At 72.0% G+C, this 56005-nt stretch carries 54 protein-coding genes (2 of these 54 cut by a window edge); 23 read left to right on the plus strand and 31 right to left on the minus strand.

The window, feature by feature from the left end; all coding sequences use genetic code 11:
• Together MTP10_RS24895 and MTP10_RS24900 are read right to left on the minus strand one after the other, a co-directional pair.
• Nucleotides 1-302, minus strand: the 5' portion of a protein-coding gene (locus MTP10_RS24895; RefSeq protein ID WP_310712050.1) for a YcnI family protein. The gene continues 448 nt to the left of window position 1, outside the view; the window shows 302 of its 750 coding nt (coding positions 1-302); the start codon lies at nt 300-302; the stop codon falls past the left edge of the window.
• Nucleotides 303-351: 49 nt separating this feature from the next.
• Nucleotides 352-975, minus strand: coding sequence for an MFS transporter (locus MTP10_RS24900; RefSeq protein ID WP_310712051.1), 624 nt, complete (start codon nt 973-975; stop codon nt 352-354).
• Nucleotides 976-1147: 172 nt separating this feature from the next.
• Here MTP10_RS24900 and MTP10_RS24905 point away from each other — a divergent pair, with 172 nt between their 5' ends.
• Nucleotides 1148-1624, plus strand: a complete 477-nt coding sequence (locus MTP10_RS24905; protein WP_310712052.1) for a hypothetical protein — start codon at nt 1148-1150, stop codon at nt 1622-1624.
• 19 nt (nt 1625-1643) lie between these two features.
• Here MTP10_RS24905 and MTP10_RS24910 read toward each other — a convergent pair whose 3' ends face one another.
• Genes MTP10_RS24910 through MTP10_RS24920 form a run of 3 tightly spaced genes read right to left on the minus strand, consistent with a single transcriptional unit; the run spans nt 1644 to nt 3935 of the window.
• Nucleotides 1644-2420: an ATP-binding cassette domain-containing protein gene (locus MTP10_RS24910; protein ID WP_310712053.1), complete on the minus strand. Its 777-nt coding sequence runs from the start codon at nt 2418-2420 to the stop codon at nt 1644-1646.
• 2 nt (nt 2421-2422) lie between these two features.
• On the minus strand, nt 2423-3211 hold the full coding sequence (locus tag MTP10_RS24915) for an ABC-2 family transporter protein (protein WP_310712054.1): 789 nt from the start codon (nt 3209-3211) through the stop codon (nt 2423-2425).
• Entirely contained in the window at nt 3204-3935 is a 732-nt protein-coding gene (locus tag MTP10_RS24920; protein WP_310712056.1) for an ABC-2 family transporter protein, read from the minus strand. Before MTP10_RS24920 ends, MTP10_RS24915 begins: the two co-directional genes overlap by 8 nt.
• Nucleotides 3936-4220: 285 nt before the next feature.
• Here MTP10_RS24920 and MTP10_RS24925 point away from each other — a divergent pair, with 285 nt between their 5' ends.
• Together MTP10_RS24925 and MTP10_RS24930 are read left to right on the plus strand one after the other, a co-directional pair.
• Nucleotides 4221-5195, plus strand: coding sequence for an alpha/beta hydrolase (locus tag MTP10_RS24925; RefSeq protein WP_310712057.1), 975 nt, complete (start codon nt 4221-4223; stop codon nt 5193-5195).
• Nucleotides 5196-5270: 75 nt separating this feature from the next.
• Complete coding sequence (locus MTP10_RS24930; protein ID WP_310712058.1) at nt 5271-6104, plus strand: siderophore-interacting protein; 834 nt, start codon at nt 5271-5273, stop codon at nt 6102-6104.
• Between the two features lie 18 nt (nt 6105-6122).
• Here MTP10_RS24930 and MTP10_RS24935 read toward each other — a convergent pair whose 3' ends face one another.
• The 3 genes from MTP10_RS24935 to aceA form a co-directional block, all read right to left on the minus strand.
• Nucleotides 6123-7298, minus strand: a complete 1176-nt coding sequence (locus MTP10_RS24935; protein WP_310712059.1) for a hypothetical protein — start codon at nt 7296-7298, stop codon at nt 6123-6125.
• The gene (locus tag MTP10_RS24940; protein ID WP_310712060.1) at nt 7295-7804 is read right to left on the minus strand and encodes a SigE family RNA polymerase sigma factor; all 510 of its coding nucleotides are present in this window, start codon (nt 7802-7804) and stop codon (nt 7295-7297) included. Before MTP10_RS24940 ends, MTP10_RS24935 begins: the two co-directional genes overlap by 4 nt.
• Nucleotides 7805-7975: 171 nt before the next feature.
• The gene (aceA, locus tag MTP10_RS24945) at nt 7976-9262 is read right to left on the minus strand and encodes an isocitrate lyase (protein WP_310712061.1); all 1287 of its coding nucleotides are present in this window, start codon (nt 9260-9262) and stop codon (nt 7976-7978) included.
• 259 nt (nt 9263-9521) lie between these two features.
• Between aceA and MTP10_RS24950 the strand changes: the two genes are divergently transcribed.
• From MTP10_RS24950 to MTP10_RS24960, 3 genes are all read left to right on the plus strand, one after another.
• Nucleotides 9522-10994: a helix-turn-helix domain-containing protein gene (locus tag MTP10_RS24950; RefSeq protein ID WP_397334503.1), complete on the plus strand. Its 1473-nt coding sequence runs from the start codon at nt 9522-9524 to the stop codon at nt 10992-10994.
• Nucleotides 10995-11064: 70 nt separating this feature from the next.
• Nucleotides 11065-12018: a glucosyl-3-phosphoglycerate synthase gene (locus MTP10_RS24955; RefSeq protein WP_310712062.1), complete on the plus strand. Its 954-nt coding sequence runs from the start codon at nt 11065-11067 to the stop codon at nt 12016-12018.
• Between the two features lie 97 nt (nt 12019-12115).
• Nucleotides 12116-13324, plus strand: coding sequence for an acyl-CoA dehydrogenase family protein (locus MTP10_RS24960; RefSeq protein ID WP_310712063.1), 1209 nt, complete (start codon nt 12116-12118; stop codon nt 13322-13324).
• A gap of 33 nt (nt 13325-13357) precedes the next feature.
• On the opposite strand, the gene MTP10_RS24965 is transcribed toward MTP10_RS24960, so the two are convergent.
• The 3 genes from MTP10_RS24965 to MTP10_RS24975 form a co-directional block, all read right to left on the minus strand.
• Nucleotides 13358-13591 (minus strand): hypothetical protein, encoded by a 234-nt coding sequence (locus MTP10_RS24965; RefSeq protein ID WP_310712064.1) that lies wholly within the window; start codon nt 13589-13591, stop codon nt 13358-13360.
• Nucleotides 13592-14222: 631 nt separating this feature from the next.
• On the minus strand, nt 14223-14801 hold the full coding sequence (locus tag MTP10_RS24970; RefSeq protein WP_310712065.1) for an NAD(P)H-dependent oxidoreductase: 579 nt from the start codon (nt 14799-14801) through the stop codon (nt 14223-14225).
• Nucleotides 14802-14825: 24 nt separating this feature from the next.
• Nucleotides 14826-16298: an MFS transporter gene (locus MTP10_RS24975; protein WP_397334504.1), complete on the minus strand. Its 1473-nt coding sequence runs from the start codon at nt 16296-16298 to the stop codon at nt 14826-14828.
• A gap of 169 nt (nt 16299-16467) precedes the next feature.
• Between MTP10_RS24975 and MTP10_RS24980 the strand changes: the two genes are divergently transcribed.
• Entirely contained in the window at nt 16468-17406 is a 939-nt protein-coding gene (locus MTP10_RS24980; protein ID WP_310712068.1) for an AraC family transcriptional regulator, read from the plus strand.
• A gap of 294 nt (nt 17407-17700) precedes the next feature.
• On the opposite strand, the gene MTP10_RS24985 is transcribed toward MTP10_RS24980, so the two are convergent.
• The 3 genes from MTP10_RS24985 to MTP10_RS24995 form a co-directional block, all read right to left on the minus strand.
• Complete coding sequence (locus tag MTP10_RS24985; protein ID WP_310712069.1) at nt 17701-19113, minus strand: WGR domain-containing protein; 1413 nt, start codon at nt 19111-19113, stop codon at nt 17701-17703.
• An 80-nt stretch (nt 19114-19193) separates the two neighbouring features.
• Entirely contained in the window at nt 19194-20054 is an 861-nt protein-coding gene (locus tag MTP10_RS24990) for an alpha/beta fold hydrolase (protein ID WP_310712070.1), read from the minus strand.
• A 76-nt stretch (nt 20055-20130) separates the two neighbouring features.
• Nucleotides 20131-21021, minus strand: coding sequence for a class I SAM-dependent methyltransferase (locus MTP10_RS24995; RefSeq protein ID WP_310712071.1), 891 nt, complete (start codon nt 21019-21021; stop codon nt 20131-20133).
• A gap of 48 nt (nt 21022-21069) precedes the next feature.
• Between MTP10_RS24995 and MTP10_RS25000 the strand changes: the two genes are divergently transcribed.
• Nucleotides 21070-21642, plus strand: a complete 573-nt coding sequence (locus tag MTP10_RS25000; protein ID WP_310712072.1) for a helix-turn-helix transcriptional regulator — start codon at nt 21070-21072, stop codon at nt 21640-21642.
• A gap of 35 nt (nt 21643-21677) precedes the next feature.
• On the opposite strand, the gene MTP10_RS25005 is transcribed toward MTP10_RS25000, so the two are convergent.
• Genes MTP10_RS25005 through MTP10_RS25020 form a run of 4 tightly spaced genes read right to left on the minus strand, consistent with a single transcriptional unit; the run spans nt 21678 to nt 26259 of the window.
• Nucleotides 21678-23189: a family 43 glycosylhydrolase gene (locus MTP10_RS25005; RefSeq protein WP_310712073.1), complete on the minus strand. Its 1512-nt coding sequence runs from the start codon at nt 23187-23189 to the stop codon at nt 21678-21680.
• Nucleotides 23186-24028, minus strand: coding sequence for a carbohydrate ABC transporter permease (locus MTP10_RS25010; protein ID WP_310712074.1), 843 nt, complete (start codon nt 24026-24028; stop codon nt 23186-23188). Before MTP10_RS25010 ends, MTP10_RS25005 begins: the two co-directional genes overlap by 4 nt.
• A 3-nt stretch (nt 24029-24031) precedes the next feature.
• Nucleotides 24032-24973 carry a sugar ABC transporter permease gene (locus MTP10_RS25015; protein ID WP_310712075.1) on the minus strand — a complete coding sequence of 314 codons (942 nt, stop codon included), beginning with the start codon at nt 24971-24973 and terminating at the stop codon, nt 24032-24034.
• 2 nt (nt 24974-24975) lie between these two features.
• Complete coding sequence (locus MTP10_RS25020) at nt 24976-26259, minus strand: sugar ABC transporter substrate-binding protein (protein ID WP_310712076.1); 1284 nt, start codon at nt 26257-26259, stop codon at nt 24976-24978.
• Nucleotides 26260-26540: 281 nt separating this feature from the next.
• Here MTP10_RS25020 and MTP10_RS25025 point away from each other — a divergent pair, with 281 nt between their 5' ends.
• On the plus strand, nt 26541-27605 hold the full coding sequence (locus tag MTP10_RS25025) for a LacI family DNA-binding transcriptional regulator (RefSeq protein WP_310712077.1): 1065 nt from the start codon (nt 26541-26543) through the stop codon (nt 27603-27605).
• A gap of 7 nt (nt 27606-27612) precedes the next feature.
• On the opposite strand, the gene MTP10_RS25030 is transcribed toward MTP10_RS25025, so the two are convergent.
• The 3 genes from MTP10_RS25030 to MTP10_RS25040 all read right to left on the minus strand — a co-directional run bounded on the left by MTP10_RS25030 (nt 27613) and on the right by MTP10_RS25040 (nt 30750).
• A complete protein-coding gene (locus tag MTP10_RS25030; RefSeq protein ID WP_310712079.1) occupies nt 27613-27831 on the minus strand; it encodes a cold shock domain-containing protein in 219 nt (72 codons plus the stop codon).
• A gap of 71 nt (nt 27832-27902) precedes the next feature.
• Nucleotides 27903-28859 carry a YafY family protein gene (locus tag MTP10_RS25035; RefSeq protein WP_310712080.1) on the minus strand — a complete coding sequence of 319 codons (957 nt, stop codon included), beginning with the start codon at nt 28857-28859 and terminating at the stop codon, nt 27903-27905.
• Nucleotides 28860-28908: 49 nt separating this feature from the next.
• A complete protein-coding gene (locus tag MTP10_RS25040) occupies nt 28909-30750 on the minus strand; it encodes a DUF2264 domain-containing protein (RefSeq protein ID WP_310712081.1) in 1842 nt (613 codons plus the stop codon).
• Nucleotides 30751-31066: 316 nt separating this feature from the next.
• On the opposite strand from MTP10_RS25040, the gene MTP10_RS25045 reads away from it, so the two are divergent.
• The 5 genes from MTP10_RS25045 to MTP10_RS25065 all read left to right on the plus strand — a co-directional run bounded on the left by MTP10_RS25045 (nt 31067) and on the right by MTP10_RS25065 (nt 37786).
• Complete coding sequence (locus MTP10_RS25045) at nt 31067-33427, plus strand: LuxR C-terminal-related transcriptional regulator (protein ID WP_310712082.1); 2361 nt, start codon at nt 31067-31069, stop codon at nt 33425-33427.
• A 200-nt stretch (nt 33428-33627) separates the two neighbouring features.
• Nucleotides 33628-34884, plus strand: coding sequence for an ABC transporter substrate-binding protein (locus MTP10_RS25050; protein ID WP_310712083.1), 1257 nt, complete (start codon nt 33628-33630; stop codon nt 34882-34884).
• Nucleotides 34881-35786, plus strand: a complete 906-nt coding sequence (locus MTP10_RS25055; RefSeq protein WP_310712085.1) for a sugar ABC transporter permease — start codon at nt 34881-34883, stop codon at nt 35784-35786. The genes MTP10_RS25050 and MTP10_RS25055 overlap by 4 nt, the downstream gene beginning before the upstream one ends.
• Nucleotides 35786-36616 carry a carbohydrate ABC transporter permease gene (locus MTP10_RS25060; RefSeq protein ID WP_310712086.1) on the plus strand — a complete coding sequence of 277 codons (831 nt, stop codon included), beginning with the start codon at nt 35786-35788 and terminating at the stop codon, nt 36614-36616. The genes MTP10_RS25055 and MTP10_RS25060 overlap by 1 nt, the downstream gene beginning before the upstream one ends.
• Nucleotides 36617-36625: 9 nt before the next feature.
• Nucleotides 36626-37786: a sn-glycerol-3-phosphate ABC transporter ATP-binding protein UgpC gene (locus MTP10_RS25065; RefSeq protein WP_310712087.1), complete on the plus strand. Its 1161-nt coding sequence runs from the start codon at nt 36626-36628 to the stop codon at nt 37784-37786.
• Between the two features lie 9 nt (nt 37787-37795).
• Here the strand turns inward: MTP10_RS25065 and MTP10_RS25070 are convergent, their stop codons facing one another.
• Nucleotides 37796-38440 carry a TMEM175 family protein gene (locus tag MTP10_RS25070; RefSeq protein ID WP_310712088.1) on the minus strand — a complete coding sequence of 215 codons (645 nt, stop codon included), beginning with the start codon at nt 38438-38440 and terminating at the stop codon, nt 37796-37798.
• Between the two features lie 216 nt (nt 38441-38656).
• Here MTP10_RS25070 and MTP10_RS25075 point away from each other — a divergent pair, with 216 nt between their 5' ends.
• Nucleotides 38657-39433 (plus strand): SDR family oxidoreductase, encoded by a 777-nt coding sequence (locus tag MTP10_RS25075; protein WP_310712133.1) that lies wholly within the window; start codon nt 38657-38659, stop codon nt 39431-39433.
• A 51-nt stretch (nt 39434-39484) separates the two neighbouring features.
• On the opposite strand, the gene MTP10_RS25080 is transcribed toward MTP10_RS25075, so the two are convergent.
• Genes MTP10_RS25080 through MTP10_RS25090 form a run of 3 tightly spaced genes read right to left on the minus strand, consistent with a single transcriptional unit; the run spans nt 39485 to nt 41607 of the window.
• Nucleotides 39485-40759, minus strand: coding sequence for a cytochrome P450 (locus MTP10_RS25080; RefSeq protein WP_310712090.1), 1275 nt, complete (start codon nt 40757-40759; stop codon nt 39485-39487).
• Nucleotide 40760: 1 nt separating this feature from the next.
• Nucleotides 40761-40961 (minus strand): ferredoxin, encoded by a 201-nt coding sequence (locus tag MTP10_RS25085; protein ID WP_310712092.1) that lies wholly within the window; start codon nt 40959-40961, stop codon nt 40761-40763.
• A gap of 22 nt (nt 40962-40983) precedes the next feature.
• The gene (locus MTP10_RS25090) at nt 40984-41607 is read right to left on the minus strand and encodes a TetR/AcrR family transcriptional regulator (RefSeq protein WP_310712093.1); all 624 of its coding nucleotides are present in this window, start codon (nt 41605-41607) and stop codon (nt 40984-40986) included.
• 199 nt (nt 41608-41806) lie between these two features.
• Between MTP10_RS25090 and MTP10_RS25095 the strand changes: the two genes are divergently transcribed.
• From MTP10_RS25095 to MTP10_RS25105, 3 genes are all read left to right on the plus strand, one after another.
• Nucleotides 41807-42022, plus strand: a complete 216-nt coding sequence (locus MTP10_RS25095) for a hypothetical protein (RefSeq protein ID WP_310712094.1) — start codon at nt 41807-41809, stop codon at nt 42020-42022.
• A gap of 126 nt (nt 42023-42148) precedes the next feature.
• Nucleotides 42149-42784, plus strand: a complete 636-nt coding sequence (locus MTP10_RS25100) for a hypothetical protein (RefSeq protein ID WP_310712095.1) — start codon at nt 42149-42151, stop codon at nt 42782-42784.
• On the plus strand, nt 42678-43463 hold the full coding sequence (locus tag MTP10_RS25105; RefSeq protein ID WP_310712096.1) for a DUF6461 domain-containing protein: 786 nt from the start codon (nt 42678-42680) through the stop codon (nt 43461-43463). The genes MTP10_RS25100 and MTP10_RS25105 overlap by 107 nt, the downstream gene beginning before the upstream one ends.
• Before the next feature lie 608 nt (nt 43464-44071).
• Here the strand turns inward: MTP10_RS25105 and MTP10_RS25110 are convergent.
• Complete coding sequence (locus MTP10_RS25110) at nt 44072-45061, minus strand: YafY family protein (RefSeq protein ID WP_310712097.1); 990 nt, start codon at nt 45059-45061, stop codon at nt 44072-44074.
• A gap of 94 nt (nt 45062-45155) precedes the next feature.
• Between MTP10_RS25110 and MTP10_RS25115 the strand changes: the two genes are divergently transcribed.
• Both MTP10_RS25115 and MTP10_RS25120 read left to right on the plus strand, forming a co-directional pair.
• Entirely contained in the window at nt 45156-45530 is a 375-nt protein-coding gene (locus MTP10_RS25115; RefSeq protein WP_310712098.1) for a VOC family protein, read from the plus strand.
• Between the two features lie 118 nt (nt 45531-45648).
• Nucleotides 45649-48528 (plus strand): AAA family ATPase, encoded by a 2880-nt coding sequence (locus MTP10_RS25120; protein WP_310712099.1) that lies wholly within the window; start codon nt 45649-45651, stop codon nt 48526-48528.
• A 63-nt stretch (nt 48529-48591) separates the two neighbouring features.
• Here the strand turns inward: MTP10_RS25120 and MTP10_RS25125 are convergent, their stop codons facing one another.
• The 5 genes from MTP10_RS25125 to MTP10_RS25145 all read right to left on the minus strand — a co-directional run bounded on the left by MTP10_RS25125 (nt 48592) and on the right by MTP10_RS25145 (nt 54605).
• Complete coding sequence (locus tag MTP10_RS25125; protein ID WP_310712100.1) at nt 48592-50400, minus strand: hypothetical protein; 1809 nt, start codon at nt 50398-50400, stop codon at nt 48592-48594.
• A 171-nt stretch (nt 50401-50571) separates the two neighbouring features.
• Nucleotides 50572-51261, minus strand: coding sequence for a FadR/GntR family transcriptional regulator (locus MTP10_RS25130; RefSeq protein ID WP_310712101.1), 690 nt, complete (start codon nt 51259-51261; stop codon nt 50572-50574).
• Nucleotides 51262-51265: 4 nt separating this feature from the next.
• A complete protein-coding gene (locus tag MTP10_RS25135; protein WP_310712102.1) occupies nt 51266-52399 on the minus strand; it encodes an L-talarate/galactarate dehydratase in 1134 nt (377 codons plus the stop codon).
• A 37-nt stretch (nt 52400-52436) separates the two neighbouring features.
• On the minus strand, nt 52437-53567 hold the full coding sequence (locus MTP10_RS25140) for a sialidase family protein (RefSeq protein WP_310712103.1): 1131 nt from the start codon (nt 53565-53567) through the stop codon (nt 52437-52439).
• Between the two features lie 138 nt (nt 53568-53705).
• Nucleotides 53706-54605 carry a LysR family transcriptional regulator gene (locus MTP10_RS25145; protein WP_310712104.1) on the minus strand — a complete coding sequence of 300 codons (900 nt, stop codon included), beginning with the start codon at nt 54603-54605 and terminating at the stop codon, nt 53706-53708.
• Nucleotides 54606-54704: 99 nt separating this feature from the next.
• Between MTP10_RS25145 and MTP10_RS25150 the strand changes: the two genes are divergently transcribed.
• The 3 genes from MTP10_RS25150 to MTP10_RS25160 form a co-directional block, all read left to right on the plus strand.
• Nucleotides 54705-55529 carry an oxidoreductase gene (locus MTP10_RS25150; RefSeq protein WP_310712105.1) on the plus strand — a complete coding sequence of 275 codons (825 nt, stop codon included), beginning with the start codon at nt 54705-54707 and terminating at the stop codon, nt 55527-55529.
• A gap of 43 nt (nt 55530-55572) precedes the next feature.
• Complete coding sequence (locus MTP10_RS25155) at nt 55573-55695, plus strand: hypothetical protein (RefSeq protein WP_310712106.1); 123 nt, start codon at nt 55573-55575, stop codon at nt 55693-55695.
• 108 nt (nt 55696-55803) lie between these two features.
• Nucleotides 55804-56005, plus strand: the 5' end (the start) of a protein-coding gene (locus MTP10_RS25160; protein WP_310712107.1) for a hypothetical protein. Its footprint extends 404 nt past the window's final position; the window shows 202 of its 606 coding nt (coding positions 1-202); its start codon is at nt 55804-55806; the stop codon falls past the right edge of the window.

A 56005-nucleotide genomic window follows, 5' to 3' on the forward strand; every position in this document is an offset into this window, starting at 1 on the left:
AGCTTGCTCTCGGTGACCTTGACCGTCCAGCCCGGCACGGGCTTGACCGACACGAACGCCAGCGGGTGGTCGGTGGGGAAGGTGACCTCGACGCGCTCGGTCGAGGCGTCGTCGCGCTCGTTCGGCACCCGGAACGCGACCTTGGTGAAGCCGCCCTGCTCGGCGGCGGCGGGGTTGATGGTGACGTGCGCCAGGGCGGGCAGCGCGGTGGCGGCGGTCACGGCGGTGACGGCGGCGAGCACGGTGACGGCGCGGCGCGCCAGCGAACGCCCGGACACGGCGAAGGACATGGTGAACGACATGCTGGATCTCCACGTGAGGATCGGGGGGAATGACAAGGGGTGTCAGAGGTCAGGCGGTACGTGGAGGACCGCGCCTGGCCAGGCTGTGACGGAGAGCGGGATCAGGGGGGACGGCGCGCACCCGCACCACGGGGGGCGCCTGCCGCGTGGACGGCAGCGCCGGGAACGGCCCGGCGAGCAGCGCGCGCCCGAGACGGCGTCCCAGGCCGTCGTGGAGGCGGCGCAGCAGTGACCAGAGCGCGGTCTCGCCGCGCGCCAGCCACCAGCCGGTGACGAGTGTGGCCGTCAGATGCGCGGTCAGCATGCCGGCGTCGACGGCCAGGCCGTGTCCGCTGCCGGGCATCCCGGCGTCGACGGCCAGGCCCGTCCCGCCGGCGGGGGAGCCGGGGAGGTGGACGGTCACGTAGCCGGTGTAGCCGTGGGTGGTGCCCCCGGCGAACAGCTCGTGCAGGCCCGCCTGCGCGGCGGCCAGCGCGAGGTTGACCGTCAGCGGGTGCCGCTCCCTGCCGCCCAGCGCGAGCGCCAGCACGGACACCGCCCCGAGGCCGAGCGCGGCCGTGCCCGGCGCGGGCACCGATCCGCCGCCCGCGGCGTGCGCCAGGGCCGCGAGGACGACGCAGACGGCGGAGAAGACGGCCGTCCGCGCGATCCTGAGGGGAAGGTGGGCGCGCATGAGCGGCCCCATCGTCTCACGGTCCCCCGGCCCTCGCGCAGCCAACACCCATATCGGTCAAGCCATGTCACCCGAGCCGGGTCCGTCCAGGCCCGTCCCGTCCAAGCCGTGCAATGCGCGTTCGATTTGCGGAGAATGTCGCTAGGGTCGTGCCGATCACGTTGACATAGAGGTGAGAACGTTGCGGCACTTTGCTGGATTACTCCTCGGGGTCGTGGTGACGGCGGCCCTGGTCGGAGGCGGGGGATGGGCGGTCCAGCAGGCGCTGAGCACCGCGCAGCCGCCGGCCGGCCAGAAGCTCTGGATCGCGCTCGGCGCGATGGCCGCACTGGGCCTGGTGATGGGGCTGGTGGTGGCGGGACGGGTCTCGCCGCTGGCGACCTTCCTGCCGTCGATGGCGCTGCTCGCCTGGACGGTCGTGTACGCGCTGGACATGAACCGCGCGCTCTCCTACATCCCGGCGGAGCCGTCGGTGAACCAGATCGTCCGCGAGGCCGGGCAGGGCGCCAGGACCCTGCTGACCACGGGGATGTTCGCGCTGCTGGGCGTGGCGCTGTTCATCCCGGTGCTGATGCCCTCGCGCTGGGCGCGCCGCTACGACGACGATGACGACGAGTACGAGGAGAGCCCGCAGGGCGGCTACTACTGACGGCCGCCCTGGCGCGCGCTCACACGGACTCGACCGGCGGCGGGACGGCCTCCCCGCGCGTGTAGAGGCGGGTGACGACCTCCTCGATCGTCGCCTGCCCCGGGGCGGTGGCCATGAGGTCGCCGACCGTGCCGTCGAAGGCCAGCCGCCCGTGGTCGATGAGCATGACCCGGCGGCAGAGCCGCTCGACGTCGCCGAGGTCGTGCGTGGTCAGCAGCACGGTGGTGCCCCGCTCGGCGTTGACCCGCAGCAGGAACGACCGGATGCCGGCCTTGCTGACCACGTCCAGCCCGATGGTGGGCTCGTCGAGCACCAGGACCTCGGGGCCGTGCAGCAGCGCGGCGGCCAGGTCGCCGCGCATCCGCTGGCCCAGGCTGAGCTGCCGCACGGGCGTTCCCATGAACCCGCCCAGGTCGAGGGTCTCGGTCAACTCGTCCAGCCGCGCGGCGAACAGCTTGCGATCTACTTTGTAAAGGAGCCGGATCAGCTCGAAACTGTCCCGCAGCGGCAGATCCCACCACAAGGTGGTCCGCTGCCCGAACACCACGCCGATCCGCCGCGCCAGCGCCGTCCGCCTGCGCGACGGGTCGAGCCCGGCGACGCGCACGCTGCCGGAGCTGGGGGTGAGGATGCCGCACAGCATCTTGATCGTGGTGGACTTGCCGGCGCCGTTCGGGCCGAGGCAGCCGACGAACTCGCCCGGCTCGATCCGGAACGACAGGTCGCTCACGGCGTGCACGACGGCGCGCCGCACCTTGAAGGTACGGCCGACGCGGTGCGCCTCGATGATGGGCATGGTCAACTCCCCGTGGATCGATAGTGCCTGAGGCCCTGCCGCCAGGCCAGCCACGCCGGCAGGGTGAGAACGGCGGCGGCGACCGGGCCGAGGAACCGGACGAAGCCGGGCGTGCCGAACGGGTCGTCCCGGTCCAGCACGTACAGGGCGGGCTGCCAGTTGACGAACGCCAGCGGCAGCACGTACGTCACCCCGCGTGCCAGGTCGCGGCCGTACACGCTGAGCGGGTACTGGGTGAGCTGGCCGCCGCCGTAGGTGAAGGCGTTGGTCACCTCGGGGGCGTCGGTGAGGAAGAACTGGGCCGCCCCGCCGAGCGTCCAGATCGCGGCGAAGATGACGACGCCGGTGACGACCATGACGGGGACCATCCACAGCCTCCGGACGTCCACGTCGAGGACGGACAGCGCGTAGCCGAGCACGACCGCCGCCTGGACGACCCGCCCGGCGCGGGTGGGGGCGAAGCGGTCGGTGGCGAGCTGGATCCACGCGCCCACCGGCCGCACCAGCATCGTGTCGAGCGTGCCCGCCCTGATGTGCTGGCTGACCCGGTCCACGTTGCTGACGAACATGTCGCACAGGGCGAACGACAGGCCGGCGCCGCCGTACAGGAAGAGGACCTCGTCGCGGGTGAAGCCGGCCAGCGCGGTGGTGTGGGAGAAGATGACGAGAATGACCGCCACGTCGGTGGCGGTGACGGCCACGCCGAGCACGACCATGAGGGCGAACGAGGCGCGGTAGGCCATGGCGGCGCGGGTCCACGTCCACGCCAGCAGCGCGTACGTCCTAACCACCCTGGATCACCACCCGGTGGCGTACGGCGCGGGTGGCCAGGGCGCCGAGCCCGAGGAGCGCGGCGGCCCACAGCGCCTGGAAGGCGAGGGTGGGCCCGGCCCGGGCCGTGCCGAGGTAGACGTCGGCGGGCGCCTGGGCCATGGCGGCCCACGGCAGGGCCCGCACCACCTCGCCGAGCGTGCCGGGGAACAGCGCGAGGGGCACCATCATGCCGCTGAGCAGCGTGGTCAGCAGCATCGAGCACACCATGACGCCCCGGTCGTCGGCCAGCCAGCAGACCGACAGGGCGACCAGGTAGCGCCAGGCGAAGCTGACGACCACCCCCGCCGTGAGGCAGGCGAGGAAGCCCGCCCACTGCGCGGGGCCCGCCGGAACGGTGATGCCGAACAGGACGGCGCCCGCGACCATCGGCGCGACGCCGCGCACGAGGAGCTGCTGCGCGGCCCGGCCGAGGTCCTCGGCCAGCGTCCAGAGCTGGAGCGGCGCCGGGCGGACGAGGTCGAGCGCGATGTCGCCGCTGCGGATGCGTTCGGGCAGCGTCAGGCCGCCGCCCAGGAGCTGCATCGGCCCGATGAACGCCTGGGTGATGAAGCAGAACGTGACGGCGGTGCTCACGTCGTAGCCGGCCAGGCCGGGCCGGGCCTGCCAGAGCGCGATGAGGATGTAGGCGCGCAGCACGCCGAACACGCTGTTGGTGAAGGCGCCGGCCAGGGCCGCCCCCACGTACGTGGCGTGCTTGCGGAATCCGTACCGGACGAGCCGGGCGTAGAGGGGGAAGGTGACGCACCTCCGGAGAGTGACGGCACGGTGACATGCCGTGCCCGGGCCCGCGCGCGGGCCGGCCAGTGGGAGCCCTGGATTATGGTCCGGGCGTCGCCGGCCTCGCAACGGATTTACCGCAGGCCCGGGGGAGTGATGCGGCCGCGACATGCGCGGGTGAGGGACGAGTTCCTTACTCGTTGGTAGATCGGTGTTCTGCGGGGAAAGGGACTCATCGGAGGACCGATCATGCACATCGACAGGGACGTCGCTCCGGACTATCCCCTCAGCTGGCAGGCGCGCGCGTTCATCGGCCTGATGCGCGGCACGCTCAAGCCGGCGTCCAGCCTGTTCATGCGGCACGCCCTGGCCCTGGACTGCGCCTCCCGCCTGGGCGGGCTGGTCGACCTGCTGCCGCTGCGCCTGCCCGGCCACGTCACGGTCACCCCGGCCGCGTTCTCGGCGTGCGGCGGCGAGTGGGTGCGCGCCGGCGAGGGGGTGGACGAGGCCAAGGTGGTGCTGTACTTCCACGGCGGCGGCTACTTCTCCGGCTCGCCGGCGACGCACCGGCCGATCACCTGGCGCCTGTCGCGCGTGGCCCGGCGTCCCGTGCTCGCCCTCGACTACCGTCAGGGCCCGGTGCACCGGCTGGCCGACTCCCTGTCGGACGCGCTCGACGCGTACCGTTGCCTGCTGGAGCAGGGGTACGCCCCGGAGGACGTCATCCTCGCGGGCGACTCCGCCGGCGGGCACCTCACGCTGGCCAGCCTCCTCGCGCTGCGCGACCGGGAGCTGCCCATGCCCGGGGCGGCCGTCTGCCTGTCGCCGTGGGCCGACCTGACGGACTTCCCGCGCCGGGTCAACGCCTGGCAGGACCCGATGCTGCCGGCCGGCCGGGTGCGCTGGCTCGCCCGCCGCTGGACCTCGGGCCTGGACCCGCGTGACCCGCTGGTGTCGCCGGTGCTGGGCGACTTCGCCGGGCTGCCCCCGTTGATGATCCTGACGGGCTCGACGGAGGTGCTGCGCGACGAGGCCCGCCGCGTCGCCGTCCGCGCGCGGCAGGCGGGGGTGCCGGTGCGCTACGAGGAGTGGCGGCGGATGCCGCACTGCTTCCCGCTGCTGGCGGACGTGGTGCCGGAGGCGCGGCTGGCGTTCCGCCACATGGGGGAGTTCCTGTCGGCCGTGGGCGCCTCCTCGGCTCGGGACGAGGGGGCCGCAGCCTGACCCTTGCGTAGGGCCGCGTCACTTGGGTAGTCGGTGTAAGTTAGGCTTCCCTAAGTAGAGCGGAAGGGTTGGTGTATGTCCGGCAAGCCCAGGGACCACCATCGCGGCGTCGTCCTGCGCACCGAGCGGCTCACCCCGCACATGATCCGCGTCGTGGTGGGCGGTGACGGCCTGAGCGACTTCGCCACGTCCGGGCTCACCGACCACTACGTCAAGCTGGTCTTCCCGCATGAGGGCGTCGACTATCCCGAGCCCTTCAGCGTCAAGAACGTCCGCGAGACCATGCCCCGCGAGCTGTGGCCCCGGCTGCGCAGCTACACCGTGCGCTCCTGGGACGCCGAGGCGCGCGAGCTGACGATCGACTTCGTCCACCACGGCGACAAGGGCCTGGCGGGCCCGTGGGCCGCCCGGGCCGTGCCCGGCGACGAGCTGCTCATGCTGGGTCCGGGCGGCGGCTACGTGCCCGACCCGGCGGCCGGCTGGCACTTGTTCGCCGGTGACGAGAGCGCGCTGCCCGCGATCGCCGCCTCGGTGGAGGCGCTGCCCGCGGGCGCTCTGGCGTACGTGCTGCTCGAGGTGGACGGCCCGGCCGAGGAGCAGAAGATCGAGACCGTGGCCGACGCCCACGTCACCTGGCTGTACCGCGACGGCAGGCCCGTCGGCGAGGCGCTGGTGCAGGCGTTGTGCGAGCTGGAGTTCCCGGAGGGCGACGTGCACGCGTTCGTCCACGGGGAGGCAGGCTTCGTCCGGCGGCTGCGCCACCACCTGCGCATCGAGCGACGAGTGCCGCTGGAGCGGCTGTCGATCTCCGGCTACTGGCGCTCCGGCGTGGACGACGAGGCGTGGCGGGCGGTCAAGAAGGAGTGGAACCGGCAGATCGAGGCCGAGGAGACGGCCGAGCTCGGCTGACCGCCTCCCCGGCGCCGGTCACGGGATCTTCGTGAGGTCCACGACGTACATCCGGTTCCCGACGGTGTAGGAGAGCAGCCGCTGATCGTCCCGCAGCACGGGAATGGTCACCGCCCCTTCCATGGTGCGCTGGGGCCCGAGGTCGGCGGTTCTTCCGTTCTTCCTGTCGTGCAGGACGACTCTGATCCGTTCCTTGTCCGCTCCCTGGACCGCCTCGGTGCAGAAGCGGCCGGGCGCCCCCGTCGGCATGGGCCGCGCGCACGGGTCCGGTCTCTCGCCGGAGCCGTCACGCAGTCTCACGAAGGCGGCGCCATGCGCGGGCCGGCCCGTGCACATCTCCCGCCCGCACTGGATCAGCTCCTCGCCCGGCCGGGTGAACGCGGTGCTCGTCCGGCCCGTCTCCACGTTGCGGATGGAGCCGAACATCGGCTCGCCGTCGAGGCTGGGCTGTCCCGGCGTGCCGATCCACGGCCACACCAGCAGGTGAGCGTCCTCCCCGCCCTTGACGGGCTCCACTGTTCCGCCCCCGAGGGGAACGGTGAACACCCCGCCCGACTCCACCGAGACCACGATCCGGTCGCCGACCACGGCCAGGCCGTCGAAGCCCCCGTCGTCCACGGGGAAAGTCGCCACCACCTCGGCCCGGCCGCCCGACAGGGGCGCCGACCACACCTGCCCCCGGCCGTTGTCCAGCGCCGCCCACCACACCACCCGGCCGCCGCCCGCCACGAAGCCGCCGGGGTAGTTCACGGTCCCCTTCGGCATCGGCACATCGGCGATCTTGCGCGCGTCATGGGTGTCCAGGCGGTAGGCGTAGACCGCGTCCGCCGCCGGAGTGTCCGGCGCCACCAGGAGCGTCCGCTCGTCGATGAACTGGTACGGGTGGAAGGCCCGGCCGTCCGGCAGGCCGGCCGGGATCTCGCGGACCGCCTGGGGCCACACCTTCTCGATCGGGGCCGGCAGGTCAGCGGTGGGCGGGGTGGCGGGCAGCGCCCGCGTGGTCCCGCCGTTCAGGGCGAACGTCGCCCCGCCCACCAGCGCCACGACCGCCGTCGCGGCCAGCCCCGCCCGGGTCCGGTTGCGGCGCCTGCGGAAGCGGGTCTCGACCGTGCCGGCCAGCGTGCCGGGTGCGTGCGGCGCCCGGTCGGCCGCCCCGGCGAGCGTCCTGCGCAGGGTCTCCTCCAGGTCGTTCATCGCGCCTCTCCTCGGTTGCTGCGGACGGGGATCTCCTGCGGCAGTGTGCTGCGGAGCTTGGCCAGGGCCCTGGCGGCCTGGCTGCGTACGGTGCCGCGCGAGACGCCCAGCACGCCGGCGATCTCCTCGTCGGTGAGCTGCTCGTAGTAGCGCAGCACGACCACGGCCCGCTGCCGGCGGGGCAGCCCGGCCAGCGCGTGCCACAGTCGCTGCTCGTCCCCGCTGGGCAGCGCGTCGTGGTGCGCACGTTCGGGCGGGTCCCAGGCGAGGTGCTCGCGCCGCCGTGACCGCCATGCGCGGATGTGCAGCCTGGCCATCGTGGTGCGCGCGTAACTCTCCGGGTTGTCCTTCAGCCGCACCCGCGCCCAGGAGCCGCGCAGCTTGACCAGCGCCTCCTGCACCAGATCGGCGGCGTCGTGCGGGTTCCCGGCGAGCACGTATCCGTAGCGCAGCAGCGCGTCGCCGCGTTCGGCGACGAACTCCGCGAAACGGGAGTCTTGGTCCACGTGCGTCAGCCCTTCGTCGTCTTGGTCACCTCCCAGAGGCGCCGGGCGCGGAAACTGTTGCACGCGAAAGGGCCGCGCCGATCCGGGGGGAGATCGGCGCGGCCCTCGGTGTCGCCGGGGGAACCCTTCCATGCCCTGAAGGTGGCCGGCGAGCCTTGGAGGCCGTGGAGGTCAGTGGGCCGGGACGAACTGCTCCTCTTCCGTCGAGCCCTTGAGCGCGGTCGTCGAGGAGTCGGGCGCGACCGCGGTGCTGACCAGGTCGAAGTAGCCGGTGCCGACCTCGCGCTGGTGCCGGGTGGCGGTGTAGCCGCGTGCCTCGGCGGCGAACTCCGCCTCCTGGAGGTCCACGTACGCCGTCATGCCGCCGGCGGCGTACCCCTGGGCCAGGTCGAACATCGAGTAGTTCAGCGAGTGGAAGCCCGCGAGCGTGATGAACTGGAACTTGTACCCCATGTGGCCCAGCTCCTTCTGGAACCTGGCGATCGTGGAGTCGTCGAGGTGCTTCTTCCAGTTGAACGACGGGGAGCAGTTGTAGGCGAGCATCTGGTCCGGGTACTCCGACTTGATCGCCTCGGCGAACTCGCGGGCGACGTCGAGGTCCGGTGTGCCGGTCTCCATCCACAGCAGGTCGGAGTGCGGCGCGTAGGCCAGGCCTCGGGCGATGCACGCCTGGACGCCGTTGCGCACCCGGTAGAAGCCCTCGGGGGTGCGCTCGCCGGTGGTGAAGCGCTGGTCGCGGGGGTCCACGTCGCTGGTCAGGAGCGTCGCGGCCTGGGCGTCGGTCCGCGCGATGATCAGGGACGGGACTCCGGCCACGTCGGCGGCGAGCCGGGCGGCGTTGAGCGTCTTGATGTGCTGTCCGGTCGGGATGAGCACCTTGCCGCCGAGGTGGCCGCACTTCTTCTCGGAGGCGAGCTGGTCCTCCCAGTGCACGCCTGCCGCGCCGGCGGCGATCATGCCCTTCATCAGCTCGAAGGCGTTCAGCACGCCGCCGAAGCCGGCCTCGGCGTCGGCCACGATGGGCGCCAGCCAGTCCCGCTGCTCGCCCTCGGACCAGCTGATCTGGTCGGCGCGCAGCAGGGCGTTGTTGATGCGCCGCACGACGGCCGGCACCGAGTTGGCCGGGTACAGGCTCTGGTCCGGGTACGTCTGGCCGCCCAGGTTGGCGTCGGCCGCGACCTGCCAGCCGGACAGGTAGATGGCCTGCAGTCCCGCCCGCACCTGCTGGACGGCCTGGTTGCCGGTCAGCGCGCCGAGCGCGTGCACGTAGTCCGTGGTGTGCAGCAGCCGCCACAGCCGCTCGGCGCCGAGCCGGGCCAGCGTGTGCTCCTCCTGGACGCTGCCGCGCAACCTGATCACGTCCTCGGCGCTGTAGGTGCGCTCGACGCCCTCCCACCGAGGGTCGTTCTCCCACTCTTCACGCAGCTGCTCCGCAGCTCCCTTGAGGCGATCGTTCATGTTTGCACTCCTTTGTCGTCCCCTGGGGCCTGTCACGAGTGTGTGCCCCGGAAACGCCCCATCGACAGGTCGAATCGCTCAGAAGAACGTCGAATCTTCCGCTTACGGTGAATACCGGCGGGTATTCAGTAGAGAAGAAATCGCGAGTTTTCCCGTTGGACTAGACCAATCGCGGGCGCCGGACCTGGTCGCGCCGGCGCTTCCGGCAAGATCGCGAAGGAGCTAGAAAATGGGCCGAAATTCTGTCTAAGATGCCGACATGGCCTCCTTGGTAGGGGAAGAACCGCTGCTTTTGACGCAGGAGCTGGATCTCATCGCCTTCGGCCAGCGCCTACGCCACCTGCGCAAACAGCGCGGGCTCACCCTGTCCGACCTCGGTGCGCGCGTCAGCCGGGCGCCGAGCCAGCTCTCCCTGCTGGAGAACGGCAAGCGGGAGCCCAAGCTGTCCCTGCTCAAGGCGCTCGCCGCCGCGCTCGGCGTACCCATCGAGGAGCTGCTGCGCCGCCAGCCGCCCAACCGGCGCGCCCAGCTGGAGATCGCCCTGGAGGAGGCCCAGCGCGACCCCATCTACGCGGCGCTCGGCCTGCCCCGGCTCAAGGTGTCCGCGCGCGTCCCCAACGACGTGCTGGAGCACATCCTCGGCCTGTACGGCGAGCTGCGCGCACGGCAGGCGCGCGGCACCGCCACGCCCGAGGAGGCCAGGGCCGCCAACGCCGAGCTGCGACGCCGCCAGCGCGAGCTGGGCAACTACTTCCCCGAGATCGAGAACGCCGCCGCCGAGGCCCTGGCCGCCGTCGGCTACCGTACGGGCGCCCTGTCCCAGAGCATGATCCAGAGCCTGGTCACGCACTTCGGCTACACCGTGCACACCGCGCAGGACCTGCCCCGGTCGGTGCGCTCCATCACCGACCTGCGCAACCGCCGCATCTACGTCAAGCACGAGCAGCTCGGCATGCACACCCCGCGCACGATCCTGCTGCAGACGCTCGGCCACCTCGCCCTCGGCCACGGCAAGCCCCGCGACTTCGCCGACTTCCTGCGCCAGCGCACCGAGGCCAACTACTTCGCCGCCGCCGTGCTCGTCCCCGAGAAGGCCGCCGCCGTCTACCTCCAGGAGGCCAAGGCCGACCGGGCGCTGTCGGTGGAGGACCTGCGCGACGTCTTCGCCGTGTCGTACGAGATGGCCGCCCACCGCTTCACCAACCTCGCCACCCACCACCTCGACCTGGTCTGCCACTTCGTCCGCAACGACGCCGGCGGCACCATCTACAAGGCGTACGAGAATGACGGCATCGTCTTCCCCGCCGACGAGCAGGGCGCGATCGAGGGCCAGCGGATGTGCCTGCAGTGGTCGGGACGCCAGGTGTTCACCTCGCCGGACCGCTTCTCCGTCTTCTACCAGTACTCCGACTCGCCGACCGGCACGTACTTCTGCGTCGCCCACGTCGACCCGTCGCGCGAGCGGGACTTCGCGATCACGCTGGGCGTGCCGTTCCGGGAGTCGCGGTGGTTCCGCGGCCGGGAGACCACCAACCGCACCCGCAGCCACTGCCCCACCGGCGACTGCTGCCGCCGCCCGCCCGCCGACCTGGCCGAGCGCTGGGAGGGGTACGCCTGGCCGTCGGCCCGCGCCAACTCCCACGTGCTGGCGGCGCTGCCGCCCGGCTCGTTCCCCGGCGTGGACGAGGCCGACGTCTACACCTTCCTCGAACGGCACGCGGCCACAACCTGACCGGGTGGTCACGGGGCGTGCGGGGGGACACCCTAAGCTTGGGGCCATGGGGTGGACGGGGGAGGAGTGTGTGCCGCCTGAAGTGCGCGCATGGTCGCGCCGTCGCACCTCACGGACGGCGGACTGGCCGGCGCGCATGCTGGCCGAGGCCAAGGGCGGCACCACGATCAGCGTGGTGCTCCCGGCGCGCGACGAGCGCGAGACCGTCGGCGACATCGTCCGGGTGATCCGCGGCGAGCTGGCCGGCCTGGTGGACGAGGTCGTGGTCATCGACTCGCGCTCCACCGACGACACGGCGGCCGTCGCCGCCCGCGCCGGAGCCCGCGTCCACGCGCAGGACGACATCCTGCCCCACCTCGAACCGCTCGGCGGCAAAGGCGAGGCGCTGTGGAAGTCGCTGGCGGTCACAGAGGGTGACATCCTCGCGTTCGTGGACGCCGACATCCGCAACTTCCGGCCGGAGCTGGTGACCGGCCTGCTCGGCCCGCTGCTGTCCGACCCCGGCGTCGTCTACGTCAAGGGCTGCTACGACCGGCCGCTCAGCGGGGCGCCGACGGGCGGCGGGCGCGTCACCGAGCTGGTCGCCCGCCCGCTCATCAACCTGCACTGGCCGGAGCTGGCCGGGTTCGTCCAGCCGCTGGCGGGCGAGTACGCGGGCCGGCGCTCCGTGCTGGAGCGGGTGCCGTTCATCACCGGCTACGGGGTGGAGCTCGGGCTGCTCGTGGACCTGGCGGAGCTGGCCGGGCTGGACGCGCTGGCCCAGGTCGATTTGGGCGTGCGGGAGCACTCGCACCAGTCCACCGAGGCGCTCGGGGCGATGGCCGCGCAGATCATGCTGGCCGCCTGGTCCCGGCTGGAGCGCCAGGGCAAGATCCAGGCGTTCCAGCGGCCCGGGGTGCGGCTGACGCAGTTCAGGCGGGGCGAGGCCGGCCATGAGGCGTTCGCCACCGACGTGTCCATCGCCGAGCGCCCGCCGATGAGCACCGTGCGCGCGGCCTGGCCCGGAAGGGCTACTGGCCGGTAAGGTATGGCCGCGGTAGACCCGGCGGGGAGTCCGGGGCGCCCCGGTGCGCGCCCGTTCCCCGGCCGGTGCGGCCTCGGGTCCTTCTCAGGGAGCGTGCATGGGCGGGTTCGATCTGGAGCTCGGCGACGACGTCATCGAGGTGCGCGACTGGGTGCACGCGTTCGCCCGCGACGTGATCCGCCCGGCGGGCGCCGAGTGGGACGAACGCGAGGAGACGCCCTGGCCGATCCTCCAGGAAGCCGCCAAGATCGGGCTGTACTCGCTCGACTTCTTCGCCACACAGTCGTTCGAGGAGAGCGGCCTGGCGCTGCCCGTGGCGTTCGAGGAGATCTTCTGGGGCGACGCCGGCATCGGCCTGTCCATCGTCGGCACCGGCCTGGCCGCCGCCGCGCTGTCCGCCAACGGCACGCCGGAGCAGATGGGCGAGTGGCTGCCGCAGATGTTCGGCACCGCGAACGACGTCAAGCTCGGCGCCTTCTGCGCCTCCGAGCCCGACGCCGGGTCCGACGTCGGCGCCATCCGCACCCGCGCCGTGTACGACAACGGCGACTGGGTGCTCGACGGCGTCAAGACGTGGGCCACCAACGGCGGCATCGCCGACGTCCACGTGGTCGTCGCCTCCGTGGACCCGGATCTCGGTACCCGCGGCCAGGCCAGCTTCGTCATCCCGCCGGGCACGCCGGGCCTGTCCATGGGGCAGAAGTTCAGGAAGCACGGCATCCGCGCCTCCCACACGGCCGAGGTGGTGCTGGACGGCGTCCGCGTGCCCGGCTCGTGCCTGCTCGGCGGCAAGGAGAAGCTCGACGCCCGGCTGGCCCGGGTCCGCGGCGGCGAACGCGCCGGGGAGCAGGCCGCGATGCGCACCTTTGAGACCACCCGCCCGTCGGTCGCCGCGATGGCGGTCGGCATCGCCCGCGCCGCCTTCGAGTACGCCCGCGACTACGCCCGCGAGCGGGAGCAGTTCGGCCGCAAGATCGGCGAGAACCAGGCCATCGCGTTCCTGCTGGCGGAGATGGCGACGCGGGTCGACGTGGCCCGCCTGCTCACCTGGCGCGCCGCCTGGATGGCCCGCACCGGCAAGCGCTTCGGCCAGGCGGAGGGCTCGATGTCGAAGCTCGTGGCGGGGGAGACGGCGGTCTGGGTGACGGAACAGGCCATCCAGATCCTGGGCGGGGCGGGGTACACGCGGGAGCACCCGGTGGAGCGCTTCCACCGTGACGCCAAGATCTACACCATCTTCGAGGGCACGAGCGAGATCCAGCGGCTGATCATCGGCCGCGCGATCACCGGCCTGCCTGTCCGGTGAGAACTTCGCAGGTCAGAGGGGCACCCTTCGCGCTCAGCAGGGCGTGAAGAAGACTTTCATCGTGCCTTCCAGCGTCCCCCATTCGCCCGGAGGCTGACTGCACCCGGACCAGCGCTGTCCGATGAGCTGTTCCCCGCTGTAGTAGCTGATGACGAGGAGGTTGTCGCCCCCTGGTGGGGGAGGAGGAATAGCGTGAGCCGGGGTCGAGCCGGCAGTGAGCGCGCCGGCGGCCAGCACCGCCGCTAAAACGCCTCGCCTGATGTGCATGAAGGTTCCTCCAGAGCGAACGCCGAGGCCTTGTGCGTGATCTGAGATCAAGGTAACCGCCTTTGACGCACGTTGCCAGCAGCAGCCGATCATTCATGTCCGGCGTGATGGCGCGAGTTCTGTCATGGTGACGTTCATGCAGTTCAGGGGGTACTTGCAGCCGGCTCGCCCGCCTTCGCGGCCACGGCGCCTGAAGGCGACTTCGTCGCCGCGGTCGCCGGCGCCCTGCTCGGAGCGCTGTACGGCGTCGACGTCCGGCCGGTCGAGCTGGTGTGGGTCATGGACACGCTCGCGCGCGATCTGGCCTCGCAGATCACCACGAGCCCCGCTGGCGACGGGTACGGACCGCCGAAAGACCCGTCCGGGTGGGACCGCTACCCGGGCTGGCCCGTACGGGGCTTCTGGATCCCTGGCTGCTCTTCGACCTGCCGGCGGCCTCAGGGGTCCTGGGGTTGCTCACCGTCGTCATGGCGGCGGCGCGAGGCTCCCCGCAGCCGTGCTGCTGGCTGTGGTCGCCGTGCTCAGCCTCGCCGCGCTCCAGGCGGGGGGCCCCGGCCTTGACCCTCTGGTACGGCGTGACCCACGCGCCTGCCGCGTTCCTCACCCGTCCACGCCGGGGCCGCTGATCACCTCATCCGGCAGTACCTGACGAGGAGCGGCGAAGGGGCCGCAACGCCTCGCCCCAAGCGACGACCTGGTCCAGCATGGCGGTGAGCGCGTCCTCCTGCTGGGCGGCCGGTTTGAGGACGCTGAAGTGCTCGAAGTCGGTGAACAGCGACAGCGCGACCTGGGCGCGCACGTCGGCGACCTGGAGCTCGCCCATCACCAGCCGCAGGTGCTCCACCGCGCGGGTGCCGCCGGCGCTGCCGTAGCCGACGAACCCGGCGGCTTTGTTGTTCCATTCGGCGTACAGGAAGTCGATGGCGTTCTTCAACGCGCCCGACGTCGAGTGGTTGTACTCCGGTGTCACGAACACGTAGGCGTCGAAGGACGCGATCGTCGCGGCCCACTCGCGGGTGTGCGGGAGGGCGTACTGGCCCATCGCCGCCGGCATCACCTCGTCCAGATGCGGCAGCTCGTAGTCCTTGATGTCCACCACTTCGTACTCGGCGTCGCCGCGCTTGACCGCCAGGTCGTGGACCCAGCGAGCCACGCTCTCCCCGTTACGTCCTGGGCGGGTGCTGCCGATGACGATCGCTACCTTGATCATGGTGGTTCTCTCCGTTCAGCTGATTCAGGAATGCATGCTGCTCGTGACCGGATGGTCACCGGCCGCGGGGGGCCGATGCGCCCCGACCGGGCCGGCGCGTAGCACGACGAAGCCGAGGAGGACGGCGGCGACGAGGAGGCCCGCGCCGACGCCGAACGCCAGGTGGTAGCCGGCGTTCAGTGCCGAGACGGTGCGGTTCCCGCCGGCGGCCAGCGCGTCGGTGTGCCCCGAGGCCAGCGCCGCCAGGGCCGCCAGGCCGAGCGCGCCACCGACCTGCGCCCCTGTTCCGGCCAGGCCGGAGGCGAGCCCGGTGTCGCCGGGATGGACGCCCGACATGGCGAGTGTCATGACCGCGGGCATCGCCAGGCCCGCGCCCGCCCCGAGCAGCACCATCGAGGGCAGGACGTCCAGCGCGTACCCGCCGCCCACCGGGCTGCGCGTGAACAGCGCCAGCGCCGCCGTGATGAGCGTCAGACCCGTGAGCAGGACGGCGCGCGGGCCGAGACGGGTGATCAGGCGCGGGGCCAGGCCGAGAGAGACAACCGCCAGCACCAGCGCAATGGGCAGCCCCGCCAGGCTGGTCGCGGCCGCGCCGTAGCCCAGGACCCGCTGCATGTACAGGACGGTGAGGAACTGGAATCCCGACATGCCCGCCACCATCAGGACCTGGACGAGGTTGGCGCCCGACAGGTTGCGCGAGCGGAAGACGCGCAGCGGCATCAGCGGGTTCCTGGCCCTGGCCTGGCGGGCGGCGAACCCCGCGAGCAAGGCGATGGACAGGGCGCCGAGGCCGAGCGTGTGAGCCGATCCCCAGCCGTGCTCCTCGACCTTCACGACGGTGTAGACGCCGGCCATCAGGCCCGCGGTGACCAGGAACGCGCCCGCGACGTCGGCTCCCGCGCCGAGGCCGAGCCCGCGGTCGGCGGCCAGCAGGCGTACGGCCAGCACGACGGCCACGACTCCGACCGGTGCGTTGACGAAGAAGATCCAGTGCCAGCCGGCCGCCTGCGCCAGGACGCCCCCGGCGGTGCCGCCGATCGCGCCGCCGGCCGCAGCGACGAAGCCGATCGCGCCGATCGCCCTGGCCATCTCGCGTGGCTCCTGGAAGAGGGTCACGATGATGCCCATGACCACGGCCGAGGCCATCGCCCCGCCCGCTCCTTGAACGAACCGGGCGGCGACCAGCATCTCCTGACTTACCGACAGCCCGCACAGCAGCGAGGCCGCGGTGAACACGACCAGGCCCGCGACGAATATGTGCTTGCGGCCGACCAGGTCGCCCAGCCGCCCGGACAGCAGCAACAGGCCACCGAAGGCGATCATGTAGGCGTTGACGACCCAGGCCAGACCGGCCGCGGAGAAGCCCAGATCGTTCTGGATGGGCGGCAGCGCCACGTACACGATGCTGGAGTCAATGATGATCATCAGTTGTACGGCGCTGAGCACGGCAAATGCGCGCCAGCGCGACGCGCGAGCCGGTGGGGCGTCGTGGGGCATATGCGGTTTCTCCCGTAGGGCAACAAGGGGGTGGCGCCTCGCCCGGGAAGGGGCGGTCACCTTTCGCACATCTGACCGTAGAGTGATCAGGGGAGATGATCCATGCTCATTGATCTCGCATTCATACGCCATCGTCTCTTGAAATAGACGATGGACCTAGGATTGCTTCATGGATGTGCTCAGTGACGTGATCGCGGCCATGCGCATCGGACGCCCCGCCTCCGCGCGCGTGCGACGACACGCCCCCTGGGGCCGGCGCTACCCCCCCGTGCCGGGAGCCGCCTTCCACGTGATCCTGCAGGGCACCTGCTGGCTGCTCCCACCGGACGGCGACCCCCTGGCGCTGGCCCCCGGCGACGTGGTGTTCCTTCCCGGGCCGGTCGACCACGGACTGGCCGACACCCCCTCAACCCCCTTGACCGAGCCCTTCTGCACCCCCGACGAGCAGGGCGTCCACTTCGGGCAACGCGACGAGTTCCCGCCGGACGCGGTGCGGGGCTCGGGCGCTCCGAGCGTGACCCTGTGCGGCGCCTACCAGTTCGACCTCTCCCGCGCGCATCCCCTGCTGAACGAGCTGCCGCGGATCGCCCACCTGCCGGCCCGGCGGGGCCGCCACCCCGAGCTGCGCGCCGCCGTCGACCTCCTCGGCGGCGAGTTGGAGGACTCCCGTCTCGGCTCCGACGCCGCCGTGCCCGCACTGCTCGACGTGCTCCTGCTGTTCATCCTGCGCGCCTGGTTCGCCGAGCAGCCCGAGCGCGGCGCCGCCACCGGCTGGGCCGCGGCGCTCGGCGACCCGGCGATCATCACGGCTCTGGGTTGCCTTCATCGCGACCCGGCCCGGCAGTGGACGGTGGAGGAGCTGGGATCGCGGGCCGGGCTGTCCCGGGCGGCCTTCGCCCGCCGCTTCACCGCGCTGGTCGGTCAGCCGCCGCTCACCTACCTGACCTGGTGGCGCATGACCACGGCGGCCCGGCTCCTGCGTGACTCCGACGCCCCGCTGAGCGTCGTGGCCCAGCAGATCGGCTACACCTCGGAGTTTGCCTTCGCCAACGCCTTCAAGCGGCAGTACGGCACCGCCCCTGGCAAGTACCGACGACAAGGAGCCTGACGCGGCTCGGCGGCGTGGGACGGTACGCGCCTGTCCCGGTCAGAGGGTGGGCGGCTCACGGGAGCGGGCCGGTCCGGTGGATGCTGCGGATCGGGCGGCGACGACCGCATGCGGGAGCGGATCGCCCAGCGCCGCGGCCATGGCGTTGAGTTCCCGCTTCACCCGCGAGGCGATGCCGCCCCCGAGCACGTACCTGGTCGGGGTGGCGGCCCGCCGGGCGCCCGCTGCGCTACGGGCTCCGCCTCGGCAACCTGCCGGAAGTCGATCAGTTTGCGCACCGGCTCGGCGGTGCCGTCACAGGAGGCGGCGGATGTCGCCGTAGGCGCGGTAGAAGCCGCCGCGGCCCGACGGGCGTACGCCGTCCACCAGGTAACGGGCGCCCTCCTCACGGATCTCCTTGGGGAACTGGACGTTCCACCGCTCGTAGCCGGGGCTGGCCACCCGCACCCGCAGCCGGTCGCCCTCGCGCGTGCACTCCACGACGACTCCCTCGCCGGCGTGCGTGGTGGTCTCCACCACGACCGACGGCTCGACCGGGGTGAGCGTGGCCGCGGCCTTGACGTCCACGGGCTGCGGGACCGTGCCCTCGCGGGCCGCGGCGATGGCCGCCTCGCTGGCGTCGATGCAGGCCAGCGTCCCGTCGGTGGTGACGATGTAGAGGCGGTCGTCGAGGAACTGCATGGACAGGGCCGAGCCGCAGCCGGTGGCGAGCTTCCACAGCCGCTTGCCGGAGGCGTCGAAGCAGTACACGGAGGAGTAGCTGTCGCCGGCGAAGACGTGCCGGCCGCCGGGCGAGGTGGCGCAGGAGTAGACGTAGCCGTCGCACTGGTAGACGGCCTCGGTGCGGCCGTCGTCCTTGGCCAGCCGGTGGACGGTGTGGCGGGCGGTGCCGGCGTAGACCGACCGCTGCTCCTGCCAGCCGAACAGCACGCCGCCGGCCGACGCGTTCTCCCACACGAGGGTGCCGTCGGAGGCGTCGTAGCGTGCGATGCCGTTCGAGTGGCCGTGGTAGACGGAGTCCTGGTCGCACCTGACCATCCAGGCGGAGTCGCCGCGGCCGGTGCGCGCCCACTGGAACTCGTCCTCGTAGTCGATCGTGGTGATGCGCCCGGCGCGGTCGGAGACGCCGAGGATGCCGTCGCGGATGTCGAGCCAGTAGATGTCCACGTCCGCGGCGATCTCGTAGGCGGCCCGCGGCACCTTGCCGCTGAGGTCGTACACGCGGCCGTCGTCGCAGCCGGCGTAGATCCAGAAGTCGTCGGCGACGATGCACTTGACGCCGTCGGGCAGGCGGTACTGGTTGGTGACGGTGCCGGAGTGGGTGACGGTGTAGGCGTCGCCGCGCTGGTTGCCGACCCAGCAGCGCTCGGCGTCCACGAAGATGCCGAACGCGGCGGCGCCGCTGGCGAAGCGCCACAGGACCGGGGCCTGCCGGGCGGTGGAGCGGCTGCTGGTGACCGCCCGGCGGGTGATCGCCCGGCGCTGGCGCACGCCGCGCACGGCCGGCGCGTACCCCTTGCGGATCTTGTCGCTGATCTTCTTGGCGGCCGCCGCCTGGGCCTTGGCCTCGGTGGGGAAGCCGGCGACCTTGGTCTGGCCGGCCTCGCCGATGCGCCCGTAGGTGATCGTCACCTGGGCGCCGGACACGATCACCTCGTAGAACTTGTGCGATCCGCCGTCGTCTTCCGACAGCTCCAGGTACGTCATGTCCGTGCTCTCCAGGGTCGGGCTTGATCAACTGCCCGGGACACTAGAGGGTCGCGGTGACAAACTGGGATATGTGCTGATCAGCGGGCCCGGAGCCACTCCAGGGCCGCCGGGGCGGATGCGAGGATGGAGAGGTGCCCGTCCTCGGGGGACAGCCGCAGCTCCGCCCGGGGGCAGCGGCCGGCCAGCCACCGGCCGTGCGAGCTGGGGACGACCCGGTCCTGGCCGCCGTGCGCCAGCAGGACCGGCGCGGTGATGTGCGCCGCGTCGAAGCCCCAGGGGGCGACATAGGCGAGATCGTCGTCTATGAGCGCGGCCGGGCCGTTCTCGACGGCCGGGCCGACGACCTCGCCGAACCAGGACCACGAGCCGGAGAGCGCGGCGTGGTCCGCCGCCGTGAACATGTCCCGGTCGTACTCGGCGGTGGCCTCGTACGCCTCCTTGGCGGCGCGTCCCTCGGCGGCCGCCCGCAGCGACGCCATGCCGGAGGCGTGCATGCCGGCGAACCAGTCGAGCCCGTCGGCGCCGAACGGGGCCAGGCCGCCCACGCTGACCACGGCGAGAACGCGCTCCGGCAGGAGGGCGGCGCAGGCCAGGGCATGCGGGCCGCCGCCGGAATGGCCCATGACCGCGACCCGGCCGATTCCCAGCGCGTCGGCCACGGCCGAGGCGTAGGCGGCCGCCGAGGCCACGTCCCGGCCCGGGGCCGGCGTCGAGCCGCCGTATCCGGGCCGGTCGTAGGACACCCAGCGGATGCCGAGCCGCTCCGAGGCGGGAAGGAGCGGCCGGGGAGGCGCGCCGATGTTCGGCGTGCCGTGGTGCCACAGGACGGGGAGGAGGCCGGGGGAGTCGTCCCCGCCGGTGTCGTAGACGTGCAGGGTGGAGCCGTCGTCCAGCTTCAGGTCCAGCTCCGTCACCGGCCGCGCGCCTCCCGAGTTCATGGGCGTACGGTACACGGCCTCGCGACTCGCCGGACGGGGGGCGGACGGTCGTCGGCGGGTCAGGTGCGGCCGTGCCTCAGTGGCCGGAGGGGCGGCGGGCGGCCCAGGCGGTGCGGGTGCCGCGGACGGCCAGGTCCCGGCGGCGCAGGAGCGAGCCGGGGGTGTCGTCGGCCAGCAGGTGGTCGAGCACGTCGAGGTCGTCGGCGGCCAGCAGGGGGTCGAGGGCGGAGCGGACGCGGCTCAGGTAGGCGTGCGCGTACCGCCCGACGCCCGGCAGCGCCGGATCCGCCTCGATGGTGAAGACCCGCTGCCCGGCGATCTGGAAGCCGGCCCGCTCCAGGGACGTCCGCCAGTCCGGGTGGGAGTTCCAGCCGGCCCGCGCCGCGGCCTCGTGCCAGCGTGACTCCAGGCCGGGGCGACCCAGTCCGAGGTCGTCGGGCAGGAAGCGCGGCAGGTCGTCCATCTCGACGACCGCCAGCAGGCCGCCGGGGTTCAGGGCGGCGTGGACGTCGCGGATCAGCCGGTCCGGGTCGGCGACCTCGTGCAGCGACGAGGCCGCCCACGCCACGTCCAGCGCGCCGATCCCGGGCCAGGCGACGTCCAGGTCGGCCCGCACCGCGCGTACCCGGTCCGCCGCCTCGTGCCCGCGCGCCTTGGCCAGCACCCGTTCGAGCATCGGCGCCGACTTGTCGACCGCGACCACGTCCGCCTTCGGGAAGCGGCGGGCGAGCGCCAGAGTCCCGGTGCCGGTCCCGGCGCCGAGGTCGGCGACCGTCCGGGGCCCGTCCGGGGCGTGCCGCGCCACCCACGCGGTCACCTCGTCGAGGTACGGGCCGAGCAGCTCCGCGTCCAGGTCCAGCAGCTCCGCCAGCCCGGCCCCGTCGCCGTGATGCCCGTCGTCGTGATGCCCGTCGTCGTGATGGCCGTGGGAGTGATCGTGGTGGTGGGACCGTGAGTGGTGTGTCATGCGCTTCACGCTAGGCGGTCCCTGCGCCCAAGACATACACTCTTGCGCATGACGCAAGAAGTCGCCTTGGAGAGCCTGATCCGCCGGCGCATCCGGGGCCTGCGCGTGGCTCGCGGCTGGTCACTGGACGCCCTCGCCGCCCGCTGTCACCTCAGCCCCTCCACCCTGAGCCGCATCGAGACCGGGCACCGCAGGATCGCCCTCGACCAGCTCGTGCCGATCGCCCGGGCGCTCGACACGACGCTCGACCAGCTCGTCGAGTCCGCCGAGGACGAGGACGTCGTGATCCGGCCGCAGCCCTGCGACTCGCCGGGGCTGACGACCTGGCTCCTGTCCCGCGAACGCACCCTGCACGGCGTGACCGTGGCGAAGATGCGCATCACCCCGGACCGGCCGGCCGGTCCCGACCACCTGGGGGTGCACCCGGGCCGCGAGTGGTTCACGGTCCTGTCCGGCACGGCCCGGCTGCACCTGGGCGAGCGCGTCATCCTGGTCTCGGCGGGCGACGCGGCCGAGTTCTCGACCATGGTGCCGCACGCCATCGGCGCTCACGACGGCCCCGTGGAGATCCTCACCATCTTCGACCACGACGGGCAGCGCGCCCACCTGCACGGCTCATGACAGCTCGCGCGCGCGGATGATCCCGAACCGCTTCGTCATGGCCGGGGGCCGGTGTAGGCGTCGTCGGCCTCGTACCGGACGGAGCCGACGTGGACGGTGCCGCTGAGGGCGCGGACGCCGGCGGTCCGGCCGGTGAATCCGCCGGCCACCTCGGTCGACAGGTACCGGCCGTCGAAGCGCGCGAGCGTCACGCCGCGGCCGTCGCGGACCACCGACAGCGCGATGTCGTCGGGGCCGCCGTGGGTGGGGGGCTCCGACGCGATCCGTACCGTCGGCGCCGGGCCGAGGCCGGTCGTGGCCTCGCCGACGCGGGACTCCAGCGGGCCGATGCGCAGCACCGCGTGCGCGGAGCCGTCCGCGGCTCGCAGCTCGCACCAGTGCTGGTCGTCGAGCCGCAGCAGGACGCCGGCCGCGCCGCCGGAGGTGTCCAGCGTGACGTCCAGGCGCCAGCGCTCGTCGGTCACGCGGGCCATCAGGGCGCTGACGTTCCCGCTGGGGCAGGTCGCCGGGGCCAGTGTCACCCCGGGCCCGGTGGCGGTGACGAACTCCTGGAGGGGGGCGCCGGGGGAGACCCAGCGCGGGTGGAGCCCGGGCCCGGCGAACGTGTCCACGAACGAGCGGTCGGGGATCTCGCAGGCGAAACGGTCCTCGTCGAAGCGGGGCCACCCGTCGATCCAGTCCACACCGGCCAGGAACGTCTCCCGCCCGTTGACGTGGAACATCGGCGTCGTCCCGCGCGGGCGGACGCCGAGGTACACCGCCGCCCACCCCCCGTCGGGGGTTTCGACGAGGTCGGCGTGCCCCGTGTTCTGCACCGGATGGGTGGTGCTGCGGTGCGAGAAGACGGGATTGGTGGGGGCGGGCTGGAACGGGCCCTCGGGGTTCCGGGCGCGGGCGACGCAGACGCCGTGACCCCGCTCGGTGCCGCCCTCGGCGATCACCAGGTACCACCAGCCGTCGCGCCGGTAGAGATGGGGCGCCTCGGGGAAGGCCAGGCCGGTTCCCCGCCACACGAGCCTCGGCTCCTCCAGCGCCACCGCCCGCTCCAGGTCGACGCGGGCCTGGGCGATGCCCTCCATGCCGGGCCGCGTCGAGCAGTACGTGACGTAGCAGGCGCCGTCGTCGTCCCAGGCCAGATCCGGGTCGATGCCCTCCAGGCCGTCGATCACCACGGCCGGGGCCCACGGGCCGGCCGGGTCCGTCGCCGACGTCAGCAACTGGCCGCCGCCCGAGGAGACGTCCGTCGTGATCAGCCAGAACCGGCCCGCGCGGAAACGCAGCGTCGGAGCGTAGATGCCCCTGCTCGCGCCGGCCTGTCCCGCCCGGAACCGACCGGCGCCGGTCAGGGCGTTGCCGATCTGGGTCCACCGGACCAGATCGGCGCTGTGCCAGACCGGGACGCCGGGGGAGTACTCGAACGAGGAGTTGACCAGGTAGTAGTCCTCGCCCACCCGGCAGACGCTCGGGTCGGGATGGAACCCGCCGATGACGGGATGCGTGCCGGCGACCTCGCGGCGCCGGCCCTGGGATGCTTCGAAGGTGGTCATTTGATTCCGGTCGCCGCGATTCCTTGGATGAAGTAGCGCTGCAGGGCCACGAAGAGCAGCAGCACGGGAGTGATGACGAGCACGGAGCCGGCCAGCAGGACCCCGTAGTTCGTCGCGTTCTGCCCCACCGAGTACAGGGAGAGCGCGACGGGGAGCGTGTACATGTCCTCGGTCTGCGCGACCACGAGCGGCCACAGGAAGTTGTTCCACGAGCCGAGGAAGGTGAGGATGGCGAGCGTCGCCAGCGCCGGGCCGCAGAGAGGGAGGATGACGCGCGCGAAGATGCGCACCTCACCGGCGCCGTCGATGCGGGCGGCCTCGATGAGCGAGTCGGGTATCTCGCTGATGAACTGGCGCATGAGGAAGACGCCCATCGGTCCCGCGAGGAACGGCAGGATCAGCGCGGGATAGGTGCTGACCATCCCGAGCTTGCTGACCACGACGAACAGCGGGACGAACGTGACGACTCCGGGCACCATGAGCGTGGTCAGGACGAGCACGAAGACGACGCGCTTGCCGGCGAAGTCCAGCTTCGCCAGCGCGTAGCCGACCATGGAGCAGAACAGGAGCGTCCCGAGGACCGTGAAGCCGGCCACGACGACGCTGTTGACGAAGAACGTCGGGAAGTTCAGCCGGCCGAACCACGTCCCGAAGTTGTCCGGCGTGAACGTCTCGGGCCACCACGTGGGCGGGCGCCTCAGCAGCTCGGACTGGGTCTTCACCGAGCCGAGGTACATCCAGGCGAACGGGACGAGCGTGGCCACGACGGCGGCGACGAGGACGACGTACACGAGGGTCCGGCCCGCGCTGATCCGCCGTCGTGGGGACTGTGTCGTCACGGGTCACTCCTTGGTGCGGAAGGCTCGGAACTGCACGACGCTCAGCAGCGCGATGGCGACGAAGAGCACGTAGCTGGCCGCCGACGCGGTGCCGTAGTTGCCGAACCCGAACTGGTTGTAGGTGAAGTAGCTGATCGACAGCGTGGAGTCCAGCGGGCCTCCCTTCGTCATGACGAACGGCTCCTCGAAGAACTGCAGGAACCCCACGGACAGCAGCACGGCGCCGAGGAGCAGCGTCGGGCGCAGCATCGGGAGCGTCACCCGGGCGAAGCGCTGCCACGCGCCGGCCCCGTCGGCCGAGGCCGCCTCCAGGACGTTGGCGGGGATGCCCTGGAGCCCGGCGAGGAAGATGATCATAAGCGTGCCCATGTTCCGCCAGACGGCCATGAGGATCATGGCGGGCATCGACCAGAGCGGGTCGTTGAGCCAGTCCGGGCCGTGCACCCCGACCGCGCCGAGCACGGTGTTCAGCAGGCCGTCCGGCTGCAGGATGAACCGCCACACCACCGCGACCGCCACGATGCTGGTGATCACGGGGGCGTAGAACCCGACGCGGAACGCCGTGCGGAACCGGGTGATCCCGTTGTTGAGCGCCACGGCGAGGGCCAGGGCGACGATCATCGTGAGCGGGATGCCCGCCGCCACGAAGTACACGGTGTTCAGCAGCGACCGTACGAACTGCTGGTTCTCGAACAGCCGGACGTACTGGTCCACCGCGACGAACTCGACGGCCAGCGGGTTCTCGATGTCGCTGTTGCGGAAGTCGGTGAAGGACATCACGAACGAGGAGACGAGCGGGAACACCATGAAGACGGCGAAGCTCAGGACGAACGGCAGGGCGAACAGGTAGGCCACCGCCGTCATCCGGCGGCGACGCGCCCTGCCCGGGTCGTCGCCGGCGGAGCGCGAGGGCGCCCCGGTGCCCGCGGCTCGGGTCACGGCCATGCCTACTCGCCGGTCCCCAGCGAGTCCGCGGTGGACTGGAGCTGCCGGACCGCGTCCTGCGGGCTCTTGCCGCCGCGGAACACCCGCTCGATCTCCGTGTCGGCCGCCGCCGACACCTGCGTCCACGTGGTCAGGACCGGAGCCGTCTTCGTGCTCTTGAGCTGCTCACCGAACACGGACACCTTCGGGTCGGCGGTCAGCGCGGGGTCCTTCCACGCCGACTGCCGCGACGGGAGGTCGTTGACGGTCTTGAACCACTCGACCTGGACGTCGGGCTGCGTGAGCCACTGCACCAGCTTCCACGCCGCGTCCGGGTTCTTGGAGTTCTTGAACACGGCGAGGTTGGCGCCCGCCGCGAACGAGGTGGACGTCCCGCCCGGCGGGGCCGGGATCGGCGCCACCGCGAACTTGTCCTCGAATCCGGCGCCGCCCGCGGTCTTCAGTCCCGGGATGTCCCAGGGGCCGCTGATGAACATCGGGACGGAGCCGTCGACGAAGGCGGAGGCGGTGGAGCCCGTCTCCGCGTCCGGGTTCTTGTTGGCGATGCCCTGCTTGAAGAAGCCGCTCAGGTACTCGAGGGCCTCGACCGTTTTGGGGGTGTCGAAGGTCCACTTGGTCTGGTCGGCGTTCATGAAGTCGGCCCCGTTCGACCACACGAACGGCAGATTGTTCAGGAACGCGTTCCATCCTCCGGAGGGAAGCGTGACGCCGTACTTGGCGCCGGCCTTGTCCTGGTACGCCGCCGCGAGCGCCTTGAAGCCCTGCCAGTCCTTCGGGAAGCTGTCGAACCCCGCCTTCTTCATCAGGTCGGTGCGGTAGAAGAGCACCCGGGTCTCCACGTACCAGGGCACGCCCAGGCGCGCGCCGCCGATGTCGGTGGTCTGGAGCGAGACCGGGAAGATGTCGCCGGTGTCGATGTCGGCGGGCGCCGGGCGCAGCGCCGACGCGAACGTCGGCATCCAGTCGGTGCCCAGCATGCCGATGTCGGGAGTCGTCCCCCCGGCTATGGCCGTCTGGTACTTGTTCTGCGCCGAGTCCCACGGGATGGCGGTGACCTTGACGTCGACGCCGGGGTTCTTGTCCTTGAAGGGCCTGAGGAAGCCGGCGAGCGCCTCACCCTCCGTGCCCTGCGCCCAGACGGTGATGGTGCCGGTGGCCGGGCCGTTCGTCAGGCGGCTCGCCGGTGCGTCGCTCTGCGGGCGGTCGTTCGAGCGTCCGCAGCCGCTGAGCGCCAGGGCGAGCGTCGCGGTGACGGCCGTGGCCGCCGCCAGGTTCCTTCGGATCATTTGTCGTTCCCCTTCGTGCATGGGGGGTTGCTTCGGGGCGCACGATCGTGCTCATGTGCTGGCTGGACTCCGTGCGGTGCGGTAATCTAAGCGCATAACATTTGCGGTGGCAAGCACTCTCACCAGCGAACCCACCCGACCGTGATGGCGGTCCGGGCCGCCGATGATCCAGTACTGTTACGGCGGAAACCGGCTGCCGAGCCGGATCGGTTCACGGATCGGACCCGGCATGGATACGGCATCGGATCCGGCACGGGATCGTCGCCGGGGGAGGAGCGGACGTGGCGAGACGCCCGACGGTTTACGACGTCGCCCAGCTCGCCGGGGTGTCGATCGCGACGGTCTCCTTCGCGTTCACCAAGCCGGAGCGCGTGAAGTCGGAGACTCTGCGGGCGGTCCTGCGCGCCGCGGACTCCATCGGCTACGTGCCGAGCGCCAACGCCCGCGGCCTCGCCAAGGGGAAGACGGGGGCGCTGGGGCTGTACGCGTTCGACTACCTCCTCGAACCGGCCGAGGAGGCTTCCTCCTCCCACGACGCGGCGCGCGTTCCCGACGGGCGGCTGTTCCCGCTGTACTCCGACGAGGTCCAGCGCGGCGTCCAGCTGGAGTGCCGGCGGCGTGGTTACGCCCTGATGCTCGGGTCAGGCCGCAACCCGGGGCATCTGCCGAGCGTCATCGACGTCGCGGGGCGCGTGGACGGCCTCATCGCCTTCGCCGGCGCCGCGCCGGGCACCCTGCTGGAGCAGATCTCGGCCCGGATACCCGTCGTCGAGCTCGGCGGGGAGATCAGGCGCGAGGGCATGCACACGGTCTACGTCGACAACCGTGACGCCATGGCCCGGCTCACGCGGCACCTGCTGGCCGACCACGCCTACCGGCACTTCGCCTACCTCGGCGAGCTGGGCACCCCGGAGTTCGTGGCCCGCTACGAGGGCTTCTCCCAGGCCCTGCACGAGGCGGGCATCGCCCCGCCCCCTCCGCTGAGCAGCCACCCGGGCGACGACCAGACGACCGTCGACACCGTCCGCTCCCTGCTCGGCGGCCCGCCCGTCCCACGGGTCCTGGTGTGCGCGACCGACCAGGAGGCTCTCGTCGCGATCGACGTGCTCCGGGGCGAGGGGATCGGCGTGCCGTCCCAGGTGGCGGTGACGGGCTTCGACGGCATACTGGCCGGACGCCTGATCACGCCGCACCTGACGACGGTACGGCAGCCGATGGAGCAGATCGGCCGGGTCGCGGTGCGCATCCTCCTCGACGCCCTGCAGACGGGCGAGGGCGCGGACCGCCACGAGGTCCTCACCTCGGCGGTGTGGCCCGGCGGAACCTGCGGCTGCCCCGGCGCCTGACCTCGGCTCACAGCTTGCGGATGTTGAGCGCCACGTACTCGAAGCTGTCCTGGCGGCGCTGCTCCACGTCGAACTCGACCTCGTCCCCCTCCTCCAGCACCCGGTAGCCGTCGCCGACGACGTCGCTGAAGTGCCCCCAGGCGTCACGGCCCGGCGGGAGCTCGGGGGAGGAGATCGCCCCCCAGCCCTTCTCGGCCTTCCAGAACTTCACGGTTCCTCGCGTCATGCCCTCACCCTGGCAGGCCCGCCGCCGCGGCCGCGAGCGAATAACCGGCCGAGCGGGACAGGGGTGGCGCGTCAGGCGGGGGTGGCGCGGGACAGGCGGGTGGTCAGGGCACGGATGTACGCGATCAGCTCCGGCGGCTCGTGGACCTCGAAGTCCACGTCGAACATGCCGAGCGTGAGCGCCAGCCACTGCAGCGAGTCGGCCGCCGTGTGCAGGCGGCAGGTGTGCTCGTCCACCACCGTGAGGACCCCGTCCTGGGGGCGCAGCCGCTCCGCCACCGCGGCGAACGGCGCGTGCAGCGTGACCACGGCCCGGTGCCGCGCCAGCGAGGACGTGACGGACTCGGCGACGTACCGGGCGATGTCCGGCGAGGGCAGCTCCCTGGGCCGGAAGCGCTGCCCGGCCGGCCGCGGCGACGACATCCGGTCGGCCCGGAACGTCCGCCAGTCCTCGCGGCCCGCGTCCCAGGCCACGAGGTACCACTTGCGCGCCAGATGGACCAGCCGGTACGGCTCCACCAGCCGCGTCCCGCCGTCGCCGTCGCGCTTGCGGTAGGCGAACCCGAGCCGTTCGTGGTCGCGGCACGCCTGGGCGATGACCGTCAGCACGTCCGGGTCGGCGGCCGGCCCCTGGGAGACCAGCGGCACCGTGTAGCTCTGCAACGCGTTGACCCGCCGGCGCAGGCGGCCGGGCAGCACCTGCTCCAGCTTGGCCAGGGCGCGCACCGACGTCTCCTCGATGCCGGCCACCGTGCCGCCCGCGGCTGTGCGCAGGCTGATCGCGATGGCGACAGCCTCCTCGTCGTCGAGCACCAGCGGCGGCATCGCCCGGCCCGCCTCCAGCCGGTAGCCGCCGCCCGTACCCGGTGCGGCCCGCACCGGGTAGCCCAGCTCGCGCAGCCGGTCGATGTCACGGCGCAGCGTGCGCGGGCTGACCCCCAGCCGGGCGGCGAGCTCGGGCCCCGGCCAGCCACGGCAGGTCTGCAGCAGGGACAACAGGCGGATCATGCGGGACGGCGTACTGGCCATGGCCCGAGGATGGCACGCAAAGCGGCCAGCGCCCGTCCGCAATGGGTGGTTATGAGGCCGTCCAGGTGACGCGCTCGCCCGAGGGGTGCTCGCGGACGTAGCCCGGGCTGCGGCCCAGCCGGACCTCGATCCGGCCGCCCTCCGCGTCCTTCCACGTGAAGCCGTCGCGTACCGGCTCCACGACGGGCGGCGGCGGCGTCGACGGCTCGCCCGGACCCAGCCACACCGCCGCGGCGTACAGGGCCTGCCCGCCCGGGTGATCGCCCACCAGGTACGGCGTCGCCGAGTGCTCGCCGACGGCGTTCTGGCCGGTACGGGCCGCGACCCGGGCCCCGTACCAGCCGTGCAGGCCGGTGATGGAGCTGACCAGCGCGCCCGAGGAGACGCGGGACTCCAGGCCGTCGAGCCGGGTGGCGCACGGCTCGTCGCCCGCCAGGGCGTGGCCGCCGTCGCGGACGGCGCTGCCCTCGGGCGCGGCGACGCGGTGGACGCGCACCTCCCACGGCCCGTCGACCACCGACGCGGTCTCGACCGCGACCTCGCCGTCGAAGTACCGGGAGGCGGCGAGCCGGTCGGTCACCACGAGCCGGTCGATGCGCCGCCGTCGCGTGGCGCTCCCGTCGGGGCGGGTGACGGTGAGGTGGCCGTCGATGTTCGCGGCCCGGCCCTCGTCGCCGGTCTCGGGAGCGGTGTGCGTGGAGTAGGCGAACTTGGCGTAGTGCGGGTCGTCGACGGAGCTGTCGCGGTTGTTGTGGTCGCTGCCGTGGTTGATCAGGCGCACGACGCCGCCGGAGCGGTGCAGCAGCCAGCCGGGCGCGGGCATCGCCAGCGTCAGGTCCTCCTGCTCGCCGGTGTCGCCGGCCTCCCCGGCGGGCTCGGTCCAGACGGGGTGATCGGGGCCGAGGAGCAGGCCGGCGAAGCCCTTGCTGGCCCAGTACGGCGAGGCCGGGCCCGAGTAGGGCTGCGTCACGGGCAGGAAGGGCCGGTGCCAGCCGAGGCTGAGCAGCCCGTCGGCGCCCGGGGTCCCGTGGCGCTCGAAGTGGCCGAGGGTCCGGTCGGCCAGCAGCCGGGTCCGGCCGGGGGACAGCGGCGTGGCGTCGAAGATCGCGCCGACCCAGAACGGCGCCACGGTCGCCATCCGGTACGTCAGCGACCGGCCCTGGTGCATCGGCGCGCCGTCCGGGGCGAACAGGTGCTGGTACGTCTCCAGGAACGTGCGCAGCCGCTCGCGGTACACGCCCGGGTCGGCCCCGGACATCCGGGTCCACCACAGCGTGTACAGGTGCATGGCCCAGCCGCAGTAGTAGTCGTAGTTCTGGCCCGCGCCGTCGGTGTACCAGCCGTCGCCGACGTACCACGGCTCGATGTCGGCCAGGTGCCGCTGGATCTCGGCGGGGTCGTGGGGGCCGCCCACGTTGGCGAGGAACTGCTCCACGATCACCTTGAACAGCACCCAGTTGCACGGCGGCGCGTACTTGCCGACGATGCCGCCCAGCCAGGCGACCACGCGCTCCTGCACGGCCGGGTCGAGCCGGTCGAACAGCAGCTCCCGCGTCTCGTGCAGGGCCAGCGCGATCGAGGCGGCCTCCACGATCGTCTGGTGGTGGTCGGCGATGGGCTGCCAGGCGTGCTCGTGGCTGGGGTCGGTGCCGTGGGCCAGGCCCACGGCGTACCGCTCCAGCAGCCCGCCGGGAGCGGCCTCGGGGTCGCCGGCGGCACGGAACGCGGCGAGCAGGAACGTGCGCGCGAACCCCTCCAGCCCGTCGGACTCGGGGCCGGAGGCGCTCGTGCGGCCCGGCAGCCGGTACTGGGCGAAGCCCGGGGTGGCGTAGGGGACCACGGCCTCCAGCAGCCGATCCGCCACCGACACCCAGTGTTCGCGGGATCCCACAGTGCTCCTCCGGCCTTTGGTAAGCGCTTTCCAACCTTCAGATGACCCTATGGACCGGCCGCCCCGGCCGTCAAGGGCGCCGACCGGCTCGCGGACGCCGAGGTGGTCGGTGCGGACGTCGTGCCGCCGCGCCGCTCGACCCTGACCCACCATCGGTCTCTCAGCATGGTGGCACGACCACGAAAAGCGCGATCGACACTTCACGATCCACCACGACGGTGTTCGGACAGGCCTGACCGTCCCTGGGTGACACCTTTGCCGAACCTCGACCGCGTGCCGGTTACCGCCGGGCATGTCAAGGGCACAGGTCGCGCTTATGGATCGATCGGTAGCCGAGCAGCTCACTCCTCACCTCCCAGCCGAGGTTGGCGAGATCATCGGTCGTAAGCGCGAGATCGGCGCGATCAGGAGCCTCCTGTCCACCACGCGGTTGCTGACCCTGACGGGCACGGCCGGCGTGGGCAAGACGCGCCTGGCGACCCATGTGGCGGCCCACGTGCAGCGGGCCTTCCCCGACGGGGCGTGGCTGGTCGAGCTGGCCTCTCTGCAGGACGAGCAGCTGCTCGCGGTGGCCGTCGCAGAGGCCCTGGGGTTGCAGGAGGAGATGCCCCGGCCGTCGACCGAGAGCATGATCGACCATCTGCGGGACAAGCGGATGCTCCTGGTGCTCGACAACTGCGAACATCTGGTGCAGGCCTGCGCTTCGCTGGCCGACACCCTGCTCGGCGCGGCACCCGGGGTGCGGCTGCTGGCCACCAGTCGCGAGGCGCTGGGAGTGCCGGGCGAGACGCCCTTCATCGTGCCCCCGATGCCCTTCCCCGGCCCCGACGACCAGGTCACCGGGAGCGATGTCCTGCGTTACGATGCCCTGGCGCTGCTGGCGGAGCGGGCCAAGGACATCGCGCCGGAGGTCGATATCGCCTCGCGGCCTGTGGCGGCGGCGCGGTTGTGCCGCCTGCTCGACGGCATTCCGCTGGCGATCGAGCTCGCCGCGGTGTGGCTGCGGGTCCTGTCGCTGGATCAGATCATCGACAGGCTCGGCCACCGCACGCACTTCCTGAGACGGGGTTATCGCACCGCCCTGCCGCGCCACCAGACGCTGGGCGCGGCGGTCGAGTGGAGCTTCGAGCTGTGCTCCGTCCAGGAACAGATCATGTGGGAACGCCTGTCGGTGTTCGCCGGCGGCTTCGACCTGGCAGCGGCGGAGGAGGTCTGCTCGGCCGCGCCGCTCACCCGCGAGGACGTCCTGCCCCTGCTGGCCACGCTGACCGAGAAGTCCATCGTGACCAGGGAGACCTACGGCACCCGCCCCCGCTACCGGATCCTGGAGACCCTGCGAGAGTACGGTCAGGACCGGCTGGCCAAGAGCGAGGCGGCACCGGCGACACGACGCCGGCACGCCGAGTACTACCTGGGCCTGGCCGAACGCAACAGGGCCGGCTGGTTCGGCTCCAACCAGGTGGAGTGCTTCACCACGGTCGTCCCCGAGATGCCGAACCTGCGGGCCGCGCTGGACCACTGCCTGGGTGCGGGCCTCCGTACCGAGGAGGCGATACGGATCTTCACGGCGCTGGAGGGGTACTGGTTCTTCTTCGGCGGTCCAGCCGAAGCCCGCCATTGGATTGACCGACTACTCGACTGCCGGCAGATGACCGGGCAGGAACGCTTCAGCGTGCTGACCATGGGCACGTTCTTCGCTCTCATGCAGGGCAGGATCGACACCGCGCGGGTGCTGCTCGAGGAGTGCCGGCTTCTGGCCGACGACTGCGATCACCAGAGGCCGAAAGCGATAACGAGCTTTCTCTCAGGACGACTGAGGCTGATGACGGGTGATTACGAGGACGCGGTCGGCCTGCTCGAACAGGCCCTGGACTGGTACGAGCACGATTCGGGCGAGATCACTGGCGAGATCACTGGGGACGGTGTCCTGCGTGACGCGTTCCTACCGGCGTTCTACCTGTCCCTGTCCGCGATCTTCGCCGGCGATCCTCGCGCCGGGTCCTGGGTGGCGCGCTGCCGCGAGATCGCCGAGGCGGGGGGCTCGCGCGGCGAGATCGCGCTGGCGATGTGGGCTGCGGGCGTCGCACGCTGGTCCGCCGGCGACCTGACACAGGCCGCCTCCTTGTTCCGGTCCAGCCTGCGCCTCGAACGGTCGGCCGGCTACCGCTACAGCCCGGCGTGGTTCGTGGAAACGCTTGCCTGGGTCGCCGCGGCGCAGAGGCACGACGTGCCCGCCGCGCTCCTGATCGGCGCCGCCGACGCTATGCGACGCGTGCTTGAGGTATCGCTGGAGGGCTTTCGCCCTTACGACGACGCCCACCGTGCCACAGAGTCGTCGCTGCGTGCCCGTCTCGGCGCGAAGGATTACCGCAAGGCTGTCGATGAGGGCGCGAGCTTCGACTTCAACACGGCCATCGGCTATGCCTTGCAGCAGCCACCCGAGCCGCGGGCCGAGTCCGCGCCCTCCGTCGCACCGGCGCCGGCGCTGTCACAGCCGGTGCTGACCCCGCGGGAGGCCGAGGTGGCCCGTCTCGTCGCGGAAGGCATGCGCAACAGGGACATCGCGGCCGGCCTGGGCATCTCACAGCGGACGGCCGAGGGCCATGTGAAGCACATCCTGGACAAGCTCGGCTTCACCTCTCGTGCACAGATCGCCGCCTGGTACGTCAACCGGTGATGCCAGGGAATCACCGCTCGCGAAGGGCTCCCGCACCAGGCCACCGGGCCGGCGATGACGTCAGGCCGTCCGCCAGCCGGACCAGCACCGTCCGGTCGCCCAGCTTCGTGGTCTTCGCCTTGTGGACGAATCGATCGTACTTTTGGCAGGCGATTGACTACTCATGGTGATATGCGCAGGCAGGCGGGTAGGCCCTGACCGTGACGAGGAGGACCGGGAGACGGGGGGCCGCGGCCGTGCTGCTGGCCGGGGCCGTGTTCCTGCCGGCCGCCTGCTCCGGCTCCGGCGGCCGGAGCGTCCCGCTGGTCAACCTCTACAACGCGCCGCAGGAGAACCTCGCCGCCATCGTCGCCCGCTGCAACGTCCAGGCCCGCGGCCGCTACCGCATCCTGCTCAACACCCTGCCCCGCGACGCCGACGGCCAGCGCGAGCAGCTCGTGCGCAGGCTCGCCGCCGCCGACCCCGGCCTGGACGTGCTCGGCCTCGACGTCACCTGGACGGCCGAGCTGGCCGAGGCCCGCTGGATCCGCGAGTGGACCGGCGAGCACGCCCGGCTGGCCCGCGCGGGCACGCTGGCCAAGCCCCTCGACACCGCCACCTGGCGGGGCAGGCTGTACGCGGCGCCGTACAACACCAACGTGCAGCTCCTGTGGTACCGCTCCGACCTGGTGCCGCGGGCGCCCCGCACGTGGAGCGAGATGGCGAGCGCCGCCGCCGGCCTGGCGGCGCGCGGCAAGCCGCACTACGGCGAGGTGACCGGCGCCCAGTACGAGGGCCTGGTCGTCTGGTTCAACAGCCTCGTCGCCTCCGCCGGCGGGCGCATCCTCGACCCCGGCGGCACCCGGGTGGCGCTCGGGCCGCCCGCCCTGGAGGCGCTCACGGCGATGCGCGACTACGCCCGCTCCCCGGCCGCCGACCCGTCGCTGTCCAACACGCAGGAGGACTCCGCGCGGCTGGCCATGGAGGGCGGCCGGGCCGCGTTCGAGGTGAACTGGCCGTTCGTGTACGCCTCGATGGCCGCCAACAAGCCGGAGCTGCTGCCGCACTTCAAGTGGGCGCCCTACCCGGGCATCCGCGGCGCGGGCGCCTCGCCGCTGGGCGGCGGCAACTTCGCGGTCAGCTCGTACTCGCGGCACCCCGAGCAGGCGTTCCAGGCGGCGCTGTGCCTGCGCGACCCGGTCAGCCAGCGCATCGCCGCGGTCAAGGACGGGCTGCCGCCCACCATCGAGGCGGTGTACCGGGACCCCGCCATGGCCGGGCCGTACCCGATGCGCCAGGCCATCCTCGACGCGCTGAGGACGGCCGCGCCCCGGCCCAAGACGCCCACGTACCAGAACGTCTCCACGACGATCTCCGCGGCGCTGTCGCCGCCCGCCTCCGTCGACCCGCCCGTCACGCTCGCCGGGCTGCGCGAGCAGATCTCCCTCGCGCTGCGCAGCCAGGGGGTGCTCCCGTGAGCGCGACGGCCAAGGACGGGCGCCGGCCGCTCACCGAGGGACAGCGGGCCGAGCGGCGGCTCGGGCTGTTGCTGTGCGCGCCCGCTGCGTTCGTCATGGTGGTGGTCACCGGCTGGCCGATCGTCTACTCGTTGCTGCTCTCGCTCCAGCGCTACGACCTGCGCTTCCCCGCCGCCAGGGCCTGGGTCGGCCTGTCCAACTACGCCACCGTGCTGACCAGCTCCGTGTGGTGGAACGCCTTCTGGGTGACCCTGGTGATCACCGTCGTCAGCGTCGCGATCGAGCTGGTGCTCGGCATGCTGCTGGCGTTCGCGATGTACCGGGCGCTGGTCGGACGCGGCCTGGTCCGCACGGTCGTCCTCATCCCGTACGGGATCGTCACGGTCGCCGCCGCCTACGGCTGGAAGTACGCCTGGACGCCCGCCACCGGCTGGCTGGCCGGCCTGCTGCCCGAGGGGACAGCCCCGCTGACCGAGCGCGGCCCGGCCATCGCGATCATCATCCTGGCGGAGGTGTGGAAGACCACGCCGTTCATGGCGCTGCTGCTCATGGCCGGGATGGCCGTGGTGCCCGAGGAGCTGCTGCGCGCCGCGTCGATGGACGGGGCCGGCCGCTGGCAGCGGTTCACGCGGGTGACGCTGCCGCTGATGAAGCCGGCGATCCTGGTCGCGCTGCTGTTCCGCACGCTCGACGCGTTCCGCATCTTCGACAACATCTACGTGCTGACCAACGGCTCCCAGAACACCTCCTCCGTCTCGGTCAGCGCCTACCACAACCTCATCGGCGGCCTGAACCTCGGCATCGGCTCCACCATGTCCGTGCTCATCCTCGTCACCGTCGCGATCATCGCGGTGATCTTCATCCTGGGGTTCGGCACGGCCGCGCCCGGAAGCGAGCGGTGATGGAGGCCGGCCGCCGGAACGTCTCCGGCTGGACCGTCGCCAACGTCGTGGTCGTCCTGTACGCGATGATCCCGGTGCTGTGGATCGCGTCGCTGTCGTTCAAGGATCCCAGCACGTTCACCGACGGCTCGTTCATCCCGCGCAGGTGGACGATCGACAACTACACCGGCATCTTCGCCAACACCGACTTCGTGCGCGGCCTGATCAACTCCATCGGGATCGGGCTGATCTCCACGCTCGTCGCCATCGTGTTCGGCACCATGGCCGCCTGCGCCGTCGCCCGGCTCGCCTTCCCCGGCAAGCGGCTGCTCATCGGCGTGTCGCTGCTGATCGCGATGTTCCCGCAGATCTCCCTGGTCAGCCCGCTGTTCCAGATCGAGCGGGCCCTCGGGCTGTTCAACACCTGGCCGGGGCTCATCATCCCGTACATCACGTTCGCGCTGCCGCTGACGATCTACACGCTGTCGGCGTTCTTCCGCGAGATCCCGTGGGAGCTGGAGAAGGCGGCCAAGATGGACGGCGCCACGCCGTTCCAGGCGTTCTGGCAGGTGATCGTGCCGCTCGCGGCGCCCGGCATGGTGACGACCGCGATCCTCGCGTTCATCTTCTGCTGGAACGACTTCCTGTTCGCCATCTCCCTGACCTCCTCCGACGCCGCCAGGACCGCGCCGGCGACGATCTCGTTCTTCACCGGCAGCAGCCAGTTCGAGGACCCGACGGGCTCCATCTCGGCGGCGGCCGTGGTCATCACCATCCCCATCGTGATCTTCGTGCTGTTCTTCCAGCGGCGGATCGTGGCCGGGCTGACCTCCGGGGCGGTGAAGGGATGACGCGACGCCATGGCTGAGATCGTGCTCGACCACATCACCAAGAGGTACGCCGACGGCACCGTGGCCGTCGACGACTTCGACCTCCGCATCGCCGACCACGAGTTCGTGATCCTCGTCGGGCCGTCGGGCTGCGGCAAGTCCACCACCCTCAACATGATCGCGGGCCTGGAGGACATCACCGACGGCGAGCTGCGCATCGACGGGCGCCGCATGAACGAAAAGGCTCCGCGCGACCGGGACATCGCGATGGTCTTCCAGTCGTACGCGCTCTACCCGCACATGACGGTCCGTGAGAACATCGCCTTCCCGCTCAAGCTCGCCAAGATGGACAGGGCGGCGATCCAGGAGCGGGTGGAGCGGGCCGCCGGGCTGCTCGACCTCGCCCCGTACCTGGACCGCAAGCCCGCGGCCCTGTCCGGCGGGCAGCGGCAGCGCGTGGCGATGGGCCGGGCCATCGTGCGCGACCCCAAGGCGTTCCTCATGGACGAGCCGCTCTCCAACCTGGACGCCAAGCTGCGGGTGCAGATGCGCACGTCCATCTCGCGGCTGCAGAAGAGCCTCGGCACGACCACCGTGTACGTCACCCACGACCAGACGGAGGCCATGACCCTCGGCGACCGGATCGTCATCATGCGCGCCGGGCTCATCCAGCAGATCGGGCCGCCGCAGGAGCTCTACGACCACCCGCGCAACCTGTTCGTGGCCGGGTTCATCGGCTCGCCGTCGATGAACGTCCTGCCGGCGCGGCTGGAGGAGGGCGCGCTGCGCACGGCCATCGGGGACATCCCGCTGCGCGGCCGGCTGGGCCAGGCCGCGCGGGGCCGGGACGTGCCGCGCGAGGTCATCGCGGGCATCCGGCCGGAGTCGTTCGAGGACGCGGCCCTGGTCCACGACGCGGACGGGGGCGGCACGTTCACCGGGACCGTGGACCTGCTGGAGTCGATGGGGCCGGAGAAGCTCGCCTACTTCACGCTCGGCGCCGCCGCGGTCCGCTCGGAGCACCTGGCGGACACGGGCGGCGAGGAGGCGGCGGAGGGCACCCAGCTCGTGGCGCAGCTCGACCCGAAGTCACGGGCCCGCCGGGGGGAGCCGCTGCGGCTCTGGTACGACACGCAGGCCGTTCACCTGTTCCATCCCGAGACGGGGGAGAACCTCACCGAGCGCGCCTGACGCGGACGCTCACGCGCGTGCCGCGAAGCGCCGTCCCGACACGCTCCCCACCACCGGGCTGAGCACCCACAGCAGCGGCACGCCGTCCACCAGCCAGGTCAGCCCCGCGGTGAGCAGCCAGAACGCCCCCACCACCATGAGCGTGGCGGCCTCCACCCGCATCGCCGCCGCGTCCGCGTCCGGCCGCAGCACCTGGTCACGCAGGATCGCCCGCAGCAGCGCCGCCTGCGCGAACAGCAGCGCCGCCACCGCGCCGGCGAACAGGCAGACGGTCAGCGGGTTGCCCGCCGACTCGCCGATCAGCCCCGTGGCGTACGGCAGCAGCACGACCACGATGAGCAGCGGGACGTGCCTGGCCATGATCCGGGGCGAGACCCGGACGACCATGTCGAGGGTGCGGTGATGCTCCCGCCAGACGCCCCACAGGATGAGGAAGGCGATGACGAAGGCCAGCCACGTGCTCCAGTTGTCGCCCAGGAAGTCCCACAGCCGGGCCGCGCGGGCCAGCCGCGACCCTTCGCCCTCGGCCACGTTCGCGGGCGGGCGGGGGATCTCCACGGCCAGCAGCGTCATCGCGATCGCGAACACGGCGTCCACGAACATCGCCACCCGCTCGTGCGTCATCCCCGGCGCGACCGCGTCCCCCTCGCCCATGCCACCCTCCCTGGTCACCGAGCGTAACGACGGGCCGGGCCGTCGCGGTGCAACGGTGAGCCAACCGGGCCCCAATCCATGGCAGAACGACAGGAGGCGTACCCGCCCGTGCGCGACGACGACCTCGACGGGTACGCCGCCCCGGTGGCCGTCCAGGTCCGCACCGCCTGATCCGTCTCTCGCCGCTTCCGGGCCGTCCTCTAGAGTGCGGGCGTGATGTCGCAGACGTACCTCTCCGAGCTGTTCTCCCTGGACGACAGGGTCGCCATCGTGACCGGCGGGAGCTCCGGCATAGGCCGGGCGATCGCCGGGGCCCTGGCCCGCGCCGGCGCGCGCGTCGTGGTCGTGGCGCGCAGGCAGGCCGAGCTAGCCGCCACGGTGGACGAGCTGACCGCCGGCGGCTGCCGCGCCGCCTGGGTCAGCGCGGACCTCAGCACCCGCGACGGCGTGCGGGCGGCGGCCGAGCAGGCGGCCGGGGTGTTCGGCGAGCCCGACATCCTGGTCAACAGCGCCGGGATCAACCTGCGCCCGCCGATGAACGAGATGACCGACGACGTCTGGGACATCACGATGACGGTCAACCTCGAAGCGCCCTACCTCCTCGGCCGGCGGTTCGGCCCCGGCATGGCGGAGCGCGGCTTCGGGCGGATCATCCACGTCAGCTCGCAGCAGGCGCACCGCGCGTTCGTGCAGAGCGGCGTGTACGGCGTCTCCAAGGGCGGGCTGGAGTCACTGGCGCGCTCGCAGGCCGAGGCGTGGTCGGCTCACGGCGTCACCTGCAACACGCTCGTGCCCGGGTTCGTGATGACGCCGCTCAACGCACGGCTGTCGTCCGACCCCGAGAAGGTGGCCGAGCTGGCGGCCCGCACCATGGTCGGCCGCAACGGGCTGGCCGAGGACTTCGCGGGCGCGGCGGTGTTCCTGGCCGGCCGCGGCTCCGCGTACGTCACCGGGCAGTCGATCTTCGTGGACGGCGGCATGTCCGTCCACTGAGGGCTCCGGACCGCCCGCCGGCGCGGGCGGTCCAGGGTCGTGCGCGGCCTATCAGCCGATGCGCAGCGGCAGCGTCCGCGGTCCGCGGACCTGGCCCGCCGCCCAGCTCACCGCCGCCGGGTCCGCCAGCTCGAACACCGGGACGCGCTCCAGCCACACCTCCAACGCCAGCCGCAGCTCCATGCGCGCCAGGTGTGAGCCCACGCACCGGTGGATGCCGAGGCCGAACGCCACGTGCCGGTTGACCTCGCGGTCGATGACCACCTCGCCGGCCCGGTCGAACTGCGCCGGGTCACGGTTGGCCGCCGGGAACGACAGCAGCACCCAGTCGTCGGCCTTCATGTCGACGCCGTTCCACCGCATGTCGTCCTTGACCAGCCGCGCCATCGTGACCGGCGCGTAGACCCGCAGCAGCTCCTCCATCGCCGTCGGCAGCAGACCCGGCTCGGCGACCAGCCGCTCCCGGTCGGCCGGCGTCCTGGCCAGGTGCCACAGCGACGCGCCGATCGCGCTCCAGGTGGTGTCGATGCCGGCGATGAGCAGGAGCGCCATCGTCCCGGCCACGTGGGACGGCTCGAGCTTGCGGCCGTACAGCTCCGCCTCGATGAGGTACGTCGTCAGGTCGTCGCGCGGACGGGCGACGTGCTCGCGGATCTGCTGGAGCAGGTAGTCGAACAGCTCGTCCATCCGCTCGATGCGCTCATCGGGCGGCCGGTTGACGCCTTCGAGGGAGTTCTCGATGAACTCGCGGAAACGCGGCCCGTCCTCGGGCGGGAAACCGAGCATGTCGGCGATGACCCGTACCGGGATGTGCTGGGCGTAGTCGCGGGCGGCGTCCACGACGTCGCGCCCCTCCAGCGCGTCGATGAGCTCGTGGCATAACGCCCGCGTCGCCGCCTCCCGCTTCGAGACCGCGGTCTTGGTGAACGCGGGGAGCAGCAGCTTGCGGGCGTCGTGGTGGAACGGCGGGTCGGAGGAGATCGGCGGCACGCCGCCCACCGGAGCGATCTCGGGGGGCGGCCGGAAGTTGCTCATGACGATCGCCCGCGAGGAGAAGTGCTCGGTGTCGTAGGCGATCGCGGCGACGTCCTCGTAGCGCGTCGGCAGCCAGCCGCCGCCGAACCGCTCGGTGTGCGCGATCGGGCAGCGCTGCCGCAGGTCGTCCTGGATCGGGTACGGGTCCGCCGCCCACTCCGGCTCCATGTGGGAGAAGTCGGTCGCCCAGTCCGAAACCGGGCCGATGACCGGGTCGGTACGGATGCCCGGGGGCGGCTCGTCGCCGCGCGGCTCCCGGAAGTCCTCGGTGAAGCGGTCGTCGACGGTCATCTCACGCCTCCTGTAACAGGTCGATCGCGCGTTCGGGACAGTTGGACACCGCCAGGCGGGCCGCGCGGTCCTCGCCGGGCGGCACGGCCCCGTCGCCGGCGACGTGCCCGTAGCCCTCGTCGTCTTCCTTGAAGATGCCGGGGGCGAGCGTGTAGCAGCGGCCGTGCCCCTGGCAGCGCTCGGAGTCGATCTGCACTTTCACCGCGTCGCTCTCCTCTGTTCGTTCATTCGTTGGTGTCGGACGGCGCTTCGGACGGCGCTTCGGACGGGGCGAGGGCGGTCACGACGCGGGTGAGCAGCGTGGCCCACTCCTCGTCGCCGACCGTGTGCAGGTCCGGAGTGACGAGCGAGCTGCCCATCGCCAGGAGGAGGCAGAAGTGGGCCAGGGCGTTCGGCGACAGCGCGGGGTCCAGCTCGCCGCCGTGCTGGGCGGCGCGGACGAGCGTGGCGACCCAGTCGGCGCGCTCGCCGACGTAGTCGCGCATGGGCCGGGCGACCTCCTCGTCCCGGCGGGCCGCGACCAGCGCCTGCACGATGAGGTGCCCGCTCGGGTCGCGGCGGCGGGGCAGCCAGCGGCCGATGACCAGCAGCAGGTCGGTGGCGGACCGGTCGGGGTCGGCCGCGAACAGGTCGGCCAGCAGCCGCCGCCCGTGCGCGCGCAGCGCCGCGACGAGCAGCTCGGCCTTCGACCCGAAGTGCGCGTAGAGGGCGCCGTTGCTGACGCCCGCGGCGGCGGCGATGTCGGCCACGCGCGTGCCGTCGTACCCACGCTGCCCGAACACGTCGGCGGCGGCACGCAGCAGCCGCTCCCGCGTCTCGGCGGCGGTGACACCGGCGATGCGCCCCATGAACGAATTAAAAGATCGTTCATTTAACACGTCAAGAGCGGGACTGAGATCTCCTCACTTTGTCTGGGCGCCTTCGAGTTGGCAGTGCGGCACGGAAGTTGTGCCTGAGTCGGGGATGTGCGCTTGAGGAGCGAGGAGCGGCTACTTCGACCCGGCTCGATCTGCTTCATCTTCGCTGGTGAAGGTGTCAGGCCGTCTGGTGAGCACCAGCCGGGTCCTCCACCACCTCAAGATCCGACACGTCGACCCGGCACTGCTCAAAGCGCTCGCTCTCCGGGAACCCGGCGCGCCCCACCACCTGCACCCGGCCGAAACCGTTGAAGACCCGGACCTGCCCGAGGTGGCACTGCTTGTGGCCGGCGAAGGCTTACGTCCCTGGGAGACCGCCTTACCCAGCCTGCCGCTGCTCAGGTGAGCGCACCTCGGCGCATGAACCGATGGCCGAGCCAGAACTCTTGAACGAAGGCGAGCACGGCCACACCGCGACACCCGAGCTCGGATCGGCCGGAAGTGTCAGTACATGATCATACTCTTGCCGACCATGACCACTACTCGCGCCGTCTCGTTCGACCTCTGGGTTTCCTATGGGCAGGCATATCTCATTGATGACACCGACGGCAACCCGGGCTACGCCACCTTTGCCGACGATCATCCCGATCATCCCGTCGGAATCATCCGTGTGGAGGACGGCGCCGCTCTCTTGCTCACGGGTACGCACACGGGCACCCTCGGCTTTTCGGCGACCGTGGCTGACCACGACCCGGGAGCGAACACCAACGAGTATGAGGACATTGTGGAGATCAGCTTCCGGTCCGAGGCCGGGCGGCTCTCGCTGTGCGAGTGGGGAGGCGAACGCGTCCACGAGCTGCCCGAGTTGCCTTCGGGGCCGGGGTGGTATCGGCTGCGCTATCACGCGGTGAACATGGACGAGGAGTCGGAAGCGGAAGATCGCTATCTGCTCCAGATCTGGCCACAGCCTGAATCCATCCCACGAAGGTCAAATGCACAAGCGCGGCACTCTCCTATTGGTGAAGTGCGGGCTGACGTCCCGGCTTCGGTAGTTTCTGACCATGACCGATGCCGACTTCACCCCCCTTCGCGTCACTTACCGGGCGCCCAAGCTCGGCCGCACTCAGATTCGGGACTGGGCGAGAGCGAACGGCTACCTGGTCGGTGAGCGTGGCCGGATAGCTCCAGAAATCACCGAGGCCTTCTTCGCCGCCCACCCCGAGATCCTCGAGCAGGCGAGCACGTTCGAGATGGTCCGCGCCATCGCGAGAACCCCCGGCGCGTCGCCGGAGGATTACGAGTGGCAGGAGAACAGCCCACTCGGGGACATCTACACGATCGTCTTCGTTCGTGGGCTCGACGAGCACGAGATGCTGCGCCGGCTCGGGGCCGCGGACGAGGACATCCGGCTCATCATGGACGAGGACCACTCCCAGCCGGAAGGGCCGGAGATCATCACCGTGAGGCGAATCGGGGACTGGACGGTCGCGATCGAGGACCGCGGCTGGCGCGGCCTGCAACCGGAGGGTTTGGGCGTCCTGTCGCGCGACGGCGGAGAGGCCGTGGCGGTGCACCGGCATGACTACGCCCAGCACCACGTCGCCTACGCCGTCGACGGCCAGATCATCACCGACATCAACCCGGGGTTTCCCATCGACAGGCAAGGCGCGGATCCCGACCGGCTCAATCGTCACCTCCGTGAGCTGGGCATCGATCCGGCCGCCGACGACAGCATCGACAACCCCGTCCCGGCGGCCCTGGCACTCGCCGGCCGCATCACAGAGGTCACGATCACTCCACAGCACCTTCGCCGCCCCGTCCTGGGTGCGGCAGTGCCCGATGCCTGATCTTGATCTGCCTTGACCACCCTTCATGATCGCAGCACCATGCCGGCATGAGTGTCGGCCTGATCATCACGATGCCGCTCCGCCATTGGGGCTCGTCGACGCATTTATGGACAACGACGCCAGCGTCGAGACAGTGAACGGCAACCGCCAGCGGGCCGACCTCGCGCGCAGCATCCGCAGAGCAGGTTGGGATCAGATCGCCCACTGGACACCCGGCGTTTCCGGTGCATGGCCGCCACCGGACGATCGCCCCATGGCTTCTCACCATCGACGTCCTCGAACGCTGGGCCGCAGCCGCCGATCGCACCGGGCGTCACGAAGCCGCCGCCCAAGAGCGCGAATCCGAGAACTGATTCTCTCCCGGCTGCAAGCGCACGGCGCCCGACTGCCTGAAGGTTCCGCCGACAACCCTGGGCCACCACTCAAATGAACTTGATCTCCGGCTTGGTACTGCCGACTCTGATGACGCGAGCATCCGTAATTCGACGCATATCGAAGTGACAGTGTCCAGGTGGGGAGCAGGTCCTGCTGTCATCTTCGCTGGGTCCAGACATCACTGTCCGTCTGGACTCAAGGGCTGACCAGCAACCGGCGGCCCGGCTCGCCGATCAGGCTTGGCGGGCGCTGGACGCCAGGCGGTCGGCGAGCGCGATGACGAGGTCGCGCAGTTCGTCAGGGCGCTCGATGACGAACGGCCGGTCGAGGGAGGCGAGGAGCGCAGGCAGCCAGTCGAGCCGCTCCACCCGTAGCTCGACGTGCAGCCAGCGCTCGGTCGCCGGATCCGAGCCTGCCGCGGAGGCGGGCTCCGTTATGGTCGCCACGCTGCCGGGAAGCCGGGCGCGAATCTGCGCGACCGTCCCGTGGATCCGCAAGGTCACCTCGTGCCGGTACGCCGCGGTGGCGAACCCGGACAGGACGCGCTGCGCCGGGTCCGGTCCGGCGGGCGCCTCGAACGATCCGGGCAGGGTCCTGGCATGCGCGACGCGATCGAGCCGGAAGGTCCGGTCTTCGCCGATCTCGGGATCGGTGCCGATGACGTACCACCGGCCCGAGTGCGTGACGATCCCGTACGGGTGCAGCGTGCGGTCGCGGCGCCGGTCGTCGCGGTCGGTGTACCTGATCGAGACCGGCCGGCGGTGGTGTACCGAGTCGGCGATGGTGAGCAGGACCCCGGCATCCGGGGTGGTGAACTCGCCGGGCGGTTCGGTGAAGGCGAGGGATTCGAGGACCGTGTCGAGCCGGCGGGCGAGGCGCTCGGGCAGCACCCGCCGGATCTTGGCCGCGGCCGTCTCACTCGCCGTGTCGGCCGCGGTCGTCAATCCCGTCCGGCGGCCGGCGATCAGGCCGAACAGCACGGCGAGCGCCTCGTCGTCACTGAGCATGAGCGGAGGCAAGCGGTAACCCGGGGCGAGGCGGTAACCCCCGTGGCGACCGCGCACCGCCTCGACGGGTATGTCGAGGTCGATCAGATGGTCGACGTACCGCCGTACGGTGCGGCCGTCGACGCCGAGCCGGTCGGCGAGCTCGGCCATCGTGCGGACGCCGCCCGACTGCAGCAGCTCCAGGAGGGTGAGCACACGGCCGGCGGGTCGGGACATGCTCAAAGCCTAGCGACAATACTGGACCGATTCTGTCCAGTATTTGTTCTAACGTGTGCCGTACCACCGCTTCTCGGACCCAAGGAGAACACCCATGGACTTCGTCTCGATCCGCATCATCACCGGCGACGTCGCGCGCCTCGTCGAGTTCTACGAGAGGGCCACCGGGCTGCGGGCGGCCTGGTCCACCGAGGACTTCGCCGAGCTCCGGACACCCAGCGCCACCCTCGCTATCGCCGGCACCCGCACCGTCCCGCTCTTCGCGCCTGGCTCCGCCCGCCCGGCCGACAACCACACCGTGATCATCGAGTTCCGGGTGGACGACGTGGACCATGTGCACCAGAACCTGGCCGGCTTCGTCACCGACTTCGTCAATGAGCCCACCACGATGCCCTGGGGCAACCGGTCGCTGCTGTTCCGCGACCCTGACGGCAACCTCGTCAATTTCTTCACCCCGGTCACCACCTGAGGGCATCGCGGCAGAGGGCCCTGGACATCGACCCGGATCCATATGATCATCGGTCTCGCACCCTTCACTGACCGTGCGACGGGTCCTGGCGTGATCGCCGGACGGACCGGAGGATGCCATGACCGATGACAGGTCGGCCCCGCCGGGAGCTGTCCGGGAGCAGTGGTCCGAGCTGGTCGCGCGAGCCGGCGAGACGGCACGGATCGAGGAGGCCGTCGCCGGTGCGGCGGCCGGGAAATGCCGGCTGCTCCTCATCGACGGTGATCCGGGCGTAGGCAAGACCCGGCTGCTCGCGTACCTGATCGAGCGGGCGCACGCGGCCGGGCGGACCGTGCTCGACGGCAGCGCCACCGAGTTCGAGCGGCTCGTCCCGTTCGGCATGTACGTGGACGCCTTCACCCGGATGTCCGACGAGCACGACGAGCCGGGCGGCGCCGGACCCGGTGTCCTCGCCGAGGCGGCGCTGCGTACCTTGCTGTCGGCGGGTGAGACGAGCGACACCGAGCGCGGCCGGTTGGATCGCTATCACACCTATCGAGGCATTCGAGCGCTCCTGAACCATCTGGCCACCGACCGTGGTGTGGTGCTGGCCTTCGACGACCTGCACTGGGCGGACGGGCCGTCGCTGGAGCTGACCGAGTTCCTCCTGCGCCGGCCGCCGGCCGCGGGATTCCTGCTGGCCGTCGCCTGCCGGTCGTCCATGATCCCGCCGATGGTGGCCGAGGCCGTCGCCCGGCGGGATCGGCGCGTCACCCGGCTGAGCCTGGCCCCGCTCGACGAGAACGCGGTCGCGCTGCTCATGCCGTCCGACACGAGCCCGCGCCGGCGGACGCTGATGCACCGGGTCAGCGGCGGCAACCCGCTGTTCCTGCGGGCGTTGCTGGACGCCGACGACCACACCCTGGCAGAGCTGGCCGACGGCCGGCCCGGGGCGGCGCTCGCCCTGGAGCGGGAACTGCTGGCGGTGCTGCGCGGGGAGCTGGACCGGCTCACGCCGGCGGCCCGCCGGGCGGCTCACGCGGCGGCGGTCGCCGGAGAGCTGGCCTCGCCGGTCGTGATCGCCCACGTCGCCGAGCTCGACGCCGCGACCGCTGCCGCCGCCGTGGACGAGCTGTGCCGGCAGGGGCTCGGCACGCTGGCGGGCGCGCGGTTCGCCTTCCACCATCCGCTGGTACGCGGCGTCGCGTACGACACCTGTGGCCCGGGCTGGCGCGTCGCGGCGCACGCGCGGGCCGCCGGCTACCTGCGCGGCAACGACGGATCGCTGGCGCTGCTCGCCCACCACACCGAGCGGTACGCCGAGCACGGCGACGAGCAGGCCGCCCGGACGCTGGCAGAGGCCGGCATCGCCTACCTGGACTCCGCGCCGGCGACCGCCGTGCGGCTGCTCCGCGACGCCCTGCGGGTGCTGCCGGAACGCGACGACCTCGTGCCGTACCGCGGCCACCTGCTCACCTGCCTGGCGAAGGGGACCGGCGTGATGGGCTCGCTCACCGAGAGCCGGCGCATCCTGCACGAGGTCATCCACCTGCCGCACGAGGTGGCCGCGGCGGCGGTGGCCTTCTCCTCCGTGATCTCCCGGCTGCTCGGCCGGCTGGACGAGGCCCGCGCCCTGCTGAGCGCGCACACCGGACGGGCCGGGCACGACCCGCGGCTACGCGCCCAGCTCCTGCTGGAGCGAGCCTGCGTGGCGGTGCTTCGGGCGGACCCGGGTGAGGCCCGCCGGCACGCGCGCGAAGCCGTCGCGCTCCTGTCCGAGACCGCCGATCCGGTCCTCAGCGCCGCGACGTACGCGGTGCTGGCCCTGGCGTGCCTGCAGGACGGTGACATCTCCGCGGGCCGGGCGCACAGCGGGCGAGCCGGCTGGCTGATGGACAGCGCGTCGGACAACGCCCTGGTGTCGCACGTGGAGCTCGTCGCGCCGCTCTCGTGGGCCGAGACCCTGCTGCAGCGGCCCGGCGACGCCGAGCGCCACCTCGCCCGTGGGGTGGACCTCGCGACGATGTCCGGCGGCAGCTACGCGATGCCCTACCTGCTCATCGCCCAGGCCCACCAGCAGGCGCGGGTCGGCCGGCTGGCGGAGGCCATCGAGACCGCGAACCACGCCGCCACGGCGTCGGAGTACATCCAGAGCAGTGAGACCCTGGCGATGGCCCGCTGCGTCATGCTGTTACCGGTGCTGTGGCGGCACGGCACAGGTCCCGCCATGAAGCTCGCCGGCCGGCTCGCCGAGGCGGCTCCAGGTTCGGCCTGGTGGCAGGCGATGGCGCATCTCTCCGCGGCCCGGGTCGGCCTGGCCGCCGGCCGTGCGCAGCCGGGGCACGCGCCGCCGCTGCCTTCGGTTCTCACCCGTGACACCGAGGTGGAGCGGCTGGCCGTGCAGTCGCTCCAGGCCGGGGCCGAGGGCGACGTCGGCGCCGCGCTCCGCCGGTCGGCGGCCGCGGTCGCCGCTGCCGAAGGTGGTGGCGCGTACCGCGCCGGGATCGCGTACGACGCCCGCGCCCGCGCGTTGTGCGGCCACGACGACCTGGCCGGAGCCGCGGCTGCTGCCCGGATCGCCGCCGAGCGGTTCGCCGAGAGCGGTGCCGTCGGCGAGCGCGGCCTGGCCCACCAGCTTCTCGCCACCGTCCACGGCCGCATGGGAGACGTGGCGTCGTCCCGCGCCGAGATCGGCCGGGCCAAGGCTGCCTACCGGGAGTCGGGTGCCGACTGGCTCGCCGGTCAGCTGGCCCGGGCGGAGCGGCGGTTGGCCGCGCGCGGCCCCCGGCACGCGGCGCGGAAAGCCGCCGGCCCGCCGGCGCTGACCGCGCGCGAGCACCAGGTGGCGGAGCTCGTCAGCCAGGGGTTGACCAACCGGGAGGTGGCCGAGCGTCTCCAACTCAGCCAGAAGACGGTCGAGACGCACGTGGCACGCATCTTCAGCAAGTTCGACGTGCGGTCCCGGGTGGCGCTGGCCAGGCGCATGGCCGGCCAGGGCGACATCCCGGCAGCCGGATGACGACGACCTGAGCCTCCGGGCGGCCGCCCGGAGGCTCCGATCATCCGTGTCGTCCGAGGCCGGTCAGAAGTCGTCGGGGAGGGTGCCGGTGTTCAACCACTGTTCCGCCGCGTCCCGGATCTTGTCCGGGTCGACCTTCTCCCCCTTCTGGCACGGGTCCTGCCTGACGGTCCTGGGGTTGAAGGTGACCCAGACGAGGTCGATCGGTTTCTGCAGCCCCCCACCGCTCAGCGTGGACGTCGAGACCTGCAGGCCCGGCTCGCCCGGGTCCTTGACCTTGATCTCGCAGGGATCCCCCGTGGGGGTGTTGTCGATCGGGCCGCCTACGGGGATGGACGGCGCGCTGCTGTAGGTGGCGGGAATCCAGGTCGAGGGCGCCGGCCCGCCGCCACCGCCGGAACCGCTCCCGCCGCCGCCGACCACGGGAGCTCCCGGCATCGGCAGCAGGGGGATCGGATTGTCCAGCACCTCGGTCGGGACCGTCACCTCACCGTCGGGGCCGATGAAGTGGCAGATGCTGTCGATGTCGCTCCCGTCGCACGCCTCCTCGGGGTGGGCACTCACCCATTCCTCCAGCGCCTGGTCGGCGACCGGGTCGTCGGCGGAGGCCTGCGCGTCGACGTTGACACGTGAGAAGTCGGGCCCGTTCGGGAAGAGCGCCGGGAACTCGTGGGCCATCCAGGTGGCCAGCGCCCTGCCGATCGCGACGGCCCCCACCTCGTTGGGGTGGAAGCTCTCCTGGTTGATCTTGAAGAGCTTGAACTGCCCCAGCAGCCGGTAGCGGGGCCTCAGCCCGGTGAAGTACGGCTCCACCTGGCCGAGCTCGTGGCCGGCCACCACGCTGCTGCCGTTCGGTCCCGCCGTGTTCGGGTCGAACACATGGACGTTGACGCTCGGGTACCTGGCGCGGAACCGATCGACCGCGTCCTTGATGGCCTTGTTCACCTCGGTGGCGAACGGATACATCAGGTCCAGGGTCGGCCCGGCGATCTGCTTGATGTCGCCGTTGCCGGACTGCTTGATGGCCAGCGGGTAGAGAGCCACGACGAGATCCGCCTGCTGCGCCACGTTATGCGTCTCCACCAGGCCCTGTTCGACATTCGCCGAGACCTGCGGCATCCGCTTCAGCAGCCGGCCCACCTCCAGCCGGACGGCGGTCATCTGGTTGTGCACCCAGCTCGACGGCCTCAGGATCCCGTCTTTGTAGTACACCTTCACCGCGGTCTCCAGCAGCGAACCGAAGCCGGCGTCGTTGCCGCCGAGCCCGAAGTAGACGATCTTGGTGTCCGCCGGGATGCCCTGGAGCTGGGGCGCGTTCCGTAGCTGCGCCGGGTCGGGTTTGTCGTCGTTCTCGTACTGCGGCTGGGTGAGGTGCTTGGTCTTGGCTCCCGACGAGGCGTTGAAGACGAACGTGTCGCCGCCCCACGTGGTGCGTATCTGGGTGGGGTCGAGCGTGTACGTCCCGACGGGATAGCGGCCCGATTCCAGGAAGGCCCATGCCGCGTGAAGGGGCGCCAGGCCGGATATGTGCCGCCAGTCGTCGAGGCCGTCCGGCTTCGCCTTCCAGTAGATGCTGTTCCTGCTCGCGCCCTCGCCACCCGTGTAACTGTCGCCGACCCCGGCGATCGTGTACGCCTCCAGCGTCGTCGGAGGGGGCGTCGGTGGCGGCGTCGGCTGCACGGTGGGCGGGGAGAGCGTCGGGGGGACCGGCTTGAACGTCGGTCTGGTCGGGGGCGTGGTCGGCACGGGGACCGGCGGCCCGGCGCTTGCCGGAGCGCTGACCAGCACGGCCGCGGAGAGGGCGGTCACGAGCCCGATCAGGGCCAGCCGCCCGAGGGTGCGCCATCTCCGGAACCGGCGGGGAAGTCGCATGGACGAGCCTTCCTGTTGCTGCGATGGAAAGGGGGCGCGCATGTGCTGCCCGCATCATCCGCCGCCGGTGGGATCGCTAACATCAGGTGTCGTCCACCCGACCACCCCGACATCTGCCGATGGGTCCGACGGAGCTCGGCGTCCTCGCCGGCCAGGAGCTCGTGCGCGGGGTCAGCCGCCGGTGTCAGGGGCCGGTCGGTCCTGGAGGAGGCGGGTGTGGCTGTTGGAGAGGTGGACGCGGGCCGCCGCCCGCGCCGCGTCCGCGTCCTGCCGGGCGATCGCCCCGTAGATGTTCTCGTGCTCCGCCACGATCCCGGCGAAGCGGCCGCCCGGGTCGAGGCGGTCCCGGGGAACGACGATCATGGACGGGCCGAGCGACGAGACCAGGTCGGCGAAGTGATGGTTGCCCGTCGCCAGGGCGATGCGCAGGTGGAAGCGGTAGTCGGCGTTGACCGCCGTGCTCGGGTGGTCCGCCGCCCCGGCGAACGCGTTCAGGGCCTCGCGCAGGTCCGCGAGCTGTGCGTCCGTGCGGCGGCGGGCGGCCGGGGCGGCCGCCCCCCCCTCGAACGCGGTCCGGAACTCCAGCAGCCCCGCCACGTCCTCCAGCGTCGCCTCCCCGCCGGGGCCGGTCGGGAAGCGGTTCGTGGAGGGACGGGCGAGGACGAAGCTGCCCCGGCCGTGGTGCGTCTCGACCAGCCCGGCCGCCTGCAGCCGGGAGATGGCCTCGCGCACGACGGTCCTGCTCACGCCGTACGTCTCGACCAGGCTGCTCTCGGTCGGCAGGCGCTCGCCGGGCCGGACCACGCCCTCCCTGATGCGGGCCGTCAGGGTGTCGACGAGGCGCTGCGTGCGGTTGGTCATCGGGTTACCGGCCGCCGAACTCGCACTGGTCGGCGGTCCACTTGCGGGCCTGCTCGCTCAGGGTGACGCCGAGGCCGGGCCGCGAGGGCACCAGCATGCGGCCGTCGCGGATCTCCAGGCGCTCCTCGAACAGCGGCTCCAGCCACTCGAAGTGCTCCACCCACGGCTCCAGCGCGTACGCCGCGGCGAGGTGCACGTGGATCTCCATGGCGAAGTGCGGCGCGAGCTGCAGCCGCTGGTGCTCGGCGAGGGCGGCCAGGCGCAGGAACGGGGTGATGCCGCCGATGCGGGGCGCGTCGGGCTGGATGACGTCGGCGGCGCCCGCGCGGATGAGCTCGGCGTGCTCGGCGACGCTGGTCAGCATCTCGCCCGTCGCGATCGGCGTGTCGAGGGAGGCGGCGAGCGCCGCGTGGCCGGCGCTGTCGTAGGCGTCGAGCGGCTCCTCGATCCACACCAGCCCGTACGGCTCCAGCGCCCGGCCGAGCCGCTGGGCGGTGGGGCGGTCCCACTGCTGGTTGGCGTCCACCATGAGGGGGACGGCGTCGCCGAGGTGCTCGCGGACCGCGGTGACGCGGGCCAGGTCCACCCGCGAGTCGGGGTGACCGACCTTGATCTTGATGCCGCCGATGCCGCGCTCCAGGGCGGCGGTGGCGTTGTCCAGGACCTGCTCGACCGGGGCGTGCAGGAAACCGCCCGAGGTGTTGTAGCAGCGGACGGAGTCGCGGTGGGCGCCGATGAGCTTGGCCAGGGGGAGGCCGGCGCGCTTGGCCTTGAGGTCCCACAGCGCCACGTCGATGGCGGCGATGGCCTGCGTGGCCAGGCCGCTGCGCCCGACGGACGCACCGGCCCAGACCAGTTTGTCCCACAGGCGGGCGATGTCGCTGGGGTCCTCGCCGAGCAGCTCGGGGGCGATCTCGCGGGCGTGGGCGTACTGCCCGGGGCCGCCGGCGCGCTTGGAGTAGCCGAACCCGACGCCCTCGTGGCCGCTCTCCGTCCCGATCTCGGCGAACAGGAACGCGATCTCGGTCATCGGCCGCTGCCGCCCGGTGAGCACCTTGGCGTCGCTGACGGGGGTGTCGAGGGGGAGGTAGGCGGAGGACAGCCGCACCCACGTGATGCGGTCGGAGGCAGACATCATGCCAGTCATCATACGACTCGCCATGTTGTCGGACAACTCACGTTCTCACGAGTTCGGCGAGGGGGAGGCGGAGGAAGGTGATGGTCTCGTACGCGGAGAAGCCGCCCGTCTCGAACAGCAGCCCGACCGTGTCCGCGTCCACCCGCGCCAGGTCCGAGTAGGCGGCGGGCAGGCCCGACACCGTGTACGCGGGACGCCAGGTGACGCCGTCGTCGCCGCTCACGCGCACGGTCATCACAGCCCGCGCGTCCGGGGCGGCGGGGCCGGACAGGAGGAGCACGCCCGGGTCGTCCCAGGCCAGGACGCTGCACTCCACGACCGGGCACACCACGCCGGCCTGGGGGCGGAACGGCAGCTCCAGCGTCTGCCCGCCGTCGGCCGAGTACGCGTCGGCGCGGGCGCCCGGCGCGGCGGAGTCGGTGCGGCAGTTGAGGTAGAGGCGGCCGCCGGGCAGCTCGGCGGCCGTGGTCTCGTTGACGTTGACGTACCCGTCGGGGTTGTCGTCGGTGTAGCCGATGCGCCAGGTGGCGCCGCCGTCGTCGCTGAGCAGGGCGTGCCCGCCGTTGTACCTGCCCTCGGTGCCGTTGTCGGCGCCTGTGGGCGGGAGCGAGTGGTTGCCGGGCACCGCGATCCGGCCCGCGTGCGGCCCGTGCCGCAGCTCGACGGCGTGTCCGGGGCCCGTGGCGTACCACCGCCACTCGGGGCGCTTGACGCCGGCGGTGATTTCGCGGGCCTCCGACCACGTGGCCCCGTCGTCGTCGCTCGTCTGGACGTACACACGCCGGCCGTTCGCGGCCGGGACCTGGCCGCGCCGGATCTTGTCCTCCGTGGCGTCGGCGGCGTTGCGCACGTGGAGGAGCACGACGCGGCCGTCGCGGGTGACGACCGGGGCGGGGTTGCCGGCGGTCCCGCCGCGCGGCTCGCGCGCCACCACCTGGAGCGGGCCCCACGTCGCGCCGCCGTCCGCGGAGCGCTTCAGGACCAGGTCGATACGGCCGGCGTCCCCGGCGGCGTCGCGCCGCCCCTCGGCGAAGGCCAGGACGGTGCCCGCGGCGGTGACCACGACGGCGGGGATGCGGAAGGTGTGGTAGCCCTCGGTGCCGGCCCGGTACGGCACGGAGGTGGAGGTGCCGGCGCGGTGCGGCACGGAGGCGGGGTGGGCGTCCATGGGCGTCCTCTCACGGGTGGCTGCTGACGCAGGCGGTGTCGGCTGCGTGGACGCAGCATGATCGCCGCCGGGCGAGGCCGCCGGGTGGACGCGGGGGGACGCGCGCGTGAACACCCCGGGGAAGGGACTCCCGGGCCCCTACCCGGCGGGCCGTACGGGCGTGGCCTGGCGGCAGGCGCGCACGTAGTCCACGACCAGCGGGCGGCGGTCGCCGGCGCGCCAGGCCAGCGCCAGCCGGGACGGCGAGATGCCGCGCACCGGGCGCGTCACCACGCCGCCCAGCGTCAGGAGGGACGCGTTGCCGCTGGCCAGCAGGCAGACGCCCCGGCCGTCCACCAGCGCCTCGTAGGTCTCGGCCGTTCCGGCGATCTCCGCGCCGACGCGCACGGGCCTGCCGTCGCGGGCCTCCGTGGCCAGCCAGTAGTCACGCAGCGGGCCGGCCGTCTCCGGCAGGGCCAGGAACGGCTCGTCCAGCAGCTCGGCGAAGTCGACGACCTCGTGCCCGGCCAGCCGGTGGGTCTCGGGCATGGCCACCACCCGCGGCTCCTCGGCCACCACCGTCCAGGTGTACCTCTCAGCGTCCGGGATCGGCAGCCAGACGAACGCCACGTCGGCCGAGCCGTCCGCCAGCCCGGCGGTGGAGTCCTCCCAGCCGACCTGCCGCAGCCTGACCGTGGCCTGGGGGTGCAGGGCGGTGAAGCGGGACCTGATCGCCGGCAGCATGCCGCCCCGCCCCGGGCTGGTGCTCATGCCCACGACCAGGGTGGCGCGCTGCTCGCCGCTGACCCGGGCCACGGTCTCCCAGGCGGCGTCCCACTCGGCGAGGACCCGCCGGGCGTGCGGCAGCAGCGCCGCGCCCACCGGGGTGAGCCGCACGCCCTGGGCGGCGCGTTCGAACAGCGGCGCGCCGAGCTGCCGCTCCAGCATCCTGATCTGCTTGCTCAGCGCCGGCTGTGAGACGAACAGCCGCTCGGCCGCGCGCGTGAAGTGCAACTCCTCGGCCGCCGTCATGAAGTACCGCAGATCCCGCCCGTGCACGTCCATAACCATCAGTTATCACGCTTGCTCTTGGACGCGGACCCCGGCCCCCCGGCAGGGTGGATCACGTACGGAGCACTCCCTGTGAGAGGAACCCTGATGAACAAGGTCTGGCTGGTCACCGGCGCGAACAGCGGCTTCGGCCGGGCGATCACCGAGGCGGCCGTCGCCGCCGGCGACGTGGTCGTGGCCACCGCCCGCCGGGTGGCGACCCTGGACGACCTGGTGGCGGCGCACCCCGACCAGGTGGAGACGCTGCCGCTGGACGTCACCGACGCCGCCGGTGTCGAGGCCACGGTGCGGCAGGTGGCGGAGCGCCACGGGCGGATCGACGTGCTGGTCAACAACGCGGGCCGCAGCCACGTCGGCGCCGCCGAGGAGACCACGGACGCCGAGCTGCGCGCGCTGTTCGACCTGCACGTGTTCGGCCCCGCCGCGCTGGCGCGGGCGGTGCTGCCGCACATGCGCCGCCGCCGCTCCGGCGCGATCGTGCAGCTCAGCAGCATGGGCGGGCAGATGTCCTTCGCGGGCTTCGCCGCCTACAGCGCCACGAAGTTCGCGTTGGAGGGCATGTCGGAGGCGCTCGCGGCCGAGGTCCGCCCGCTGGGAATCAAGGTGCTGATCGTGGAGCCCGGCGCCTTCCGCACCTCCCTGTTCGCCAACATCACGGCCAGCGACCCGATCGCCGACTACGACGACACGGTCGGTCCGACGCGGCGGATGGCCGAGACCGGCGACGGCACGCAGCCGGGCGACCCGGCCAAGGCCGCGGCGGCCATCATCACCGCCCTGGAGGCCGAGGACACCCCGTTGCGGCTGCCTCTCGGAGACGACGCCGTGGACGCGATCGTCGGCCACCTCGACGCCGTCCGCGCGGAGATCACCGCCTGGGAGAAGGTCGCCCGCGACACCCGTCTCGGCTGAGGACCGGGTGACCATGATCGCCGCCTGAGGGCAGCCTGCCTCCATGACCGATGAGGGGCTGGTGCTGCTCATGGCATGGGCGCAGTTGCTCACCCGGCTCGACGTGCCCGCCGCGCGGCTGGCCCCGCTCAGCGACCTCTACGAGCCCGGCCCCCGGCGGCGGTAGCGTCACCAACTCTTGGGGCCCACGAGGGACCCGGCCGGTCGACCCGCCAGGCGGGCGCTCCTAGCGTGGTGGGGGACAGGCGAGGGAGTCCGGAGAGGGGAGGCGGCGATGTTCGTCCAGGTCTTCCAGGGGCGGGTGGCCGACGTGACCGAGGCCCGCCAGGCGCTGGACCGGTGGGCCCGCGATCTGGCACCCGGCTCGCACGGCTGGCTCGGCACCACCGCCGGCGTGACCGCCGACGGCACGCTGGTGGCCGTGGCCCGGTTCGAGTCGCGGGAGGAGGCGCGGCGCAACTCCGACCGGCCCGAGC

It is taken from the genome of Nonomuraea sp. 3-1Str (assembly GCF_031570565.1).
Lineage (GTDB): Bacteria > Actinomycetota > Actinomycetes > Streptosporangiales > Streptosporangiaceae > Nonomuraea.

Bases quoted from the DNA above. Each gene is read 5' to 3' on its own strand.
- MTP10_RS25080 (WP_310712090.1), bottom strand. From the start codon at position 40,759: ATGACCGTCGACGACCGCTTCACCGAGGACTTCCGGGAGCCGCGCGGC.
- MTP10_RS24970 (WP_310712065.1), bottom strand. From the start codon at position 14,801: ATGATCAAGGTAGCGATCGTCATCGGCAGCACCCGCCCAGGACGTAAC.
- MTP10_RS24950 (WP_397334503.1), top strand. From the start codon at position 9,522: ATGGCCTCCTTGGTAGGGGAAGAACCGCTGCTTTTGACGCAGGAGCTG.
- aceA (WP_310712061.1), bottom strand. From the start codon at position 9,262: ATGAACGATCGCCTCAAGGGAGCTGCGGAGCAGCTGCGTGAAGAGTGG.
- MTP10_RS25035 (WP_310712080.1), bottom strand. From the start codon at position 28,859: ATGGCCAGTACGCCGTCCCGCATGATCCGCCTGTTGTCCCTGCTGCAG.
- MTP10_RS25090 (WP_310712093.1), bottom strand. From the start codon at position 41,607: ATGGGGCGCATCGCCGGTGTCACCGCCGCCGAGACGCGGGAGCGGCTG.
- MTP10_RS25155 (WP_310712106.1), top strand. From the start codon at position 55,573: ATGACCGATGAGGGGCTGGTGCTGCTCATGGCATGGGCGCAGTTGCTC.
- MTP10_RS25060 (WP_310712086.1), top strand. From the start codon at position 35,786: ATGGAGGCCGGCCGCCGGAACGTCTCCGGCTGGACCGTCGCCAACGTC.
- MTP10_RS24980 (WP_310712068.1), top strand. From the start codon at position 16,468: ATGGATGTGCTCAGTGACGTGATCGCGGCCATGCGCATCGGACGCCCC.
- MTP10_RS25015 (WP_310712075.1), bottom strand. From the start codon at position 24,973: ATGGCCGTGACCCGAGCCGCGGGCACCGGGGCGCCCTCGCGCTCCGCC.
- MTP10_RS25030 (WP_310712079.1), bottom strand. From the start codon at position 27,831: ATGACGCGAGGAACCGTGAAGTTCTGGAAGGCCGAGAAGGGCTGGGGG.
- MTP10_RS24975 (WP_397334504.1), bottom strand. From the start codon at position 16,298: ATGCCCCACGACGCCCCACCGGCTCGCGCGTCGCGCTGGCGCGCATTT.
- MTP10_RS25070 (WP_310712088.1), bottom strand. From the start codon at position 38,440: ATGGGCGAGGGGGACGCGGTCGCGCCGGGGATGACGCACGAGCGGGTG.
- MTP10_RS25135 (WP_310712102.1), bottom strand. From the start codon at position 52,399: ATGATGTCTGCCTCCGACCGCATCACGTGGGTGCGGCTGTCCTCCGCC.
- MTP10_RS25115 (WP_310712098.1), top strand. From the start codon at position 45,156: ATGGACTTCGTCTCGATCCGCATCATCACCGGCGACGTCGCGCGCCTC.
- MTP10_RS25110 (WP_310712097.1), bottom strand. From the start codon at position 45,061: ATGTCCCGACCCGCCGGCCGTGTGCTCACCCTCCTGGAGCTGCTGCAG.
- MTP10_RS24965 (WP_310712064.1), bottom strand. From the start codon at position 13,591: ATGCACATCAGGCGAGGCGTTTTAGCGGCGGTGCTGGCCGCCGGCGCG.
- MTP10_RS24985 (WP_310712069.1), bottom strand. From the start codon at position 19,113: ATGACGTACCTGGAGCTGTCGGAAGACGACGGCGGATCGCACAAGTTC.
- MTP10_RS25065 (WP_310712087.1), top strand. From the start codon at position 36,626: ATGGCTGAGATCGTGCTCGACCACATCACCAAGAGGTACGCCGACGGC.
- MTP10_RS25125 (WP_310712100.1), bottom strand. From the start codon at position 50,400: ATGCGACTTCCCCGCCGGTTCCGGAGATGGCGCACCCTCGGGCGGCTG.
- MTP10_RS24900 (WP_310712051.1), bottom strand. From the start codon at position 975: ATGCGCGCCCACCTTCCCCTCAGGATCGCGCGGACGGCCGTCTTCTCC.
- MTP10_RS24930 (WP_310712058.1), top strand. From the start codon at position 5,271: ATGTCCGGCAAGCCCAGGGACCACCATCGCGGCGTCGTCCTGCGCACC.
- MTP10_RS25150 (WP_310712105.1), top strand. From the start codon at position 54,705: ATGAACAAGGTCTGGCTGGTCACCGGCGCGAACAGCGGCTTCGGCCGG.
- MTP10_RS25005 (WP_310712073.1), bottom strand. From the start codon at position 23,189: ATGACCACCTTCGAAGCATCCCAGGGCCGGCGCCGCGAGGTCGCCGGC.
- MTP10_RS25140 (WP_310712103.1), bottom strand. From the start codon at position 53,567: ATGGACGCCCACCCCGCCTCCGTGCCGCACCGCGCCGGCACCTCCACC.
- MTP10_RS25045 (WP_310712082.1), top strand. From the start codon at position 31,067: ATGGATCGATCGGTAGCCGAGCAGCTCACTCCTCACCTCCCAGCCGAG.
- MTP10_RS25120 (WP_310712099.1), top strand. From the start codon at position 45,649: ATGACCGATGACAGGTCGGCCCCGCCGGGAGCTGTCCGGGAGCAGTGG.
- MTP10_RS25020 (WP_310712076.1), bottom strand. From the start codon at position 26,259: ATGATCCGAAGGAACCTGGCGGCGGCCACGGCCGTCACCGCGACGCTC.
- MTP10_RS25130 (WP_310712101.1), bottom strand. From the start codon at position 51,261: ATGACCAACCGCACGCAGCGCCTCGTCGACACCCTGACGGCCCGCATC.
- MTP10_RS24935 (WP_310712059.1), bottom strand. From the start codon at position 7,298: ATGAACGACCTGGAGGAGACCCTGCGCAGGACGCTCGCCGGGGCGGCC.
- MTP10_RS24990 (WP_310712070.1), bottom strand. From the start codon at position 20,054: ATGAACTCGGGAGGCGCGCGGCCGGTGACGGAGCTGGACCTGAAGCTG.
- MTP10_RS24925 (WP_310712057.1), top strand. From the start codon at position 4,221: ATGCACATCGACAGGGACGTCGCTCCGGACTATCCCCTCAGCTGGCAG.
- MTP10_RS24995 (WP_310712071.1), bottom strand. From the start codon at position 21,021: ATGACACACCACTCACGGTCCCACCACCACGATCACTCCCACGGCCAT.
- MTP10_RS24960 (WP_310712063.1), top strand. From the start codon at position 12,116: ATGGGCGGGTTCGATCTGGAGCTCGGCGACGACGTCATCGAGGTGCGC.
- MTP10_RS24910 (WP_310712053.1), bottom strand. From the start codon at position 2,420: ATGCCCATCATCGAGGCGCACCGCGTCGGCCGTACCTTCAAGGTGCGG.
- MTP10_RS25075 (WP_310712133.1), top strand. From the start codon at position 38,657: ATGTCGCAGACGTACCTCTCCGAGCTGTTCTCCCTGGACGACAGGGTC.
- MTP10_RS25105 (WP_310712096.1), top strand. From the start codon at position 42,678: ATGACCGATGCCGACTTCACCCCCCTTCGCGTCACTTACCGGGCGCCC.
- MTP10_RS25100 (WP_310712095.1), top strand. From the start codon at position 42,149: ATGACCACTACTCGCGCCGTCTCGTTCGACCTCTGGGTTTCCTATGGG.
- MTP10_RS25000 (WP_310712072.1), top strand. From the start codon at position 21,070: ATGACGCAAGAAGTCGCCTTGGAGAGCCTGATCCGCCGGCGCATCCGG.